Origin of the sequence: Pseudomonas sp. MBLB4136, assembly GCF_051904765.1 — a bacterium.
Lineage (GTDB): Bacteria > Pseudomonadota > Gammaproteobacteria > Pseudomonadales > Pseudomonadaceae > Aquipseudomonas.
Window position 1 is genome coordinate 4,112,226 of record NZ_CP196713.1, and the last position, 56,995, is coordinate 4,169,220.

The window sequence follows — 56,995 nt, forward strand, 5'->3', positions numbered from 1 at the left end:
GCTGCCGCCACCGTTCGACGCTATGATCGGCGCCCTGTCGGTCGGCGAGGTCACCGAACCGATGCGCACCCCGGGTGGCTTCATCCTGCTCAAGCTGCTGGAAAAGCGCGGCGGCGCCAGTCAGGTGCGCGACGAAGTCAACGTCCGGCACATCTTGATCAAACCCAGCGAAATTCGCAGCGACGCGGAAACCAAGCGCCTGGTCGAGCGCCTGCACCAGCGCATCCAGGCCGGCGAGGACTTCGCCGAGCTGGCCAAGAGCTTCTCCGAGGATCCGGGCTCGGCGCTCAACGGCGGCAGCCTCAGCTGGATCGATCCGAGCGCGCTGGTGCCGGAGTTCCGCGAAGTGATGGCCAACACCGCCAGCGGCGAGCTGTCCAAGCCGTTCAAGACCGGCTACGGCTGGCACATCCTGCAGGTCATGGGCCGGCGCGCCACCGACAGCAGCGCTGAGTTCCGCGAGCAGCAGGCGCTGAACCTGCTGCGCAACCGCAAATACGACGAAGAACTGCAAGCCTGGCTGCGGCAGATCCGCGACGAGGCCTACGTCGAGACCAAGCTGTAACACCACCGCACCAAGCAGAGCCCGGCCCTTAGCGCCGGGCTTTTTGCTTTCAGGGTGGCGCGGCTTAAGATAGGCGCCTGCCCCACTGTCCGCCCAGGCGGCGCAATCGAGACCCCGCCCATGACCGCACCGCAGCTTTTCGCATTGACCCCCGGCGAGCCGGCCGGCATCGGCCCCGACCTGTGCCTGCTACTGGCTCGCCAGGCACAACCCAGGCCCCTGGTCGCCATCGCCAGCCTGGCGATGCTCGCCGAGCGCGCCGGCCAGCTAGGCATCGCAATCGAACTGATCGCCGTCGCCCCGGACGCCTGGCCCGAGCAGCCAAGCGCCCCGGGCAGCCTATATGTCTGGGACACGCCACTGGCCAAGACTGTACAGCCCGGACAACTGGAGCCGGCTAACGCCGGCTACGTCCTGGAGACCCTGACCCGCGCCGGCCAGGGCTGCCTCGACGGGCACTTCGCCGCCATGATCACTGCCCCGGTACACAAGGGCGTGATCAACCAGGCCGGCATCCCCTTCTCCGGCCACACCGAGTTTCTCGCCGAGTTCACGCGTACCGAGCAGGTGGTGATGATGCTCGCCACCCGTGGCCTGCGCGTGGCCCTGGTGACCACCCACCTGCCGCTCAAGGACGTGGCCGCCGCCATCACCGCCGAGCGCGTGACGCGCGTGGCGCGCATCCTCGACCACGACCTGCGCACGAAATTCGGCATCGCCGAGCCGCGCATCCTGGTCTGCGGCCTCAACCCCCACGCCGGCGAAGGTGGCCACCTCGGCCGCGAAGAGATCGAGATCATCGAGCCGACGCTCGAACGCCTGCGCGGCGAGGGCCTGGACCTGCTCGGCCCGCTGCCGGCCGACACCCTGTTCACCCCCAAGCACCTCGACCACTGCGACGCGGTGCTGGCGATGTATCACGACCAGGGCTTGCCCGTACTCAAGTACAAAGGTTTCGGCGCCGCGGTCAACGTCACCCTCGGTCTGCCGATCATCCGCACCTCGGTCGACCATGGCACCGCCCTGGACCTGGCCGGAAGCGGCCGGATCGACAGCGGCAGTCTGCAGGTCGCCCTGGAAACCGCCTACCAGATGGCCGCCAGCCGCACCTAGGCTGAGCGGCTCCCTGCCGGGTCGCACCTCACGGCCTACGGCTTGCGTGCCCTTTGCTGTTAAACTGCCGCCCTTTGCATTCGCTTTAAGCTTGCGGCTTGAAGCCTGGAGCCGCTGCCATGTCCGACACCTACCAACACCGCGCACGCAAGCGCTTCGGCCAGAACTTCCTGCACGACGCCGGGGTCATCCACCGCATCCTGCGCGCCATCCATCCGCGCGAGGGCGAACGCCTGCTGGAGATCGGGCCGGGACAGGGCGCGCTGACCGAGGGCCTGCTCGGCAGTGGCGCGCAACTCGACGTGATCGAGCTCGATCGCGACCTGGTGCCGATCCTCAATGGCAAGTTCGCTGCGGAGCCGCGCTTCCAGCTGCACCAGGGCGACGCCCTGAAGTTCGACTTCCAGCGCCTCGTACCGGCCCCACGCAGCCTGCGGGTGGTCGGCAACCTGCCGTACAACATCTCCACCCCGCTGATCTTCCACCTGCTGGACAACGCCGCGGTGATCCGCGACATGCACTTCATGCTGCAGAAGGAAGTGGTCCAGCGCCTCGCCGCCGGCCCCGGCGGTGGCGACTGGGGCCGGCTGTCGATCATGGTGCAGTACCACTGCCGGGTCGAACACCTGTTCGATGTCGGCCCCGGGGCGTTCAGCCCGCCGCCCAAGGTCGACTCGGCCATCGTCCGCCTGGTGCCCCACGAGGTGCTGCCGCACCCGGCCAAGGATCACCAGCTGCTCGAGCGCGTCGTGCGCGAGGCCTTCAACCAGCGCCGCAAGACCCTGCGCAACACGCTGAAGGCGCTGTTGCCGGCCAGCGCGATCGAGGCCGCAGGCGTCGACGGCAGCCTGCGACCGGAGCAGCTCGACCTGGCCGCCTTCGTGCGCCTGGCCGACCAGCTGGCACAGCAACCCGCAGCGGCCACCAGCAACTAGACTGGTCTTCCAGTTCAGCGAGTCTCAACGCATGCCCGATTCCCGTTACCAGGTCGACGTCACGGTCGCCACCCGCTACCTGCCGGAGCAATCCCAGCCGGAGCAGAACCGCTACGCCTTCGCCTACACCGTGACCATCGCCAATAATGGCCAGCAGCCGGCCAAGCTGCTGTCGCGCCACTGGCTGATCACCGATGGCGATGGACGCGTGCAGGAGGTGCGCGGCGCCGGCGTCGTCGGCCAGCAGCCGCTGATTGCCCCCGGCGAGAGCCATACCTACAGCAGCGGCACGGTGCTGGCGACCCGGGTGGGCGCGATGCAGGGCAGCTATCAGATGATCGCCGAGGACGGCAAGCGCTTCGACGCGATCATCGCCCCGTTCCGCCTCTTCGTTCCGGGCTCGCTGCACTGATGGCAACCTACGCCGCTGGCGACCTGCAAGGCTGCCTGCAACCGCTGCGCTGCCTGTTGCGGCGCGTCGCCTTCGACCCGGCCAAGGACCGTCTGTGGCTGGTCGGCGACCTGGTCAACCGCGGCCCGGAGTCCCTCGCCACCCTGCGTTTCGTCTACTCCCTGCGCGAGGCGGTGACCTGCGTGCTGGGCAATCACGACCTGCACCTGCTGGCCGCCGCCCACAATATCGAGCGCCTGAAGAAAGCCGACACCCTGCGCGAGATCCTCGACGCACCGGATCGCGAGGAACTGCTCGACTGGCTGCGCCGGCAGAAGTTGCTGCACTACGACGCCGACCGCGACATCGCCCTGGTGCATGCCGGCATTCCGCCACAATGGTCACTGGACAAGGCCTTGAGCAGAGCGACCGAGGTCGAGGAGGCGCTGCGCGACGACAGCCGCTTGCCGCTGTTCCTCGACGGCATGTACGGTAATGAACCGGCCAGGTGGAGCGGCGAACTGCAGGGCATCACCCGCCTGCGGGTGATCACCAACTACTTCACCCGCATGCGCTTCTGCACGGCCGACGGCACCCTGGACCTGAAGAGCAAGGAGGGCCTCGACAGCGCACCGCCCGGCTATGCCCCCTGGTTCAGTCACGCGAACCGCAAGACCCGTGGCCAGAAGATCGTCTTCGGCCACTGGGCCGCGCTGGAAGGCCGCTGCAGCGAACCTGGCCTGTTCGCCCTCGACACCGGCTGCGTCTGGGGCGGGGCCATGACCCTATTGAATATCGACAGCGGCGAACGCCACCGCTGCGACTGCAACGAGGAAACACCGTGAGCGAGTTCAAGCGCATCTCCCCGCAACAGGCGCAAGCCCTACGCCAGCAAGGCGCCGCCGTGGTCGACATCCGCGACCCACAGAGCTTCGCCCTCGGCCATATCATTGGCTCGCAGCACCTGGACAACTATTCGCTGGCGGACTTCATCGCCCGGGCCGATCTCGACGCCCCGCTGATCGTCACCTGCTACCACGGCAACTCCAGCCAGAGCGCCGCCGCCTACCTCGTCGGCCAAGGCTTCTCCGAGGTCTACAGCCTGGATGGCGGCTTCGAACTGTGGCGCGTCAGCTATCCGGCCGATGTCGCGCAGAACTCGGGCGAGTAAAAAAAATACTGTCCGCTGCCTAGCGGCAATCCCGCGCCACTTCTGCCTCCGCGCCCGGCACCGGGCGCGGCAATATCTTGTTATCGTTGCGCCGCGCTTGCTCTTCCAGATTCCGAACTATCCTTACCTCAGGCCATCCAAAAATCAGGGAAAGCCGGCTGACCGGCTTCGGGCCAACGGTAACGACCTTTTGTATTCTGGGGGATCTTCGTCGGCACTCTCATCGGCTGCGTCTTAGCACCCGAACGACCGATCCCTCGCCCGGCTCCGAGCATCGACCGAGGTGACGTCATGAGTATTTTCAGCCACTTCCAACAACGCTTCGAAGCAACTCGCCAGGAGGAATACAGCCTCCAAGAGTACCTCGAGCTCTGCAAGCAAGACCCCAGCGCCTACGCGACCGCCGCCGAGCGCCTGCTGATGGCGATCGGCGAGCCTGAGCTGCTCGACACCTCGAGCAACGCCCGGCTGTCGCGGATCTTCTCCAACAAGATGATTCGCCGCTACCCGGCCTTCGCCGACTTCCACGGCATGGAAGAGTGCATCGACCAGATCGTCGCCTTCTTCCGCCACTCCGCCCAGGGCCTGGAAGAGAAGAAGCAGATTCTCTACCTGCTGGGTCCGGTCGGCGGCGGCAAGTCGTCCCTGGCGGAGAAGCTCAAGGAGCTGATGGAGAAGGTGCCCTTCTATGCGATCAAGGGTTCGCCGGTATTCGAGTCGCCGCTGGGTCTGTTCAATGCCGCGGAGGACGCCACCATCCTCGAAGAGGATTTCGGCATCCCGCGCCGCTACCTGACCACCGTCATGTCGCCCTGGGCGACCAAGCGCCTGTCAGAGTTCGGTGGGGACATCAGCCAGTTCCGCGTGGTCAAGCTCTACCCTTCGGTCCTCAACCAGATCGCCATCGCCAAGACCGAGCCGGGCGACGAGAACAACCAGGACATCTCCGCCCTGGTCGGCAAGGTGGATATCCGCAAGCTCGAGGAGTTCCCGCAGAACGACGCCGACGCCTACAGCTACTCGGGCGCCCTGTGCCGCGCCAACCAGGGTCTGATGGAATTCGTCGAGATGTTCAAGGCACCGATCAAGGTGCTGCACCCGCTGCTGACGGCCACCCAGGAGGGCAACTACAACAGCACCGAGGGCCTCGGCGGCCTGCCGTTCAACGGCATCCTGCTGGCCCACTCCAACGAGTCCGAGTGGCACAGCTTCCGCAATAACAAGAACAACGAGGCGTTCATCGACCGCATCTACATCGTCAAGGTGCCCTACTGCTTGCGCGTCACCGACGAGATCAAGATCTACGACAAGCTCCTGACCAACAGCTCCCTGGCCCAGGCCCACTGCGCACCCGACACCCTGAAGATGCTCGCGCAGTTCTCGGTACTGTCGCGCCTGAAGGAGCCGGAGAACTCCAACATCTACTCGAAGATGCGCGTCTACGACGGCGAGAACCTCAAGGATACCGACCCCAAGGCCAAGTCGATCCAGGAATACCGCGACAACGCCGGCGTCGACGAGGGCATGAACGGCCTGTCGACCCGCTTCGCCTTCAAGATCCTCTCCAAGGTGTTCAACTTCGACGCCCACGAGGTGGCGGCCAACCCCGTGCACCTGCTGTATGTGCTGGAGCAGCAGATCGACCAGGAGCAGTTCCCCGCCGAGGTGCGTGAGCGTTACCTGCGCTTCATCAAGGAATACCTGGCACCGCGCTATATCGAGTTCATCGGCAAGGAAATCCAGACCGCCTACCTCGAGTCCTACAGCGAATACGGACAGAACATCTTCGACCGCTACGTGCTGTACGCCGACTTCTGGATTCAGGACCAGGAGTACCGCGACCCGGAAACCGGCGAGATCCTCAACCGCGTGGCCCTGAACGAGGAACTGGAGAAGATCGAGAAACCGGCCGGCATCAGCAACCCGAAGGATTTCCGCAACGAGATCGTCAACTTCGTGCTGCGCGCCCGCGCCAACAACAATGGCAAGAACCCGACCTGGCTGAGCTACGAGAAACTGCGTGTAGTGATCGAGAAGAAGATGTTCTCCAACACCGAAGACCTCTTGCCGGTCATCAGCTTCAACGCCAAGGCAAGCAAGGAGGACCAGCAGAAACACAACGACTTCGTCAAGCGCATGGTCGAGCGCGGTTACACCGACAAGCAGGTACGCCTGCTCTCCGAGTGGTACCTGCGGGTTCGCAAATCGCAGTAAAGCAGCCTCAAGCCATCAGCCTTAAGCTGCAACTGGATCGTCTGCAGCTTTTGGCTTGAAGCGAAAGCTCCCCGGAGGGGCCTATGAGCTATGTGATAGACCGGCGCCTTAGCGGCAAGAACAAGAGCACGGTAAATCGCCAGCGATTCCTGCGGCGCTACCGTGACCACATCAAGAAGGCGGTGGAGGAGGCGGTCAGCCGCCGCTCCATCACCGACATGGAGCACGGCGAGCAGATCAGCATTCCCGGTCGCGACATCGACGAGCCGGTGCTGCACCACGGCCGCGGCGGCCGGCAGACCATCGTCCACCCCGGCAACAAGGAATTCACTGCCGGCGAGCATATCCCCCGCCCACCAGGCGGCGGGGGCGGCAAGGGCGGTGGTAAGGCCAGCAACACTGGCGAAGGGATGGACGAATTCGTCTTCCAGATCACCCAGGAAGAGTTTCTCGACTTCATGTTCGAGGACTTGGAGCTGCCCAACCTGGTCAAGCGGCACCTGACCGGCGCCGACACCTTCAAGTCGGTTCGAGCCGGCATCAGCAGCGTCGGCAACCCGTCGCGGATCAACATCGTTCGCACCCTCCGCTCGGCCCATGCGCGGCGCATCGCCCTGTCCGGCAGCAGCCGCAACAAGCTGCGCGCGGCACTGGCCGAGCTGGAGCGACTCAAGCGCGAAGAACCGGACAACCTTAGCGACATACAGGAGATGGAGGCGGAGATTGCCAGGCTGCGCGCGCACATTGGCCGCCTGCCCTTCCTCGATACCTTCGACCTCAAGTACAACCTGCTGGTCAAGCAGCCCAACCCCAGCTCCAAGGCGGTGATGTTCTGCCTGATGGACGTGTCAGGCTCCATGACCCAGGCGACCAAGGATATCGCCAAGCGCTTCTTCATCCTGCTCTACCTGTTCCTCAAGCGCAGCTACGACAAGATCGACGTGGTGTTCATCCGCCACCACACCAGTGCGAAAGAGGTCGACGAGGAGGAGTTCTTCTATTCCCGCGAAACCGGCGGCACCATCGTCTCCAGCGCCCTCAAGCTGATGCAGGAGATCATGGCCGAGCGCTACCCGATCAACGAATGGAACATCTACGGTGCCCAGGCGTCGGACGGCGACAACTGGAATGACGATTCGCCCATCTGTCGCGATATCCTGATAAAGCAGATCATGCCGTTCGTGCAGTACTTCACCTACGTCGAGATCACCCCCCGCGAACACCAGGCGTTGTGGTTCGAGTACGAGCAGGTCTGCGAACGCTTCGAGGATACCTTCGCCCAGCAACAGCTGGTCTCGGCGTCGGATATCTACCCTGTGTTCCGCGAACTGTTCCAGCGGAGGCTCGTAACATGACCAGTTATGACAGCTCAGCCCGCACCGGCGCGAAACGGCGCGAACCGATCGCCACCGGCTCGGAATGGACCTTCGAACTGATCCGCGCCTTCGACCGCGAGATCAGCCGCCTGGCCGAACGCTACGCGCTGGACACCTATCCCAACCAGATCGAAGTGATCACCGCCGAGCAGATGATGGACGCCTACGCCTCGGTGGGCATGCCGCTGGGCTATCACCACTGGTCCTACGGCAAGCACTTCCTCAGCACCGAGAAGAACTACAAGCGCGGCCAGATGGGCCTGGCGTACGAGATCGTGATCAACTCCGACCCGTGCATCGCCTACCTGATGGAGGAGAACACCCTGTGCATGCAGGCGCTGGTGATCGCCCACGCCTGCTACGGACACAACAGCTTCTTCAAGGGCAACTACCTGTTCCGCAGCTGGACCGACGCCAGTTCGATCATCGACTACCTGGTGTTCGCCAAGCAGTACATCACCCAGTGCGAGGAGCGCCATGGCATCGACGCGGTGGAGGACCTGCTCGACTCCTGCCATGCCCTGATGAATTACGGCGTCGACCGCTACAAGCGGCCCTACCCGATTTCCGCCGAAGAGGAGCGGCGGCGTCAGAAGGAGCGCGAGGAGCACCTGCAGAAGCAGATCAACGACCTGTGGCGCACCATCCCCAAGGGCGCCAGCAAGGATGGCGAGAAGGACAGCAAGCGCTTCCCTGCCGAGCCCCAGGAGAACATCCTGTACTTCCTGGAGAAGCATGCGCCACTGCTTGAGCCCTGGCAGCGCGAGGTGATCCGCATCGTGCGCAAGATCGCCCAGTACTTCTATCCGCAGCGCCAGACCCAGGTGATGAATGAAGGCTGGGCCACATTCTGGCACTACACCCTGATGAACGACCTGTACGACGAGGGCCTGATCACCGAGGGCTTCATCCTCGAGTTCCTCCAGTCGCATACCGCCGTGATCTACCAGCCGCCGTTCGACAGCCCCTACTACAGCGGCATCAACCCCTACACCCTGGGCTTCGCCATGTACCGCGACATCCGCCGAATCTGCGAGGCGCCTACCGAGGAGGACCGCCGCTGGTTCCCCGACATCGCCGGCAGCGACTGGCTGAGCACCCTGAAGTTCGCCATGAAGAGCTTCAAGGACGAAAGCTTCATCCTCCAGTACCTGTCGCCCAAGGTGATTCGCGACCTCAAGCTGTTCAGCGTTCTGGACGACGACCAGAAGGACGAGCTGGTGGTGCCGGCCATCCACGACGAAGCGGGCTATCGGACCATCCGCGAGACCCTGGCGGCCCAATATAACCTCGGCAATCGCGAGCCCAACGTGCAGATCTGGAGCATCGACCGCCGCGGTGACCGCTCGCTGACCCTGCGCCACCAGCAGCACGACCGCAAACCCCTGGGCAGCTCGACCGAGGAAGTGATGAAGCACCTGCATCGCCTGTGGGGCTTCGACATCCACCTGGAGACCTTCCAGGGCGACCAGCTGATCGAGACCCACCACGTGCCGCCCCGGGGCGATCCCGAACAGGAAGGCGACTACCCGCGCCTGGACCTGGTCATCCCGCCGGTCTGAGCCCTCGCGCGGCCGGCTGCTTGCCCATAAGTAGCCGGCCCACGTTCCTGCAGGCGCCGATCCGCCAATAAGCCTTTCCCCTGCTGCCATCGCAACCGCTATCCTCTGCGACATCGGAGGTAGTCATGCAGATATACAAAGTGGGCGGTGCGGTACGTGATCGCCTGTTGGGGCGCAAGGTCGAGGAAACCGACTGGGTGGTTGTCGGCACCACCGCCGAACACATGCTGGAGCAAGGGTTTCGCCCGGTAGGCGCGGACTTTCCGGTGTTTCTCCACCCCAGGAGCGGCGAGGAGTACGCCCTGGCCCGCACCGAGCGCAAGAGCGGCCGAGGCTATGGTGGCTTCACCTTCTACGCCAGCCCCGACGTCACCCTGGAACAAGACCTGATCCGCCGCGACCTGACGGTCAACGCCATGGCCGAGGACGAGCACGGCCGGCTGATCGACCCCTATGGCGGCCAACGCGATCTCGCGGCGCGCCTGCTGCGCCATGTCTCCCCGGCTTTTGCCGAGGACCCGCTGCGCGTGCTCCGGGTCGCCCGTTTCGCCGCCCGCTACGCACCCGACGGCTTCCGCGTGGCGGCGGAAACCCTTGAGCTGATGCGCCAGCTCAGCGAGTCCGGCGAACTGTCCGCGCTCACCCCCGAGCGCAGCTGGAAGGAAATCTCCCGCGCCCTGCTCGAACCGCGGCCCGACGTGTTCATCCAGGTGCTACGCGACTGCGGCGCGCTCAAGACGCTGCTGCCGGAGGTCGACGCCCTGTTCGGCGTGCCGCAGCCTGCGGCCCACCACCCGGAAATCGATACCGGCATGCATGTGCTCAGCGTGCTGCGCCAGTGTGCGGAGCATCAGCAACCGTTGACGGTCCGCTGGGCCTGCCTGCTGCATGACGTTGGCAAGGGCCTGACCCCGCAGGCGCAGTGGCCGCGGCATATCGCCCACGAACAACGCGGCCTGCCGTCGATCCGTTCTATCAACCAGCGCTGCAAGGCCCCAAGAGACTGCCAGGAACTGGCCCTGCTGGTGGGCGAGTACCACACCCACGGCCATCGGGCCCTGGAGCTGAAGGCTTCGACCCTGCTGGAGCTGCTACAACACTTCGACGTGTTCCGGCGACCGCAGCGCTTCGAGGAGTTTATCGCCGCCTGCGAGATGGATGCGCGCGGCCGCGACGGCCTGGAGCAGCGTGCCTACCCGCAGGCGGACTACCTGCGCCGGGCCATGCAGGTGGCCCGCGAGGTAGCCGTGCAGCCCCTGCTGGAGCAGGGGTTCAAAGGCGCCGAGCTGGGCGAAGCGCTGAAGCGACAACGCCTGCAGGCACTCAAGGACTACAAGGCGAGCCCGCCAGCCTAGCCAGCCGGGCTGTGCTAGCGCCGAGCCGTCGGCGGGCAGGCAAGCAGCAGGGACGCCGGGGTCAGCTCATGGCCGCGCCACTGGAATGCCACCGGCCACAGCTGTTGATCGATGCTGGCTGCCTGCCACAATTCGGCGAAACGGCGCTGCACCTCAGGGTGCAGCGCCTCGGGCGCAAGCAACGCCAGCGGCCAGAGCACGAAGGCGTTTTTGAGAATCTCCGCCCGCGGCAGAATCAGACCATCGAAATTGCCGACCTGGTCGCCATACAGCAGCACATCGATATCCAGCGGCAAGCCCTTGCGCTCTGGCGCATAGCGACCGTTATCCGCCTCGATGAACTTCAGGCGTCGATCCAACTCGCCCAGCGGCAAGTTGCTGTAACCGGTGACCACCAGGTTGAAGAACGGACCGCTCTTGATCCCCACCGCATGGCTCTCGAAAACCGGCGAGCAGCGCATATCGTGAAGCAAGCCAGACAGCGCATCGAGGCCGGCACACAGATGGGCTTCACGCTCGATATTGCTACCGAGACCGAGAAAAACCGGGATCAGCGACATCCGCGCTCGATCTCCACGCCAACGCCGCCCAGGGCCGCGGGCACCGCGCCCGGCTTGGTCAGTTTGAGGCGCAACCAGGGTATCTGGAACTCGGCCATCAGCAGCTCGGCCAGGCGCTCCGCCAGGGTCTCCACCAGAATGAACTGCGCTTCGCCGACATAGGCCTGAACCCGGGCCGACACCGCCGCATAGTCCAGCGCCTTGCTCAGGTCGTCACCCGCCGCCGCCGGGCGATTGTCCCACCCCAGGTACAGGTCCAGGCGCAGGCACTGGCGAATGGTGCGCTCCCAGTCGTACGCGCCGATCACCGTGTCGACTTCCAGACCCTCGATAAACACTATGTCCAAGCACTCTCTCCACAACGCGGCGTGGCCGCGGCACCGGGCCGACGCCCTGCGCACCATCATTGCGCAGGACTATACGGCATTGATAGCGGACTAAAATGTCCATTTACGACGCAGAATACAGCGGCCGTCAGCCTGGGCCTGGGCCTGGGCCTGGCAAGCCTCGCCAGCTGCCTCTCGCCCCTCGCTCGCTACCCACCGCATCGGCCTGTAGAATCACCCCATCCCTCGCCGTGGATATGGATACCATGTTTTGGCTGCTGGCGGTCCTCGCCTACCTGCTGGGCTCGTTGTCCTTCGCCATTCTGCTCAGCCGCGTGGCGGGCGGACCGGATCCGCGCGCCAGCGGCTCGGGAAACCCCGGCGCCACCAACATGCTGCGCGTGGCCGGCAAACGGCTGGCGGTGCTGACCCTGCTGGGCGATCTGCTCAAAGGCCTCGTGCCAGTGCTGGTCGCCAAACTGCTGGGCCTGGACTTGCAACAGCAGGCCTGGATCGGCCTCGCCGCCGTAGTCGGCCACCTCTATCCGCTGTATTTCCGCTTCCATGGCGGCAAGGGCGTCGCCACGTCCGCCGGCATGCTCCTGGGCCTCTATCCTCCCGCCGCACTCCTTGCGATCGCAGCCTGGCTGCTGACCTTCGCCCTGACCCGCACCAGCTCCCTGGCGGCGCTCATCGCCACTCCGCTGACCCTGCCGCTGCTCGCCTGGCAGCAGCCTGCGGCGCTGCTGCCGGTGAGTGTATTGACGGCACTGGTGGTCTGGCGCCATCGCGGCAATCTGCGCGACCTGTTCGCGGGGCGCGAACGGCACTTCTGATCGCCGCCAACTGCGCCTGCCCCGCCCGCTTCCTGCCCGGCTAGAGTGCGGGCAAGCGCTCCATTGGCCAGCGCGCCTGCACCGAGATGCTCAAGCCTTCGCGCTGACCGGCCTTGAGCCGCTGGCAGCCAGCGTAGGCGATCATCGCGCCGTTGTCGGTGCAGAAGGCCGGACGCGCATAGAACACCTGCCCCTTGAGCGCCCCGAGCATGCTCTCCAGGGATTCGCGCAGGGCCTTGTTGGCACTGACGCCCCCGGCGATCACCAGGCTGTTCAGGCCCGTCTGCTTGAGGGCGCGGCGGCACTTGATGGTGAGGGTGTCGACCACCGCCTCCTGGAAAGCCAGGGCGATGTCGCAACGGGTCTGCTCATCGTCATCGCCCGAATCGCGGCACTGCTGCCAGGTATTCAGGGTGAAGGTCTTAAGGCCACTGAAACTGAAGTCGAGGCCGGGCCGGTCGGTCATCGGCCGCGGAAACACGAACCGCCCAGCAGCGCCTCGCTCGGCCAAGCGAGCGATCTCCGGCCCCCCCGGGTAGCGCAAGCCCATCAGCTTGGCCGTCTTGTCGAAGGCTTCGCCCGCCGCATCGTCGAGCGACTCGCCCAGCAACTGATATTGGCCAATGCCGTCGACCCGCACCAACTGCGTGTGACCGCCTGACACCAGCAAGGCGACGAACGGAAAACTGGGTGGCTGCGCCTCCAGCATCGGCGCCAGCAGGTGCCCTTCCATGTGGTGCACACCGAGGGCCGGGATATCCCAGGCATAGGCCAGGGCCTGGGCGCAGGAGGCGCCGACCAGCAGCGCACCGACCAGGCCGGGGCCGGCGGTGTAGGCGATCGCGTCGATCTCGCCGGAGGTACAGTCGGCCTCGGCCATGACCTCGCGAATCAACGGCAACATGCGCTTGACGTGGTCGCGCGAGGCCAGCTCCGGTACCACGCCACCATAGACCCGGTGCAGGTCGATCTGGCTGAACAACGCATCGGCCAGCAGACCGCGCTCACTGTCATAGAGCGCGACGCCGGTCTCGTCGCATGAGGTTTCCAATCCCAGTACCAGCATGGGCAGCGCCTTGACTTGAGGTGTCATGATTTCGAAGGCGCGCATGATAATAGGCAGGCCAGGAGACCGACCAGCGCTTTTCGATCAGAGGCTTTGCATTCAGGGCGACGAGACGGTAACATCCGCAACCCTTAAAAACCTACGTCCTCCCGCGCCATCTGCCAGGAGTACGTTACCCAAACCGGTAATAAAGAAGGTACGCCCTGGATGCCAGCCGTCAAAGTTAAAGAGAACGAACCCTTCGACGTAGCTCTGCGTCGTTTCAAGCGCTCCTGCGAAAAAGCCGGCATTCTGGCTGAAGTTCGCAGCCGCGAATTCTACGAGAAGCCGACCGCCGAGCGTAAGCGCAAGGCCGCTGCCGCCGTTAAGCGCCACGCCAAGAAAGTGCAGCGCGAGCAGCGCCGCAGCGTGCGCCTGTACTAATCAGTACGGACCGCCTCGGAGCACCCAGCAGCGCCCGGCCTTCGCCGGGCTTTGCGTTTTATGGCCCCGCACTCCGCTTCGCCGACAGGCGAATGGCCGGAGTTTTTCGCCTGGCCAGCGACCCTGTCCAGCCGCCCCGCACGGCAGTATTCTGAGCGCCTATGGCCGGCCTGATCCCACAGTCCTTTATCGATGACCTGCTCAACCGCACCGACATCGTCGAAGTGGTCAGCGCGCGCATCCAGCTGAAAAAGGCCGGCAAGAACTACACCGCCTGCTGCCCCTTCCATAAAGAGAAGACCCCGTCCTTCAGCGTCAGCCCGGACAAACAGTTCTACTACTGCTTCGGCTGCGGCGCCGGCGGCAATGCCCTGGGCTTTGTCATGGACCACGACCAACTGGAGTTTCCCCAGGCGGTCGAGGACCTGGCCAAACGCGCCGGAATGGAAGTGCCCCGCGAGGAAGGCGGACGCAGCAACAAGCCCCGCCAACCCACCGACTCGCCGCTCTACCCGCTATTGGCCGCCGCCGCCGACTTCTATCGCCAGGCGCTCAAGAGCCATCCACAACGCCGGGCCGCAGTGGACTACCTGAAGGGCCGCGGCCTGTCCGGCGAGATCGCCCGCGACTTCGGCCTCGGTTTTGCGCCGCCAGGCTGGGACAACCTGCTCAAGCACCTGGCCAGCGACAGCTTGCAGCAGAAGGCGATGATCGATGCCGGCCTGCTGGTGGAGAACGCCGAGAGCGGCAAGCGCTATGACCGCTTCCGCGACCGGGTCATCTTCCCGATCCGCGACAGCCGCGGCCGGGTCATCGCCTTCGGCGGCCGGGTACTCGGCGACGACAAGCCCAAGTACCTGAACTCGCCGGAAACCCCGGTGTTCCACAAGGGCCAGGAGCTCTACGGCCTGTTCGAGGCACGCAAGAGCAACCGCGACCTCGACGAGATCATGGTGGTCGAGGGCTACATGGACGTCATCGCCCTGGCCCAGCAGGGCCTGCGCAATGCCGTCGCCACCCTCGGCACCGCCACCAGCGAAGAGCACCTCAAGCGCCTGTTCCGTCTGGTACCCAGCGTGCTGTTCTGCTTCGACGGCGACCAGGCCGGACGCAACGCCGCCTGGCGCGCCCTGGAAGCCACCCTGCCCAACCTGCAGGACGGCCGTCGCGCGCGTTTCCTGTTCCTGCCCGACGGCGAGGACCCGGACACACTGGTTCGCAGCGAAGGCACCGATGCCTTCCGCGCACGCATCATCCAACAGGCCCAACCGCTGGCCGACTACTTCTTCCAGCAACTCAGCGAAGAGGCCGACCCCCGCTCGCTGGAAGGCAAGGCGCACCTGGTGACCCTGGCTGCGCCGCTGATCGACAAGATCCCCGGCAACAACCTGCGCACTCTGATGCGCCAGCGCCTCACCGAGATCACCGGCCTCAGCGGCGAAGCCCTGAGCCAGATGGCGCCGACCTCCAGCCCTGGCGCGGCGCCAAGCGAATACCCGGACTACCCGGACATTCCGGATAGCGCCTACCACGACGCCCCTCCCAGCTACGAGGACTACGCCCACCCCAGCCCGGCGCCCAGCTTCGAGCGCGGCAACAAAGGCAAGGGAGAGTGGAAGAAGGACGGCAAGAAGTGGAGCAAGCAGGGGCGCGGCGACGAGCGGCCGCGCGCACCACGCACCGCCGTCAGCGTCGAATCGCCGCACCTGAGCGCCCTGCGCACCCTGCTGCACCACCCCGAACTGGCGCAGAAAGTCGAGGACGTCAGCCACTTCGCTGCCGAGGACGACACCTACGCCCAACTGCTGGTGGCCCTGCTCGGCGCCCTGCAGAAGAACCCGAAACTGCGCTCGCTGCAGCTGATCGCGCGCTGGCACGGCACCGAACAGGGCCGTCTACTGCGGGCCCTGGCGGAAAAGGAGTGGCTGATTTCGGCGGACAACCTTGAACAACAGTTTTTCGACACTATAACTACTCTAGTCGCCCGCCAACGCGAGCGCAGCCTGGAACATTTGCTGCGCAAAGCCCGTCAAAGTGAGTTGAGTGCAGAGGAAAAAGACCTGCTGCGCAACCTGCTGAGCCGTAATACATCACCAGTAGTCCCGAGCCCAACTGGCGCGTAAGGGTCTTATTCGGGTATAATCCGCGGCTTGTTTTTAGCCCGCCAAGACCTTCAGTGGATAGGGTGTTATGTCCGTAAAAGCGCAACAGCAATCTCGTTTGAAAGAATTGATCAGCCGCGGTCGTGAGCAGGGTTACCTGACTTACGCGGAGGTCAACGACCACCTGCCGGAGGATATTTCCGATCCGGAACAGGTGGAAGACATCATCCGCATGATCAACGACATGGGGATCAACGTATTCGAGAGTGCTCCGGATGCGGACGCCCTGTTGTTGGCCGAAGCCGACACCGACGAAGCCGCAGCCGAAGAGGCCGCGGCCGCACTCGCCGCCGTTGAGACCGATATCGGCCGCACTACCGACCCGGTGCGCATGTACATGCGCGAAATGGGCACGGTAGAGCTGCTGACCCGCGAAGGCGAGATCGAAATCGCCAAGCGCATCGAGGAAGGCATCCGCGAGGTGATGAGCGCCATCGCCCACTTCCCCGGCACCGTCGACAGCATTCTCGCCGAGTACAACCGCGTGACCACCGAGGGTGGCCGCCTGGTTGAAGTACTCAACGGCTACATCGACCCCGACGACGGCAGCGTGCCCGCCGAAGCCGCCGCGCCCGTGCCGGCCAAGGACGGTGCTGCCGCCGATGACAGCGATGACGACGACGAAGATGACGACGACAGCGGCGACGACGAGGACGAAGGCGATGGCGGCCCGGACCCGGAAGAAGCCCTGCGCCGCTTCACTGCCGTAGCCGAACAGCTGGACAAGGCCAACAAGGCCCTGAAGAAGCACGGCCGCAGCAGCAAGCAGGCCATCGCCGAGCTGAAGGAACTGGCCGATCTGTTTATGCCGATCAAGCTGGTACCCAAGCAGTACGACGCACTGGTCGTACGGGTGCGCAGCGCCCTGGAGCGCCTGCGCGCCCAGGAACGCGCCATCATGCAGCTGTGCGTGCGTGATGCACGCATGCCGCGCGCCGACTTCCTGCGCCTGTTCCCGGGCAACGAAGTCGACCCGACCTGGGCCGAGCAGCTGGCCAAGGGCAAGGCCAAGTACGCCGAAGCCATCGGCAACCTGCAGGCCGACATCCAGCGTTGCCAGCAGAAGCTGGTTGCCCTGGAAGCCGAGTGCGACCTGACCCTGGCCGAGATCAAGGACATCAACCGGCGCATGTCGATCGGCGAGGCCAAGGCCCGCCGGGCGAAGAAGGAGATGGTCGAGGCCAACCTGCGCCTGGTGATCTCCATCGCCAAGAAGTACACCAACCGCGGCCTGCAGTTCCTCGACCTGATCCAGGAAGGCAACATCGGCCTGATGAAGGCGGTGGACAAGTTCGAATACCGTCGCGGTTACAAGTTCTCGACCTACGCCACCTGGTGGATCCGTCAGGCGATCACTCGCTCGATCGCCGACCAGGCTCGCACCATCCGTATTCCAGTGCACATGATCGAGACGATCAACAAGCTCAACCGTATCTCCCGGCAGATGCTGCAGGAGATGGGTCGCGAACCGACTCCGGAAGAGCTAGGCGAGCGCATGGAAATGCCCGAGGACAAGATCCGCAAGGTGTTGAAGATCGCGAAGGAACCGATCTCCATGGAGACGCCGATCGGCGACGACGAAGACTCGCATCTGGGCGACTTCATCGAGGACTCCACCATGCAGTCGCCGATCGACGTGGCGACCGTGGAAAGCCTCAAGGAAGCCACCCGCGAAGTCCTGGCCGGCCTCACCGCCCGCGAAGCCAAGGTACTGCGCATGCGCTTCGGCATCGACATGAACACCGACCACACCCTCGAGGAAGTCGGCAAGCAGTTCGATGTCACCCGCGAGCGAATCCGTCAGATCGAAGCCAAGGCGTTGCGCAAACTGCGCCACCCGACGCGAAGCGAGCACCTGCGCTCCTTCCTCGACGAGTAACAACAAAACCCCCGGCCCAAACCGGGGGTTTTGCTTTCACCGGCGCGCACCGCCGGCACCCCACTCCCGCCTTTCGCAACAGCCTCAAAACACCAGCGGCGATGCGCTCGAACCTGTTTTTCGAGCCGAGTCATTCGATTGGCGCTGGCGCCAAGCCCCCGGTATAATCCGCCGGCCTTCTGGGGGCCTATAGCTCAGTTGGTTAGAGCAGAGGACTCATAATCCTTTGGTCCACGGTTCGAGTCCGTGTAGGCCCACCATACAAATCAAGGGGGTTAGGTCAGATCGACCTGACCCCTTTTTCTTTTACCCCCATATTCTCCCCGTTCGCTCCCCGTTTCGCTTATGCCCCCCAACGCCGACAGCGACTGTGTTGAGGACTTACCGCCCTTCCCGCACGCGCGCGCGCGCAACGATTTCCGAGTTAGAAATGGACGATGACTCCCTACCGTTCGGGCATCGAGCGGCACGGTCTTTTGAGAGATGTGCCGGTATCGGCTTCGGCCTATCGAGTCCGCTGGTGAACCACATGAGTGGAGCGCACACCAGCCGCACGGCATGGCCGCAATTTGGCTTACCTGTCGATGGCCATCTTCTCGGGCCAGTTTCTGACCTCACTGCTGGAATTCATCCCAAGGCAAGCCGCTCTGCTCTTCACTGCAATGGCGGTTGCAACTAGTGTCGTCACGCTGATCTACCTGCTGATTTGGTGGTATGAACGTCGCATACTGAGTGCCCAGCATGCTTGAATGTGCTCGTACGGACGCGTCCACCGTGAGTCGCCCCGAATTTCGCGTTCTACCCATTTCCAAACCGCCCGTGAAAATGGGGTAGAACCCAATCGCCCCAGCTAACAGCCATGCAAAAGCTCTTGAGTGCCGTAATGGACGCTCCCCGAGCCACCCTTCTTAGACAACGTGGTGGTGACTGTTCGTTGGGAGAGCGCTGATGAAACGCATAGCAGTTGATATGGCCAAGTCCGTTTACCAAGTTGCCGAGAGTGTCCGTGCCGGCGTGGTGAGTCAGCGCAGGCGGCTGAGTCGTGAGGCGTTCGGGCGATATATACAGGAGCAGGCCGAGGCGGTCGAGTGGCTGATGGAGGCCTGTGGCACGGCGCACTACTGGGGGCGGTTGATGCAGGCCCGTGGGCACCGGGTGATGCTGCTGCATCCACGTTATGTGCGCGCCTATCGGCGGCGCAACAAGACCGACCGCAACGACTGTGAGGCGATGCTCGAAGCGGCGCGCTGTGCCGGCCTGCATCCGGTGCCGGTGAAGAGCCACGAGCAGCAGCAACTGCAGCAGCTGCACGGCCTGCGCGAGACCTGGAAGAAGAGCCGCACCCAGCGTATCAACCTGCTGCGTGGCATCCTGCGCGAAGCCGGTATCGAGGCGCCGGCCAGCACCGCGGCCTTCCTGCGCCGGGCCAACGAACTGATCGAGCGCCCGGAGCTGGCGCGTCTGCGCGGCCTGCTGCAGATCGTCCTGGGCGAGATCAATCTCTATCAGCAGTGCATGGCCGACTGCGAGCGGCAGCTGCAGCAATGGCATGCCGAGGATGAAATCGTGCGCAGGCTGGACGAGGTCAGCGGCATCGGCCTGCTCACCGCCAGCGCCCTGAAGACCGCGGTCGGCAATCCGCAGCGCTTCGCCAGCGGCCGTCAACTCAGTGCCTGGCTGGGCCTGACCCCACGCGAGTTCAGCAGCGGCAACCGGCGCAAGCTGGGCCATATCAGCTGCCAGGGCAACGTCTATGTGCGTACCTTGCTGGTCCACGGCTCCCGCGCCGCCTTGTTGGCGGCGCGCATCGGCCACAACAAGGCGGCGGTGGCCCTGGCCAATAAACTGGTACGGATCTGCTGGGCGGTGTGGTGCCACGAGCGACGTTTCAGCGGCAACTGGCAGCGCGTAAGGCCCGCCTGACGGCGGGAGTAATCAGGAGGGAATGAAGGGTTTCGGGTGGTTGTGGTGAGACGCGAGACTGTCGGAACAGGCGAGTCCTGCAGCGGAACAAGGCCGATAACAATCATGATCCACGTGATCGATTGAACGCTGGGCCCCCGCTGCGCGAACTACAGAGTGGCCAGGGCGATGCTGCCCATGACAGGCCGGATATACGAATGCAACCGCACTGACGGCAGGCTTGAAAAGCGATTCCTCATCTACTTGTGGGGAGCGTCCATATAGGCTTGTTACATCGAATCTGGCTCGATTCCCGCAGTGCTCTGAGCCTGAACGATCCCATCAGGCGCATCTGCTGCGCCTAGATGGACCAACTGATCGTCAGGAACTGGACGCCCTAACAAATAGCCCTGAACCTCATCGCAACGATGCTTGCGCAAGACCTTGAGTTGCTCAGCTTTTTCCACCCCCTCGGCACTGACCCGTATATCCAGCGAATGCGACAACGCAATGATCGACCTGACGATCAGGCCGACCTTGGGATCGGTATCCAGATTCTCGGTGAACGCGCGGTCGATCTTGAGCTTGTCGAAAGGAAAGCGCCACAGGTAGGCCATGCTCGAATAGCCGGTGCCGAAATCGTCCATGGCGATGCGCACACCCATGGCTACGAGCCGGCTGAGCGCCTGCGTCACCTGCTCGGTATTGCTCATCAGCAATGACTCGGTAATTTCCAACTCCAGGCGGTGGGCGGGCAGGCCAGTGGCATCCAGGGTGCGAGCGACTATCTCGACTAGATCACCGTGGCGAAACTGGGCAGCAGAAAGATTGACCGCCACGCTCAGATCACTAGGCCACAGCGCGGCCTGCGTGCACGCGGCGCGCAAGACCCAGCGGCCAAGCGGGTCGATCAGCCCGGTATCTTCGGCCAGTGGGATGAACTTATCTGGCGTCAGTGGGCCAAGTGGGGGGTGCGTCCAGCGCAGCAAAGCCTCGTAACCGTTGAGGGTCTTGCCGTCCGATGAATACTGGGGCTGATAGTGCAACCGAAACTGCTCGCCGCCGATTGCCACTCGCATTTCGCTGATCAGGTCGCGGCGCTCCTCAAGCTGCTTGTCGAGCGTCTCGTCATAGAAGCTGAAAGTACCACGGCCGGCGGCTTTGGCGCGGTATAGCGCCAAGTCCGCCTTGTGCATCAACGCCTCAACAGTCCTGGCGTCCATCCCATAGATGGCGGCGCCGACCGACCCGTTGGATTGAAGTGTCTGCCCGAAAACTCCATAAGGCCGAGCCAGCACTTCCACCACCTTTTCCGCCAAGGTGATCACGTCGTCGGCTGAGGCCACACCACTCTGCAGGATGGCGAACTCATCCCCCCCCAGGCGCGCGACCCGGTCGCCGTGCCGAACCAGAGAACGCAGGCGCTCGCCAACCTGCCGCAGCAGCTCGTCACCGGCTGCGTGGCCGAGACTGTCATTCACGTCCTTGAAGTGATCCAGATCGATGCAGAGCACCGAGAACTCTGCCCCTCCGGCGTCGTGGCGCCAGCTGGCCTCTTGCAGGGCCTCGCCGAAGCTCGTCCGGTTGAGCAGTCCAGACAGCGCATCGTGATGTGCTAAGTAACGCATGCGTTCTTCGGCTTCTCTCTCGGCCTCGAGGCGCCGGTGAAATACCACGCTGCCGACGACACCGATGGCGCTCAGTAACGCGAACATCGCTCCCGCGACCACGGTGAAGGCCTGCTCGATACGGGCAGCACGTTCGGACTGATCGACATAGACTTCGACCACCCCAATCATGCGCTGCCCCCGCGAAATAGGCACATAGGCCTCGCTGAAGATGGCGGGACGCCCAGGACCTGCGGCACCTCGCTTCAAAAGGACTACGTTTTCGCCGCTAAGCACCAGCTCGCGGACGACGGTATTTCCATGGCCAATATTGCTCTGAGTCTTCACGGCGCCTGCGGGCAGATCCAGGTCGTCCGAGACCAGCATGGTCTTGCCCTCAGGACTAAACATTTTGAAGCGGAACACTTCCTGCACGCGTCGGAAATAGGTGAGATTCTGGCGCGCCCGGTCAGTGAGCTCACCGTCGCTGAACAATTCCTCAAGATCTGGAACTGTCGCACCGACGAACTCGGCCCAGGATAGGGCTGTATGCTCTGCATCGCGCTCGAGCAGGTGCGTTGAGGAATAGCGCATTACCGCTGCCATGGCTGCCGCGACCAAGATCAAGCACCCGAAGGTCGCGCCCGCAGCAATCCACACGTTTCTTATTTTCATTCTGACCCCAGATTAGAGCCGACTACCGCAGGATAAGTGACTCGAGGGCACCCGCCGCCTCGACATTGGGGTCCACAGAAACAAAAGCCTTGTCTATGTCCGGCCCGACACAACGCCCGCTCCGGGAAATGAGCCGGGCAACGGGACAGTCTCGCCGCCTCAATAGCTAGTCGATTTGCTTACCGTAAATCGGGGTTACGATAGTTTTAACCGGCATTTATCAGGCGTCAAAAACGATTATCTACCTGAGCCTCATCTGCGTGGTTTGACCCACGGCTCGAGCTCATGTGCCCCCGAATCCCACCTTCGCGCTCGCCACCGGGCGCTGGCCGGCAGCCAGACGCACACCTGCCCCCCCTGACCAAGCGCTCGTGCCAGCGTACCGCACGATTACCACGAGCCATCCCAGCCCCTCCCCACGCCTATGTGGCCCATCCGCTAGCAGGCCAACGCCGATTCGCGCGGAATATTCTCCAGCCGCTCTGGCGCGGGACCTGGCGCCTGACGCGCGAAAGCCCTCGAAAAACTCGACGGTGACCCTTGTCACGTTTCTGCAATTTTCGAATGGCGCGGGCGTTTTTTTCCGGTCTCTAATCGTTCATGTGTTTGCAACACAGATACATTTAAATCGGCGCTGCAAACGCATCACCCCCTTGGAGGAGCGAAGTACCGAGGGAGCAACCGAACCGCTAGGAACCAATAGGGAAGTTAACCAGCATGCGCTCCACAAAGACCTCCGCTCAGCTCTTCGAACTTGCTCGCACGGTAGTCCCCGACGGCGTCAGCTCCCCCATGCGCGCCTTCCGCCAGGTCGGCGGCGAGCCGATCTGCGCCGCCTCGGCCAAGGGCGCGCAGATCACCGACGTCGACGGCAACGTCTACACGGATTTCCTCAACGCCTTCGGCGCTCTGCTGCTGGGCCATGCCCGTGACGAGGTGGTCGAGGCGATCGCCAGCCAGGCCGCCCAGGGCACGGTAGTGGGTCTGACCTCACCGCTGGAGCATCGCCTGGCCAAGCGCATCGTCGAAAGCACGCCGGCGATCGAGCAGATCCGTTTCGTCTGCAGCGGTACCGAGGCGGTGATGACCGCCACCCGCATCGCTCGCGCCCATACCGGACGCAACCTGCTGGTCAAGTTCGTCGGTTCCTATCACGGCCACTCGGATGTGCTGCTGGCCAGCCCGAGCGATTCGGGGGTCAAGGTCAAGGGGGTGACCCAGGGCATTCCGGAGAACCTCAACCGCGAAGTGCTGCTGTGTCAGTACAACGACGAGGCGCAGCTCAAGAGCCTGTTCAAGGCCCATGGCAACGCCATCGCCGCGGTGGTCGTCGAGCCCTACGCCACCAACATGGGCTTCGTCCGCCCCCAGCAAGGCTTCATGGGCCTGATCCGCCAGCTGTGCGACCAGTACGGTTCGCTGTTCATCTTCGACGAAGTGGTCACCGGCTTCCGCTTCACCTTCGGCGGCATCTGCAACCTGATGGACATCGAGCCGGATCTGATCACCTTCGGCAAGATCATCGGCGGCGGCACGCCAATCGGCGCCTACGCCGGCAAGGCGCGCTTCATGCAGCACGTGGCCATTGGCAACAGCGTGTTCCAGTCCGGCACCTTCGCCGCCAACCCGCTGACCATGGCGGCCGCCAACGCGGCGCTGGACGTACTGGCTCAGCCGGGGTTCTACGAGGAGCTGGAGCGCAAGGGGCAGATCCTCGACGCCGCCATCCACGCGCAGTTCAACGCGCAGAACATCCCGTTCCTGTTCACCCGCTTCGGTGCCCTCGGCGGCGTCGCCTTCCGCGACAGCCACAGGCCGATGCGCTCGTACCAGGACGTGAAGACCCAGCATTACGAGATCTACACCGCCGTGCACCGGCAGATGCTCGACAGGGGCTTCCTCATGGCGCCGTCGCTGGAAGAGCCGATCTTCCTTTCCGCCGCCCACAGCAGCCGCGATCTCGAGGACTTCGCCGTCGCCCTCGGTGAGTCCGTCAGCCAGGCGCTGGGCGCCCACCGCAAGGCCTTTCCGGTACTGATGCCGTTCTGAACCCGCACCGCCACCCACCCCATAGTCAAGGAGGATCCCCATGAACGCAGCCGTCCAACTCAACGCCAGTCAATTCTTCGAATCGGTTAACAAGTGGTACGCCACGGCCACGGTGAAGAACAGCCCGCGCATCGTCATCGCCGAGGCCGCCAAGGACGACTTTACCTACCCGAAGTCCCGGCAGATCCTCAGCGAGCATCCCAAGGTGCAGGCCCTCGGCAGCGCGGGCGTGGCCTACGTGCTCGCGCAGTCCGCCTACCAGTACATGTACGAGATCGGCCTGCTGGAGACCCGTTTCGTCATCGACTGCAGCCTGAACATCGTCAACAACGTGATCGCCGGGGCCAGCGAGCAGGAGAAGCTCAACGCCCTGACCGTGGTCATTGACGAGGGCTACCACGCCCACGTCGCCCTGGACTACATCATCCAGATGAAGAACCTGACTGGCATCGAGCCGCTCGAGGTACCACAGACCAACGGCAACCTGAGCGCCGTGCACCGCGCCTTCGCGCAGCTGCCCGAAGCGGTCCACAGCGACTTTCAGCTGATCTCGGTGACCCTGGCCGAGCATACCCTGACCAAGGACCTGATCAGCATCGGCCGCGAGAAGGAAGCCTCGCAGGCCTTCACCAAGGTGATGACCGACCACGTCTCCGACGAGGGGCGCCACGCCAGCTACTTCGCCAACCTGATGACAGCCCACTGGGCGCGCCTGCCCGAAGACACCAAGCGGGTCATCGGCGGCATGCTGCCCGCCTACCTGGACGACTACCTGGCTGGCGACGAAGCGCGCGACTTCGACCGCAAGGTCCTGCTTGGCTGCGGTTTCAGCGCGAGCGAAGCAGACAGCATCATCGCCGATACCCAGGCGCAGTTTCTCGAGAGGCTCAATGACTACGTCGGCACCACCAAGGCCAACCTGGTCAAGCTGCTGCGGCGCTGTGGCGTGCTCGACCATCCGCCGACCCGCGAAGCCTTTGTCCAGCATGGCGTCGCCCTCTAGGCGGAGCTCCATCCGATAGCCAGATTTCGACAGGAAGCTGATGAAATGCTGCTAGAAAAATTGCGTGAGCTAAGCAAGTCCTCACCCCTCCAGCCGGCGGTGGTGGCGGCCGGCAAGTCACTGTCCTATTTCGAGCTGGAGCGCCTGTCCTCTCGAATGGCCGGCCACCTTATGCACGCGGGACTGCCCGACGCGGCGCTGGTGGCCATCTACACCAGCCGCGACGTCCATGCCATTGTCGCGCTGTTCGGCGCGCTCAAGGCAGGCGCCGCCTACAGCTTCGTCGAGGACGACGGGGTACGCGAGGAGAACTACCAACGCCTCGTGGCCATCGAGGCGGATCTGGTCCTGTGCGACAGCGAGCACCTGCTGGCCTTGCGCGAAATGGGTGTGGCCGCCCTGGACATTCACGCCGCCGAGCGGGCGCTGGAGCCCGGCAGGAGCACCAGCCCGACGGCCGACACGAGCGCCTACGTGCTGTTCACCTCCGGCTCCACCGGCAAGCCCAAGGGCGTGAGCGTCAGCCATGGCAACGTTGCGCACTACAGCCAGGCGATCCGCCAGTGCCTGGCGATCGGAGGCGGCCTGCACTATGCCCATGTCAGCACCCTGGCCGCCGACCTGGGCAATACCTCGCTGTTTCTCTCGCTGACCACCGGCGGTTGCCTGCACCTGTTGAGCATCGCCCAGCGCAAGGACCCCAGCGCCTTTCGCGACTACCTGAGGCAGCACAGCATCGACTTTCTGAAGATCACCCCCTCGCACTGGAACGCCATGTTTCCGGCGGGCGTCGAGCTGCCCAACCTGCAGTACCTGGTGTTCGGCGGTGAAGCCCTGCCCAAGGCGCTGGCCCGTCGCGTACTGGCGTCCGGGCGGATCGCTCGACTGTTCAACCACTACGGCCCCACCGAAACCACGGTCGGGGTGACGGCCTACCCGGTCATCGACCTCGCCCAGCTCGATGCCCTGGCGGCCGACAGCGTTCCAGTCGGTCGGCCGTTCGGCCAGTCCCTGCTCTATGTGCGCGATGAGCAAGGAGCCTTTCGCCGCAGCGCGGCGCGCGGCGAGCTGTATATCGGCGGTCCCTCGGTGGCCCAGGGCTACCGTGGCAATCCGCAGGCCACGGCCAACGCCTTCGTTGACCTGGAGCGTCCGGAGGGCAGGTTGCGCCTGTACAAGACCGGGGATCTGGTCAGCCTGGACGACAGCGGCCTGGTGCAGTTCCTCGGGCGCATCGACCGGCAGGTCAAGATCAACGGCTACCGAGTCGAACTCGAGCATGTCGAGAACGTCCTGCGCAAGGTGGCCGGCGTCGAGGATGCCGCGGTCTTCCTGCTCCCACTGCGCGGCCGCGAGCGCCTGGTCGCGGCGCTGTTGAGCGAGCGCCGCGAGCCGCCGGAGGTCTGGCTGAAGCAACGCCTGCAGACGCTGCTGCCGGCCCACATGATTCCGGGCACGCTGCTGCGCCTGGACGCGTTTCCGCGCAACGCCAACGGCAAGACCCACCTGGCCCTGCTGCGCGAGCAGCTAATGGCCCGGCTGCAGCACCCGCAGCAGGACCTGGAGCCGCAGCCACACCAGGGCGAACAGGGTGATGAATGCCTGCACGTCATCCGTGCGGTGTTCTGCAAGCACCTGCGCAGCACGAGCGCGGGCCTGGAAGAGAGTTTCTTCGAGCTGGGCGGCGACTCCCTGGATGCCATCCAGCTGATCGCCGAACTGCAGGAGAAGGGCTTCCCGGTCAGCGCCCATGCTTTTCTCAAGGCCCCCAGCATTCAGGGCCTGCTGCGCACCCTGGAGCAGCGCGAGCAACAGGGGGCGCAAGACACCCCGGCCCGCGATCTCAAACGCCTGGTCCTGTTCTCGCCGGCACAGCGCGAACTGATGGAGCAGCGCCTGCAGCATCCGGATCACTACAACCAGGCGCTGCTGCTCAGGAGCGTCGACAAGATCGACATGGCCGTGCTCAACAGCGCCCTGGGCCAGCTGCTCGAACAGCACCCGGCGCTGGCCGTGGCCTACCGGGACGATGCCCAGGGCCCCTACGCCAGCCACGCCGAGCAGGACGGCAACGACGTGCTCAGCGCTTCCTTCATCGCCGGCGGCAACGGGGCGGAAACCCAGAACCATGTGGAGCGGGTCGCGGACCGCGTGCACCAGTCCCTGTCCCTGGCCGAAGGCCGGCTGCTGCGCGTGCACCTGTTCAAGGTCAAGTCCGGCGACGACCTGCTGCTGCTGGTGGCCCATCACCAGGCGGTGGATGTGATTTCCTGGCGCATCATCATTGCCGAGCTGACACGCCACTACAGCGACCGTTACTTCGGCTCGCCGGCCCCACGTTCGCCCAACCCGACCACCTTCTGGGACTGGGTGGCGCACCTCGAGGGCCACAAGCAGCAGTTGCAGAGCGCCTGGCTGCGCCGCACCCAGGCGCGGGTGGCCGCACTGCCGCGCTATTTCGCCGAGGACAACACCGAGGGTGCCGCCTCCACGCTGTGGCTCGGCTTCTGCGCCGAAGACAGCCAGCGCCTGCTCCGCGACCTGGTGAGCAGCTCCGGCACGCCGCTGCACCTGCTCCTGCTGGCGGCCTTCACCCTGGGCCTGGCCCGCTTGCGCGGCGGCCGCGACCTGGCGATCGACGTCGAAAGCCATGGTCGGGTGACCTTCGACGACAGCACCGACGTCAGTCGCGTGGTCGGCTGGCACACCTCGACCTTCCCGTTGCTGCTCGACCTGTCGCACCTGGAGCTGTCCGCCGCCGTAGCGGCGGTGTCCCGGGCCTTCGCCGAGGTGCATGACCTCGGGGTCGGCTACGGCCTCAACCAGCCCGCGGCGCAGGGCCGCTACACGCCCTCGGCGCCGGTGTGCTTCAACTACCTGGGCGACGTCGATTTCGCCCATGACGAGCGCTTCGCCCTGGTGCCGGCGCCCTTCTCCTTCGGCCGCGCGCGGCATGCGCAGAACAACCGCTGCCACGAGCTGAAGCTGACCGCGCGGGTGATTGCCGGCCAGTTGGTGCTGGACCTGTCCTTCCCGCGCTCGGTCGAGGCCGCCGCCATGCACGAACTGGTGCGCGGCATCGGCAGCGAGCTGTGCAACCTCGCCGGGCTCTCGGCGCGCGCACCGCAACTGCTGCTGGAGCCGGGCACCCGTACCGGGATGATCAACTACGCACCGAAGCAGCTGATCGCCCAGCCGTATCGCCAGAGGCACCGCGAGTACCACCAGATCCTGCTGACCGGCGCCACCGGCTACATCGGCATCTATGCGCTGAAGGAGCTGCTGTTGCACACCGACGCGCATATCCACTGCCTGGTGCGCAACAAGAATGGCAGCAGCGCCCGGGCGCGCCTGCAGCGCCTGTTCGCCTGGTATTTCCCGGGCATCCAGCTGGAGGGTTTCGACCAGCGCCTGAGCATCCACGAGGGCGATGTCTGCGCGCCGCAGCTGGGCCTGGACGACGCGACCTATCAGGCGCTGGCCCGACAGGTCGAGGCCATCTACCACTTCGCCGCCGACACCCGCCTGTTCGGGACCGAGGAGGAGTTCGCCAGAAGCAACGTGCAGTCGGTGGAGTCGTGCATCGCCTTCGCCCTGCTGCAGCGCCACAAGGACCTGCACTACATGTCGACCCTGGCGGTCAGCGGGGTCAACGGCAAGCCGGAGCTGGCGTTCTTCTCCGAGGACTCGCTGGATATTGCCCAGGAGTTCCAGAACAACTACGAGCAGAGCAAATACAGCGCCGAGCGCCTGCTCAACACCTTCCGCCTGCAGGGCAACAACGGCTTCATCTATCGCGCCGGCAACGTCTCCGGTGACTCGCGCAGTGCGCGCTTCCAGATCAATGCCAAGGACAACCGCCTGGTGCAGTTCCTCGCCGCCTGCGTCAAGGTCGGCCAGCTGCCGGCCAGCCTCGGCGAGCCGGTGATTCTCTCGCCGGTCGACGAGGTCGCCGCGGGCATCGTGGCGCTTTCCCTGGATGCCCTGTCGCCCCCCGGCACCTACCACGTCGACAGCGTTCACGAGGTCAGCATGGAGCGCCTGTTCGCCGCCCTGGAGCGCGCCGGCTGCTCATTCCAGCGCAGCGCCCACCGCGACTTTGCCGAGCTGTTCCGTGCCATCAGCGGCAGCCAGGACCCGGATGTACTGCTCGGGAAGTTCTGGGCCAGCCGCAAGCGCCGCAACATCAAGTACTGCAACGACCGCACGCTGCGCGCCCTGGCGCGCCTGGGCCGGGGCTTCACCTCGCCCAGCGATGAATGGCTCGACGCATTCATCGAGGTGCTGAAGAAAGAGCATGTATTCGCGCCTCGTCCCGGCAGTTACGACGCAGTCGATACGTCGCGGATTCTGCAGCGGCAGGTATGACGCCTGCCGGCGGGGCAACCGCTCGCGCGCGCCGATGCGCCGCGCTGGCGGTCGCTGCGCCGCAGATTTCAACTGGTCCATCAAATAGACAATGGAGATGTGTTTTGTGGAAACGCTCAACCAGAAATTTCGCCTGACCGAAGCCCATATCGCCGACTACCAGAGAACCGGCTTCGTCCTGCTCAAGCAGCTGTTCTCTGCCGAGATGATCGACTACCTGCGCAAGCGGGTGAACGAGGAACTGGAAACCCCGACCGATCACTATCAGAAGGGCTTCGACAAGCTGCGCTATGACCTGTGCAACGACGACGAGGTGATCTTCGAATTGCTCGGTGACCAGCAGTTCCAGCGGATCATGCGCGACCTCAACCAACGCACCCTGTTCTTCACCCAGGGCGTCGGTTTCGGTCTGAAGCAGGGCGTGAGCAAGGGTTTCAGCTGGCACATCGAGTCGCAGAGCTTCGGCTTCAACCGCTCCGAGGACTACGCCACCACCCTCTGGGCGCCGCTGCACCGGATCGACACCAAGGGCCAGGCCGGCGGCATGCGCTACGTGCCGCGCGATGTGATCTCCGGCGAGTTCATGTACGACTTCATCGACCCGGCGGTTTTCCGCTGCCTGGATGAGCGTATCAAGTCCGGCGGCATCGCCTTCGAGGACTATGTCGCGCTGCGCGACGAACCGCTCAACTCCTCCGGCATCGGCCGCCTGCTCGAGTACTTCGCGGTCGAGGACGACTACGAGCTGGGCGACGCGCTGCTCTTCGACAAGTACGTGATCCACCGCAGCGTGCCGCTCGGCGAGGGCGAGTTGCAGACCCGCGACGCCTTCTCCCTACGCTTCATCGCCGACGACTCGCGCTACGACCTGGCGCGCGCCAAGAGCATCGAGATCCCGCGCGATCACTACGGCTACGCCGGGCCGACCAAGTTCCACCTGGAGATCTGCAAGGAGGACGGCAGCCTGATCGTCGACAGCCCCTACTTCGACGCCGATCGCGAGCGGCGCTACATCTTCGCCTGAGTGCCACCCGACCCGGCGGCGCCCACGGCCTGCCGGGTCCACCGACCGCAACCAAGGATGACACCTATGCAGCCGCAGACTGACCACTACGCCAGCAAGCTGGCCTACGAAATCGATGCCTGGGACCTGGCCCAGGCGCAGAAGAACGACGATGACGTCGTCGTGCTCGACGCCCGCACGGCGCCGGCCTATTGCCGTGAACACATCGCCGCGGCGATCAGTTTCCCGCACCAGCAGATGACCGCCGAGCATACCGCCGGCCTGCGCCGCGACGTGCTCTACGTCGTCTACTGCGACGGCATCGGCTGCAACGCATCGACCGCTGGGGCGCTGAAGATGGCCCAGCTCGGTTTCCGGGTGAAGGAACTGATCGGCGGCCTGGAATGGTGGAAGCGCAGCGGCTTCCCCACCCAGGGCGCCCTCGACAGCGCCGCACTGGAAGCCGAGAGCTGCGGCTGCAACTGACCCCAGCGCCCGACAAACGCCCCGCGGAATTCCGCAATCAGGAGAAGACCATGCCTTACGTGAATATCAAAGTGACCGACCTCGGTGTCACCCGGCAGCAGAAGGCCGAGTTGATCGCCCGCGTGACCCAGGCCCTGCAGGATGTGCTCGACAAGGACCCGGCCTCCACCTTCGTGGTGATCGACGAGGTCAACACCGACAACTGGGGCAGCGGCGGCGAACAGGTCAGCGAACGGCGCAGGCGACTGGGTCTGTGAGCCCCTTGTTCCGGTACGTTGAAGGCGGCCCCGAATGGAGCTGATGCTGCCGGATATGGCCCTCGGATGGCTGGCCGTCCTGGTGCTCGGTGCTTTGCTGGCCGGCTACCTGGACGCCATCGCCGGCGGCGGCGGCATCATCCAGGTGCCCATCCTGCTGCTTTCCGGCATGCCGCCGGTGAACGTTCTGGCAACCAACAAGGCGGTAGCCCTGATGGGCACCGCCAGCGCCGCCGTGCGCTATATGCTCGGCGGCCAGGTGGTCTGGCGGATCGTCCGGGTGGCGGCCCTGCCTTGCCTGCTGGCCGCCTATCTGGGCAGCCACCTGGCCATGCTCACCCCCGACTGGCTGCTGGAGTTGTGCATTCTCGGCTGCCTCATCGTCGCCCTGCTGGCAGCACTGCTGGTCAGGACCGGCACATTCGGCGGCGGGCCGCCACCGTCATCCGCGCGCATCATCTGCAACCTGATGCCCGTCGGGCTCTACGACGGTTTTTCCGGGCCCGGGACCGGGGTCTTTCTGGTGCTGGTCAAGCATGCACGGCTGAAGCTGGAGATGCTCGCCGCCACCGCGACGACCAAGCCGATCAACCTGCTGACCAATGTCGGTGGCGTGGCCGCCTTCATCTGGGCTGGCAAGGTGGTCTGGGCAGTGGCCGTGCCGATGATCCTGGCCAATGCGCTCGGCGGCTGGCTGGGCAGTCGGGCGGCGATCCGCCGGGGAGCGGCCTACATCCGCCGCATGCTGCTGGTCATGCTGGTCATGCTGTGCGGCGCGACACTGTGGAAACTGGCCAATGCCTGGTTCTGAGCGGCGGGACTCGATGCCGGCGGACTCACCCGGCCTGTTGCTCCAGTTCCTTGAGGCGGTGACCGACCGCGACTATGGCCTCGATCGCCGGCTTCAGCTCCTGCCCGAGCTCCGACAGGCTGTACTCGACGCTGGGCGGCGAGGTCGGCAGGACCCGGCGCAGCACGACCCCCTCGCTCTCGAGTTTCTTCAGGCGGGCGGTGAGCACCTTGGCCGATATCCCCGGGATATCAGCCTTCAGCTCGCTGAAGCGGCGCGACTGCTGGCTCAGGTACCAGATGATATTGGGCGTCCAGGCGCCGCCGATGATGCTCAGGCATTCGCTCAGCGGGCAGTTTCCCGGGGGGCTGGGTACGCGGTTGCGGCGTCTGGGCAGCATGGTCGACTCCTTGGAAAGCTGGTTACCGGATGGTTACCAGTAAATGTAGCAACTAAAGGAATGCAGGTATACGAAAGTAACCTAGGTTGCCTAGACTCGCTCCATCGCCATCCCCACGCGCCGGGCCCGTCCGGCACAAGGGGCATCAGCAATAGAGGTAGACCGCGGGGCCCAGCCCGGCCCCGCTCTTTCGACGAGCGTCAGCTCGAAACCATGTAAAGGAGAAGCACATGTACAAGCTGTACTATCTGCCGGGTGCCTGTTCGCTGGCCATTCACGCGCTGCTCAACGAGCTCAACCAGCCGGTCGAGGCGATCGACCGCAACAAGGCAACGGACTTCGACAAGCTCGAATCGCGCGGCATGGTCCCGGTGCTGGTCGATAACGGCCAGGTGATCCGCGAAGGCGCGGCGATCATTCTTTACCTGCTGGACAAGCACAAGAACCAGATGCTGCCGGAAAGCGGCCTGGAAAAGGCCCGCTTCATCGAGTGGGTGATGTTCGCCAACGCTACCATGCACCCGGCCTACGGCCGTCTGTTCTTCATCGGCAAGACCCTCGACGACGGCCCGGCCAAGGAGCAGGCGCTGAGCGCAGCGAGCGACGCCATCAATGCCCTGTGGGGTGCGGTGGACAAGCAGCTGCAACAGTCGACCTTCGTCTGCGGCGATCGGATCACAGTGGTCGACATGATGCTGGCGGTCTACGCCAGCTGGGGTCAGTACTTCCCCGTCGACATCCTCATGAGCGATAAGGTGCGGCGCATGATCGAGGCGGTGAAAGCCCATCCGGCCTTCATCAAGGCGATCGAAGACCAGCAGAGCGCCTCGCAGTAAGCGGCTGCGTACACGCCGCGCAGAGTGCTCCAGCAGGACCTCTGCGCGGCCCATGACGAAGCAAACTGGCTACAGGATGTAGTGCCATGACCTTGTTCAAAGACCTTTCCCTTTCCGCCATCAACGCCGGCTTCGTGACGGTACTGGTCGGTTTTACCAGCTCCGCCGTGCTGGTGTTTCAGGCGGCGCAGGCATTGGGGGCAAGCCCGGCGCAGATCGGCTCCTGGATGCTCGCCCTGTGCATCGGCATGGGCGTTACCGGCATCGCCCTGTCCCTGCATTATCGCGCGCCCATCGCCATCGCCTGGTCCACGTCCGGGGCCGCCATGCTGATCACCAGCGCCTCCGGGGTCGACTTGGCAGAGGCGACCGGAGCCTTCATTGCCTGCGGCCTGCTGATCACCCTCTGTGGGTTCAGCGGCTGGTTCGAGCGCATCGTCAAGCACATCCCCATGGCGATCGCCGCCGGCATGCTCGCCGGCATTCTGCTGCGCTTCGGCCTGGATGCATTTGCCGCGATGAATAGCCAGTTCGGCCTGGTATTCCCGATGTTCGCCTGCTACCTGCTGGCGCGCCGCCTGCTGCCACGCTACGCGGTGGTCGCCCCGCTGGCGGTCGGCGTGACCATCGCCGCCAGTCGCGGAATGCTGAATTTCGACGGCGTCGAGCTGGCCCTGGCCACCCCGCAGTTCGTCGCCCCGAGCTTTTCCCTGCAGGCCATGATCGGCGTGGCCCTGCCGCTGTTTGCGGTGACCATGGCCTCGCAGAACCTGCCGGGGCTCACCGTGCTGCGCGCCTCGGGCTACCAGACACCCAGCTCGCCGTTGATCGGCTGGACCGGAGTGGCCACCCTGCTGCTGGCCCCGTTTGGCGGCTATGCCTTGAACCTGGCGACCATCACCGCCGCCATCTGCACCGGCAAGGAAGCCCACGAAGACCCGACCAAGCGCTACAGCGCCGCCGTGGCCGCGGGCTTCTTCTACCTGCTGGTGGGCATCTTCGGCGCCACGGTCGGCGCGCTGTTCCTGGCCTTTCCCAATGAGCTGATCCTGGCGATCGCCGGCCTGGCCCTGCTCGGCACCATCGGCAATGGCCTGGCCAGCGCCCTGCTGGAGGAGCAGCACCGCGAGGCAGCGTTAATCACCTTTCTCGTCACCGCCTCCGGGGTCTCGCTGCTGGGCATCGGTTCGGCGTTCTGGGGCATGCTGGCGGGCGCGCTGGCGATGCTGGTGCTGCAGGCCTCGCCCGATCTGCAGGGCCTGCTGGCGCGCCTACGCAGTCCACGCGACAACAAGCTCGACAAGAATCTGGAGTAGCGCCCGGTGTCTGCATCCAGGCCGGTTGGCGTACTCGACTCGGGAGTCGGCGGCTTGTCGCTGCTGCGCGACATCCGCCGCGAGCTACCCCATGAAGACCTGCTCTATGTCGCGGATTCCGCCTGTGCCCCCTACGGCGACCGCAGCACCGCCTGGATCGCCAGACGCTCGGCACGAGTCATCGAGTTTCTCGTCGAGCAGGGTTGCAAAGCCGTGGTCATCGCCTGCAACACCATTACCGCGGTGGCCGTCGGCGCGCTGCGCGAGGCCTTCGATGTTCCGATCATCGCCATCGAGCCGGCCATCAAGCCAGCGGTCGCCCTGACCCGCAGCGGGGTGATCGCCGTCATGGCCACCAGCCGCACCCTGCAGAGCGATAGCCTGCACCGGCTGCGCCGCCGCCACGAGGCTGGCGTGGAGGTACTCTTCGTCCCCTGCCCGGGCCTTGCCGACCGGGTCGAGGCCATCGACCTGGACTCGGCGGAGCTGCATGCGCAGCTGCACGCCCTGCTCTCTCCGGCACTGCGCAAGGGCGCCGACACCCTGGTGCTGGGCTGCACCCACTACCCCTTCCTGATCGACAGCATCGCCCGGGTGGCCGGTGCCGGCGTGCGGATCGTCGACCCCTCGCCAGCAGTCGCCGCCGAAGTCAGGAGACGGTTGCAGGAGCAGGGACTGCTCAGGAGTCGAGTCGAACTGGGCATCGATTCGGTCTGGACAAGCGCTGCCACGGACCAGGCCCGCGACACCATAGGCGCGCTATTGGATCAGCGCCTGGAGGTGCGCCAATTGCCGCCACTTGGCCACGATTAAACCAGCCACATTTAATCGACCAAGTGGCGTGAGCAGCTCTTAGACTCGCCCGTGATACTTATCGAGTTCGGGACATCCCCGCTCGCATTCGGAAATACGGCAGGCAATATCGGCGATAGTTACGCCATTGAGTTCCGCTTCCAGTGCGGCCACGGCGCTATTAATCTTTTCCTGCAGCACCGGCGCTATATATTCGCCCACTGCGCAGCCTGAATCAGGCACCGCGTGATGCAGGGTAAACAGCGGCGTCGTCTCCACGGCCCTGAACACGTCGAGCAGGGTGATGCTGCTGGCCGGCCTGGCCAGCAGCGCTCCTCCGCCCTGCCCCAGCTGCGACCTGGAAAAGCCTGCAGTATTGAGCATCGACATGATCCGGCGGATCACCGAGGCATTGGTATTGGCGCTCTTCGCAATGATCTCCGAAGGCAGCGGTTCGTTTTCATGGATGGCTAGGCCAGTGAGTATATGTACCGCTACTGCGAACCGCGTACTGGCAGGCATGTTCTAGTCCCGAAATACAGTTATATAGAAGAATCATTTATGTGGCAGCCCAACTGATTTTTTATATTTGTTCCCGGCCAATCCGCCGAACAATGGAGCATCCAATCCCACTATATAGGTTAGCCATGTAGCGGCGACAGGGCGATGTTCAGCCCCGACAACGCCCCATCGTTTTGCGCCAGGGCGCGGCACCCGCAACGATGCAGGCCGGCATCGCCTGGCGCCATTACAAGTCCATTTTCCTGGATGCCCGTCCAATACCCTGGACCGCGCCATCACTATCCGACCAAAGATGTCTGGCCATCTGGACAGGCCCTGCCGGGCTGTTCGTCCACAGGCCTAGACAGGCGCGGATTAGCCTGAGGCCAGGGGCTCAGGCACAGAACCTGCTTGGTTGGATGCGCTAGACGCCAGAACAACCTCAAGCACAACACTGGCGCTGCCCCTTCGCACTCGGCTGAGCTATGTTCGTTATCTGGCCAGTTTCGCCGACTGTTCGACAGAACGGCGCCAGGGCACCTGCTCACCGGCAGGCACAACAACAAGAAGGAAATCCGTATGTCGATCAAGCAACAGCTCTCTCGCCTCACCTGTGGCATCGGCGCCGCCGCGCTGCTGTCGGCCAGCCTGCTCGCCACGCCGGCGGCGGCCACGGAGAAAGTCCGCTGGCAGGTGCCACTGGCATTCCCCTCGCACCTGGTCGGCCTGGTCTCGCCGGTCAAGCACCTGACCGAATCGCTAAAGACGATCTCCGGCGGCGACATGCAACTGCGCTACTACGAACCCGGCGAGCTGGTCCCGCCGTTCGAGATCATGAATGCGGTGAGCAGCGGCAAGTACCCGGCGGGCTTCACCTGGGTCGGCTATGACCAGGGCACCATCCCCGCCCTGCCGCTCTACTCCGGTGCGCCCTTCAACCTGGAGCCGCCGGCCTACCTGGCCTGGTACTACCAGGGCGACGGCAAGAAGCTGCTCGAGGAGATCTACGCCGAGCACAACATCCACCCGATGCTGTGCAGCATCATCGGTCCCGAGGGCGCCGGCTGGTTCGCCAAGCCGATCACCGACCTGAAGGACTTCGACGGCCTGCGCATCCGCTTCGCCGGCATCGGCGGCAAGGTGCTGGAGAAGCTCGGCGCCTCGGTCACCATGATTCCCGGCGGCGAGATCTACCAGGCGCTGGAACGCAAGACCATCGACGCCACCGAGTTCTCCCAGCCGGCGATCGACAAGATGCTGGGCCTCGACCAGATCATCAAGAACTACATCATGCCGGGCTGGCACCAGACCCTGACCACCTCACACCTGCTGGTCAACCGGGATGTCTGGAACAAGCTCCAGCCGCAAAGCCGCGCGCTGATCGAGATGGGCTGCGAGTCGGCCACCCTCAAGGGCTTCGCCGAGAGCGAGTGGGCGCAGCCGACCGCCCTGGCCGAATACGAGCAGGAAGGGGTGAAGGCCCAGGTGCTGCCCGAGCCGGTGCTGCGTGAGCTGCAGCGGGTGACCAATGAGGTGCTGGACGAGATCGCCGGCCAGGACGCCATGTTCAAGCGTGTGCTGACCAGCCAGCGCGAGTTCATGAAGCACCACGCCACCTGGCACCGCATGGGCTACCTGCCGCGGGACTACTACAAGCAGGACTGATCACTCAGCCCCGAACCTCGACGGGCCCGGCCATGCCGGCGCCCGTCGATTTCCTTTGCTTGCCGAGCCCGAGGTTTCCGTGACTCAGTCCTCCGCTTCTCCCAACCTGCCTGGCGCCCCCGCCAAGCAGGACGCCCTGCCGAATAACCGCCTGTCCTGGCGCCTGGATCGCCTGATCGCCGCCATCGGCCGCGCCACCGCCTGGTTGTGGCTGCTGGTGCTGTTGGTGGTGCTCAGCAACGTCTTCAGCCGCTTCGTCATGGCGCGCGGCTCCATCGGCCTGGAAGAACTGTCCTGGCACCTGTTCGGCGCCGCGATGATGCTCTCGCTGGGCTACGCCGTGGTGCGCGACGATCACGTGCGCGTCGATGTGCTGCGGGAGAAGCTCTCCCTGCGCACCCAGGCCCGCATCGAGCTGCTGGGCATCGCCCTGCTGGCGCTACCGGTGGTCTACCTGATGATCCATACCCTGGTGCCCTACGCCTACACGGCGTTCATCTACCAGGAGCACTCCCAGGCGCCCAGCGGTTTGCCCTACCGCTTCATCTTCAAGAGCGTGCTGCCCCTGGGCCTGATCCTCGTGGCCATCGCCCTGGTCTCACGCGCCTCGCGCTGCAGCACCCTGCTGTTCCAATTCCCCCGGGCCATTCAAACGCCTGCCGATGACCGCAACGGCGGCCATCCGAACCCCTGATCACGAGGCTGAAGTAATGGGTCTGGAAGAAATTCTTGTTATCGCCATGTTCGCCAGCTTCATGGGCCTGCTGCTGCTCGGCTTCCCGGTGGCCTGGTCGCTGGCCGGCATCGGCCTGCTGTTCGCCGTCACCGGCCATGTGCTGGTCGAATATTTCGATGCCGATCTCTGGTTCACCTGGAGCGGTACCATCGGCGTGCTGGATGCGCGCATCTACGGCATCGTTGCCAACGAGCTGATGGTGGCGCTGCCGCTGTTCATCTTCATGGGCATCATGCTCGACCGCTCCGGCATCGCCGAGCGCCTGATGCACAGCCTGGTGCGGGTGCTGGGGCCGCTGCGCGGCGGCTACGCCATCACCGTGGTGATAGTCGGCGTGCTGCTGGCCGCCTCGACCGGTATCGTCGGCGCCTCGGTGGTGCTGCTCGGCATGCTGTCGCTGGGGCCGATGCTGCAGGCCAACTACAACAAGTCGCTGGCCGTCGGCACCGCCTGCTCCGTGGGCACCCTGGGCATCCTCGTACCGCCGAGCATCATGCTGGTGCTGATGGCCGACCGCCTCGGCACCCCGGAGGCCTCGGTCGGCAAGCTGTTCATGGGCGCACTGATTCCCGGGATGATGCTCGGCGCGCTGTACATCCTGTATATCGTCGTCGCCGCCTGGCTGAAGAAGGACTTCGCCCCGGCTCCGAAGGACCGCCAGCCGCTGGACATGCGCGCCCTGCTCGACGTGTTCTGGGCCGTGGTGCCGCCGCTGGCCCTGATCCTGGCGGTGCTCGGCTCGATCTTCTTCGGCATCGCCACCACCACCGAGGCCTCGGCCGTGGGCGCCGCCGGCGCGCTGCTGATGGCCCTGGTCAGCCGCCGCCTGGATTTGGCGGTGCTGCGCGAGGCGCTGTACCAGACCAGCCGCACCACCGCCTTCATCTTCGGCATCTTCATCGGCGCCACGGTGTTCGCCGCGGTGCTGCGCGGCTTGGGTGGCGACGATGTGGTGCGCGCAGCGCTGACCGGCCTGCCCTTCGGCCAGACCGGGGTGCTGCTGACGGTGCTGTTCATCACCTTCCTGCTGGGCTTCTTCCTCGACTGGGTGGAGATCACCCTGATCATCCTGCCGCTGGTGGCGCCGGTGCTGTTCGGCATGGGCGTGGACCCGCTGTGGTTCGCCATCATGTTCGCCCTGTGCCTGCAGACCTCGTTCCTCACCCCGCCGGTGGGCTTCGCCCTGTTCTACATCAAGGGCGTGTGCCCGCCGGGCATCACCACCCGCGACATTTACCTGGGCGTCATGCCGTACATCGCCCTGCAGCTGCTCGCCCTGGCCCTGGTGTTCTGGTTCCAGCCGCTGGCCACCTGGCTGCCCAACGAGGTGTACGGCGGGCCTTGAGTCCCTGCCGCTGCGCCACCGGCGCGCCTTGCCTCGGCGGCGCGCCGGCTTCCATAATCGGCCCCACCCTTTACCGGACACCCTGCTGCCATGGCCATATCCCACGGCGACCTCGATGAACACGGGCTGATTGTCGGCGTCTCCCCGGAGCGCTTTCGCGCCGTGGCCATGCCGCTGCTGTTCGATCACCTCAACGCCCAGTGCGAAGGCACCATCGCGGTCAATCGCCAGGCCCGCATCGTCTGGATCAACGACAAGTACGCCGAGAAACTCGGCGTCGGCGACCCGCGCAGCGTACTCGGCAAGGACATCGAGCAGGTGCTGCCGGCCAGCCGCCTGCGCGAGGTGGTGGAGAGCGGCCAGCCGAGCGTGCTCGACCTGATGGCCTTCGGCGATGAACACTTCGTGGTCACCCGCATCCCGCTGCGCGACGAGGATGGCACCCTGGTCGGCGCCCTGGGCTTCGTGCTGTTCGACCGCGCCCGCCACCTCAAACCCCTGATGGCCAAGTACAGCAGCCTGCAGAACCAGCTGCTCGCCACCCAGCACGAGCTGGCCAAAGCGCGCCGCGCCCGCTACACCATCGCCGGCTTCATCGGCAGCAGCGCCGCCGCCGGCGAAGTCAAGCGCCAGGCCCGGCGTGCCGCGCAACTCGACGCCACGGTGCTGCTGCGCGGCGAGACCGGCACCGGCAAGGAGCTGCTGGCCCAGGGCATCCACAACCTGTCGCCACGGGCCAACGGCCCCTTCGTCGCGGTCAATGTCGCGGCGATTCCCGAGTCCCTGGTCGAGGCCGAGCTGTTCGGCACCGCCCCCGGCGCCTTCACCGGCGCCGACCGCAAGGCGCGCATCGGCAAGTTCGAGGCGGCCAACGGCGGCACCCTGTTCCTCGACGAGATCGGCGACCTGCCCCTGCCCCTGCAAGCCAAGCTGCTGCGCGTGCTGCAGGAACAGGAGGTCGAGCCGCTGGGTTCCAACCAGGTCAAGCCGCTCAACGTGCGGGTGGTCGCCGCCACCCATATCGACCTGGAAGCCAAGGTCGCCGCCGGCCAGTTCCGCGATGACCTCTACTACCGCCTCAACGTGCTGGCCCTGCATGTGCCGCCGCTGCGCGAGCGCCGCGAGGACATCCCGGCGCTGGTCGAATACCTGCTCGACGACATCGCCAACCGCTCCGGCCAGCCGCCCATGGAGCTGAGCCCGCAAGCCCTGGCCCTGCTCAGCGCGCAGCCCTGGCGCGGCAACGTGCGCGAGTTGCGCAACCTGCTGGAGCGGGCGCAACTGGCAGCCGATACCTCGTTGCTGGAGGCCGCACAGATTATCCCGCTGCTGGCTACGCCGACTGCCCCGCCCGCGGCACCGATAGCGGCGCCGGCAGCACCCGCCGCCACCAGCCCGGTGGACACTGCCGCCGACCCGGCAGACTTGCGCGTACCGCCGCTGGCACAGAGCATCGCCAACGCCGAGCGCGAGGCGCTGCTGCGGGCCCTGGAGGCCTGCGCCGGCAATCGCCGGCGCGCCGCCGTCGAACTCGGCATCTCCCGCGCCAGCCTCTACAGCAAACTGCAACAGCACGGCCTGTCCCAGCGCTGAGCCAGCGCGCAACGTCCAGCACCCTGGACAGCCTGGCGCCACGCGGGCCACACGCCTGCACATGTCCAACATTTCAGACAGCCTGCACCGCCCGCTGCTACGCGGCCGGCGAGTGCCGCGCCCGGCCCAGCCGCCTGCGACGACACGTGCACGCCTCTGCGCCGTTCTGGCACGGCTTTCGCTCTGCAACCCGCAGGCCTGTTTCGCCGCGTCCCGTGCGCCGCGCAGGGACCAGAACAAAAACAAGAGGAAGGCTGGCCGCCGCCGCTATCGCTGGCGGTCACCGGGCGCTTTAAGCCGCCCCACCTCGCAGACGAGTACCTGCCATGAGCAAGATCATGACTGCCGCCGCCGCCGTGGCGCGCATCCCGGACAACGCCAACCTGGCCACCGGCGGCTTCGTCGGCATCGGCTTCGCCGAGGCCATCGCCATCGCCCTGGAGCAGCGCTTCCTCGCCGAGCAGGCGCCCCGCGACCTGACCCTGGTGTATGCCGCCGGGCAAGGCGACGGCAAGGGCCGCGGCCTCAACCACCTGGCCCACGAGGGGCTGGTGCGGCGGGTGATCGGCGGCCACTGGGGGCTGGTGCCGGGCCTGCAGAAGCTGGCGGTGGACAACCGCATCGAGGCCTACAACCTGCCCCAGGGGGTGATCTCCCAGCTGTTCCGCGACATCGCCGCGGGCAAGCCGGGCCAGCTGTCCCGGGTCGGCCTGGGCACCTTCGTCGACCCCGAGTTCGGCGGCGGCAAGCTCAACGCCCGCACCACCACCGAACTGGTGCGGCGCATGCCGATCGATGGGCAGGACTACCTGTTCTACCCGACCTTTCCGATCCAGGTCGGGGTGATCCGCGCCACCAGCGCAGACGCCGACGGCAACCTCAGCTTCGAGCGCGAGGCGCTGACCATCGAGAGCCTGGCCATCGCCATGGCCGCGCACAACTCCGGCGGCCTGGTGATCGCCCAGGTCGAGCGCATCGTCGAGCGCGGCTCACTGAAGGCACGCGAGGTGAAGGTCCCCGGCATCCTGGTCGACTGCGTGGTGGTCGCCGCCCCCGAGCACCACCAGCAGACCTTCGCCACCGCCTACAATCCGGCCTTCGCCGCCGAGATCCGGGTGCCGGTGGACAGCCTGGCCCCCATGCCACTGGAGGTGCGCAAGCTGATCGCCCGCCGCGCCGCCCTGGAATTGCGCGCCGGCGCCGTGGTCAACCTCGGCATCGGCATGCCCGAGGGGGTCGCCGCGGTCGCCGCCGAGGAAGGGGTGATCGACCTGCTGACCCTCACCGCCGAACCCGGGGTGATCGGCGGGGTGCCGGCCTCGGGCCTGGACTTCGGCGCGGCGAGCAACCACAGCGCGCTGATCGACCAGCCCTACCAGTTCGACTTCTACGACGGCGGCGGCCTCGACCTGGCCTTCCTCGGCCTGGCCCAGGCCGATGCCGCCGGCAACCTCAACGTCTCGCGCTTCGGCTCACGCCTGTCCGGGGCCGGCGGTTTCATCAACATCAGCCAGAACGCCAAGCAGGTGGTGTTCGTCGGCACCTTCAGCGCCGGCCAGCAGGACATCCGCATCGAAGACGGCCAGCTGCGCATCGTCCAGGACGGCGAGCTGCGCAAGTTCGTCGCCGAGGTGGAGCACCGCACCTTCGCCGGCCGCCTGGCTGCCGAACGTGGCCAGCCGGTGCTGTACGTCACCGAGCGCTGCGTGTTCGCCCTGACGGTGGAGGGGCTGGAACTGATCGAGATCGCCCCCGGCGTGGACCTGCAGCGCGACATCCTCGCGCGCATGGATTTTCGCCCCATCGTCCGCGAGCCCAGGCTGATGGACGCGCGCCTGTTCCAGCCGACGCCCATTGGCCTGCGGCAGAGCTTGACCCCGTAGACGACAGGCATCGGTTGGCGTGAATGGCGGGCCTGCGGGCCCGCCTTTTTTACCGCCCCGGACCGGCCCTGGCTGCGTTCAGCGCCCGGCCAGCTTGTGCCGCGCCGCATACAGACAAATCATCTCCATCGCCAGGGTGGCACCCGCCAGGGCGGTCACCTCGGCGTTGTCGTAGGGCGGCGCCACCTCCACCACATCCATGCCGACCAGGTTGATCCCGCGCAGCCCCCGCAGGATTTCCAGGGCCTGGTGGCTGGACAGGCCGCCGCACACCGGGGTGCCGGTGCCCGGGGCGAAGGCCGGGTCCAGACAGTCGATGTCGAAGGTCAGGTACACCGGGTAATCGCCGACCCTGGCGCTGCTGTCGGAGCGCTACGGCTTTACCGTGCAGTTCCACCTGGCCAGCCACCGCGGCCGCCAACCGAGCGAAGCGCAACAGGCGTTCGAGACCGACCTGCTGGCCGCCTTCGCCTGAGACACAGCGGCACGCCGCCCCCGCCATCCACCACCCGCGACCGATTCAGCCGCCCATTCGGCACATCCATCGCTTTCGCAAATTAAACCGACCGGTCTAAATATACCCCCATGAATACGACAACCCGCTCCACTCGCGACCGACTGATCGTGGCCATGGCCGACACCCTGCAACGCAAGGGGCTGCATGGCGCCGGCCTGAACGAACTCCTGGCCCAGGCGCAGGCGCCCAAGGGCAGCCTCTATCACCACTTTCCCGGCGGCAAGACCGAGCTGGCGGTGGCGGCCATCGAGCACATCGGCCGGCGTATCGACGGTTTCTTCGCCCAGCTGTTCCGCGAACACCCTGATCCGTTGCAGGCCATGCAGCGTTGGCTGGACAACACCCTGCAGCAACTGGAAAGCAGCCGTTTCGAGCGCGGCTGCCCCCTGGCCACCGTGGCCCTGGAAAGCGGCCCGGAAGACGTCGAGATCCGCGCCGCCCTGGCTGACTGCTTTACCCGCCTGCGCCAGGCCCTCAGCGCGCAGCTGCAGGGCGTCGGCTTCGCCGGCGACAGCGCCGAGGGTTTCGCCGACCTGTTTGTCTCGCTCTACGAAGGCGGTCTGTTGCAGGCCCGGGTGGCCGGCAGCTGCGAGCCGTTGCAACGCGCCTGCCAGGCGCTTTTCCAGCTGATCCGGCACTACCCACGGGAGGCCCAGAATGACCAGTGACGCCCCGACCATCGACCGCGAAGAATTGGCCCTCAAGGCTCGCGACGGCTACCCATTGCGCGCGGCGCTGTACCACGCCCCGACACCCCGCGCCCGCCTGCTGATCGGCGGCGCCACCGGCGTACCCCAGGGTTTCTACCGGCGCTTCGCCGAGCACGCCGCACGGCGCGGCTTCACCACCCTCAGCGTCGACTACCGCGGCATCGGCCAGTCCAAGCCGGCGCAGCTGCGCGGCTTCACCATGGACTACCTCGACTGGGCCAACCACGACCTGGCCGCCGCCCTCGACCAGCTGCACGGCGACGACCTGCCCACCTTCATGGTCGGCCATTCCTACGGCGGCCACGCCTTCGGCCTGCTGCCCGGGCACGAGCGGGTCAGCGGCTTCTACACCTTCGGCACCGGCGCCGGTTGGCACGGCTGGATGCCGCCACTGGAACGGCTGCGGGTGCAGCTGATGTGGAACCTGATCGGCCCAGTGATCGTGCGCAGCAAGGGCTATCTGGCCTGGAGCAAGCTGGGCATGGGCGAAGACCTGCCGCTCGGCGTGTACCGGCAGTGGAAGCGCTGGTGCCACTACCCGCGCTATTTCTTCGACGACCCGCAACAACGCCACCTGGCCGCACGCTTTGCCAGCGTGCGCACGCCGATCGTCGCCGCCAATACCCTCGACGACCTGTGGGCTCCACCCGCGTCACGCGATGCCTTCATGGCCGCCTACAGCGCCGCCCCCTATCAGGCCCGCACCATCGACTCGCACGCCGAGGGCCTCGGTGCCATCGGCCACATGGGCTACTTCCGCAGCCACGCCAGCGCGCTGTGGGACGAAGCCCTCGACTGGTTCGCGCAACTTCAATCCACCCGCCGCGCCGCCTGAACGGCCCTGGAGACCCTCGATGAACCCACAGCAGATGAACGGGCTGGAGCTTATGCAAGCCCTCGCCGCCGGCCACCTCCCCATGCCCAACATGGCCAAGACCATGCCCATGACCATGGAATCAGCCGAGCCCAACCGTGTGGTCTTCGCGGTCACCGCCGACGAGCGCCACGCCAATCCCATGGGCGGCGTGCACGGCGGTTTCGCCGCCACCGTACTCGACTCGGTGACCGCCTGCGCTACCCATACCATTCTGCCGGCCGGCGTGAGCTATGGCACCATCGAGCTGAACGTGAAGATGTGCAAGGCCATCCCCTTCAACCGCACGCTGCGCGCCGAAGGCAAGGTGGTCAACGCCAGCTCGCGCCTGGTGATCTCCGAAGGCAACATCCGCGACGAAGCTGGCACGCTCTACGCCTATGGCACCGCCACCTGCATGATCCTGCGCTAAGGGCCCGGGAGGGCTCAGCCCGGGACCGGCCCGGAGCAGCCGGGCGGCCACTGCACTATAGTTTTCAGCTCAGCCCTTTCTGGACACGGGTCCGGGAGTTCGCATGAGCAAGGTTCATCGCGTCGCCGTGCTGGTCGGCAGCCTGCGCAAGGCCTCGATCAATCGCAGGCTGGCCCTGGCGCTGGCCGAACTGGCCCCGGCTACGCTGCAGCTGGAGCTGGTCGAAATCGGCGACCTGCCGCTGTACAACGAAGATATCGACGGCGACCAGCCGCCCCAGGCCTATAGCGCCTTCCGCAGCAAGCTCAAGGCGGCCGATGCCGTGCTGTTCGTCACCCCGGAATACAACCGTTCGATACCGGCGCCGATGAAGAATGCCATCGACGTCGCCTCGCGCCCGCGCGGTCAGTGCGGCTTCAGCGGCAAACCGGGGGCGGTGCTCAGTGCCTCGCCGGGCAAGGTGGGCGGCTTCGGCGCCAACCAGCATCTGCGTCAGGCCATGGTGTCGCTCGACGTGCGCCTGATGCTGGTGCCGGAAGCCTACCTCGGCGGCGCCGGCAGCTTCTTCGGCGAGGACCACCGGCTCGACGCGGACATCCAGGCGCTCCTGCAGAAGTTCATCGACGCCTTTGCACAGTGGGTGCAGCGGCACAGCGCGACCTGAGCCCGGGCCCCTGGAACGCCGGCACATGGCCGCGACGCAGTACGAGGAAAGCTTCTGGCTGGACGCCAACCAGGACAAGCGCCAGCTCGACGAGCTCTGCGCCGCCCTGGAGCTACGCGCCCGCAGCGGCCGGCCGATGTCGGGCTTCCAGCTCAAGGGCGCGAGCCTCAGCGGCGTCAACCTGGTCAACCACGGCGGCCACCACGGCTACATCCTCAGCAACGCCGACCTGTACCGCGCCGATTTGCAGAACGCCCACCTGTTCGCCCTCGACCTGCGCGGCAGCTCCCTGATGAAGGCCGACCTGCGCCACGCCAACCTGCACTGCGCCGACCTGCGCGACTGCAACCTGCTCGGCGTGCGCCTGGACGGCGCCCGCCTGGACAACGTGATCTGGGACCGGCAACTGCTACAGGAACGCAAGGGCCGCGAGCTGTACCACCGGGGCAACACCGCGGCCGCCCTGGAGCTCTTCCAGGAAGCCGAGGAGACCTACCGCAACCTGCGCCTGCACCTGGAGCGCGCCGGGCTGTTCGAGCAGGCGGGGCTGTTCTTTCACCGCGAGATGGTCGTTCGCCGCCTGCAACTGCCGCGCTACTCCGGGCAGCGCCTGCTGTCCTGGCTGGTCGACCTGTTCAGCGGCTACGGCGAGAAGCCGCTCAACGTGGTGCTATTTTCCCTCGGGCTGATCGGCCTCTGCGGCCTGCTGTACTTCCTGGTCGGGGTCGAGCAGGGCGGCCAGCGTCTCGGCCTGGATCTCGACCATGGCCTGCTGGCCAACCTCATGGACCTGCTCGGCTGCCTGTACTTCAGCGTGGTCACCTTCACCACCCTGGGCTACGGCGACATCAGCCCCCATGGCCTGGCGCGCCCGCTCGCCGCCTTCGAGGCCTTCGTTGGCAGTTTCACCATGGCGCTGTTCGTGGTGGTGTTCGTGAAGAAGATGACCCGCTAGCACGCGAAGCGCCGAGGTCTGCCGCGGATCGGCCACTTGAGACTGGCTTTTGCGAACGCAGAAAAAAGAAAACCCCGCTTGAGCGGGGCCTTTGCAGACTGAGTCCTGACATCCGTGATCCGCACACCGTCCTGGTGGCAATCCTGCGTGTCCCTGTAGGTAGGTTTGCGCTTCCTGCGCGACGTCCATGGCTTGCAGATTACTCCCGCTCAGAAAGGGGCAGTAGTGGCAATCTGCAGCACGCGCTGTAAGCCAAAACCTACATTCGCCGCCGGGTCACCGCGGTCCTGGGTACACACCCTGCACGAGCGAAAACAGCGGAGTACCCCGGCGTACCTGCTCACTTCGGACGATCACCCAATGAGGTGTAGCCGGGCCATTGGCGTAGCAGGGTGTCGACGAACTTCTCCGCTGCAGGCGAGAGCGACGAACCGTGCCGCCGAACCAGGCCCAGCGTGCGGCTGATGACCGGATCCACCAGCGGCAGCTGGACGAGGATCGGGTGGTCCTCGGCGGGCATGGCCAGGCTGGGCAGGGCCGCAACGCCCAGGCCGGCCTCGACCATGCCCAGCGAGGTCGACAGGTGCTGCACCTCGTAGAACCAGCTGGGGCGCCAGTCCAGGTTGGCCAGACCGTGGTCCAGCAACACCCGGTTGCCGCTCAGGCGGCCGACGCCGATCAGCCGGTAGTCACTGAGCTCGCGCCAGGCCACCTGGGGCTGGTTGGCCAGCGGGTGGTCGCGGCGGCAGGCCAGCACGAAGGGTTCGTTCACCAGCGGGGTGAAGTCGATCTCGGCGCTCTGGCCACTGAGCATGTTGATGCCGAAATCCGCCTCGCCGCGCAGCACCGCCTCCAGCCCCTCGTGGGCACTGAGGTCGAGGATGCGGATGCGGATCTTCGGATACTGGCGGTTGAACTCGCGGATCACCGTCGGCAGGAAGTAGAAGGCCGCGGTGGGAATGCAGGCGAGCGTCACCTGCCCAGACTGCCGCTCCGCCAGCTCCTGAATACCCAGGATAGAACGCTCGAAGTCATCCAGCAGGCGCTGCGCCTTGGGCAGAAAGTCGCGCCCCACGGCGGTCAGGCTGACGCGTCGCGTGGTCCGGTCGAGCAACTGGGTGCCCAGCCCCTCTTCCAGCTTCTGCATGCGCCGGGTCAACGCCGGCTGCGACAGGTGAATGGCATTGGCCGCTTCGTGAAAGCTGCCCAGCTCGGCGATTTTCACGAAGGCGCGCAGGTCCTGCAGCTCGTAATTCATGCACCACCTTTATTAATTAGTGCCTTTTATTGCTAAAGAATCATCAAGCGACCGGAGCCAAACCTTGAGTTTGCTGGGGTCACAGCGATTCGCGAGAAACCCATTCAACATTAATGTTCAAAACGCAATAAACGCAACGATATATGCAATATACAAATCAAAATCCGCCGATCAATATTCGCTTCACGCAACAAACGATAGCTTTATTGCAGCGGAGACATCATGCAAGCCATTCCTTGCGTTCTTATGCGCGGCGGCACCTCCCGGGGCCCCGTATTCCTCGCCAACCACCTGCCGAGCGATACCGCGCAACGCGATGAGCTGTTGCTGAAGATCATGGGCTCGGGGCATGAGCTGGAGATCGACGGCATCGGCGGCGGCAGCGCACAGACCAGCAAGGTCGCGATCGTCAGCACCTCCAGCCACCCTGGCGCGGATGTCGACTACCTGTTCGTGCAGGTGATGGTCAACGAGCGGCGCGTCGATACGGCGCCGAACTGCGGCAACATGCTCTGCGCCATCGGCCCGTTCGCCATCGAGCACGGCCTGGTCAATGCCGCGGCGCCGGTCACCCGGGTGCGCATCCGCAACGTCAACACCAACACCCTGATCGACTCGGAGGTCATGACCCCCAATGGCCGGGTGCGCTATGAGGGCGACACCTGCATCGATGGCGTGCCCGGCAGCGCGGCGCCGATCAAGCTGACCTTTCTCGATGCCGCCGGGGCCAAGACCGGCCGCCTGCTGCCCACCGGACAGGTGCGCGACTGCTTCGACGGGGTCGAGGTGACCTGCATCGACATGGCCATGCCGATGGTGATGATGCACGCCGATGCGCTGGGCAAGAGCGGTTACGAAAGCCCTGCCGAACTGGATGCCGACCGCGAGCTGCTGGCGCGCCTGGAGAGCATCCGCCTGCAGGCCGGCCGCGCCATGGGCCTGGGCGACGTGTCGCAGATGGTCATCCCCAAGCCGGTGCTGCTGTCCCCGGCGCGCAGGGGTGGGGCGCTCAATACCCGCTACTTCATGCCGCACAACTGCCACCGCGCCTTGGCCGCCACCGGCGCCATCGGCCTGGCCAGCGCCTGCGCGCTGCCGGGCAGCATCGCCCATGACCTGGCAGCGGTCAGCGGCGCCGGCCTGGTCAGGCTGGAGCACGCCGGCGGGCAGATCGAGGTCTCCCTGGAGCCGGCCGCTGGCGACTCGCACGAGGCCATGCGCGCCTCGCTGATCCGCACCGCCCGCCGCCTGTTCACCGGCGACGTCTACGTACCCAACGCGCGCCGCTAGCGCGAGCCAAGGGCGAGCGCTGCCTGACGCCCGTCCAGCTACTACCGAACCGACCCTCGCTGCGGCGAGCGTCACTACCCGCAACGGAGAGAAACGATGCGTTTCAATAAGAATAAGATCACCCTGGGACTGACCCTGACGCTTACCGCCAGCCTGACCCTGCCGCTCAGCGCCATGGCCCTGGACACCACCGGCCACTCCCTGGAACTGAAGGCGCGCGGCGTGCACTTCGACCGCGACTTCGAGACCGACAGCAACGACCGCACCCAATCGGCCCTGGGCCTGCAGCTCAATTACGAATCGCCCTACTTCGCCGACATGATCGGCGTCGGTGTCTCCGGTTACAGCGTCAACAAGCTGAATAACAGCGGCAGGAACACCTCCGACGTGCTTTCGGTCGACAACAACGGCGAGCTGCATGACTCCTTCGGCCAGATCGCCCAGGCCTTCGTCAAGCTCAAGTACCAGGACCTGGCCAGCGCCAAGCTCGGCCGCCAGCTGCACAAGACCCTGCTGCTTTCCAGTTCGGGTAGCCGCGCCGTGCCGAACACCTTCTCCGGCGGCAGTTTCCAGCTCATGCCGCTCAAGGGCCTGAACCTGTACGGGGCGCGCTACAACGAGTGGTCGTCGCGCTCGGACAGCTCCTTCGCGGCCTTCAAGACCGACAACTCCGCCGATGGCGCCATCGACTACATCGACAACCTGGGCGTCAGCTACGTCGCCGGGCCCTTCAGCCTCAACCTGGAACACCTGCGGGCGCAGGACTTCCTGAAGAAGACCGGCCTGGTCGCCGCGTACGACTTCAAGCTGGCCGAGCAGTCCAGCCTCAAGCTCACCGGCGGCATCCACACCTCCAGCGATGACGGCAAGCTCTTCGTCACCGGCGCCGAAAGCGCCGAACTGGACGACGAGGACGTGCTGGGCGCGAAGAACGGCGTGACCGCCAGCGACAACGACGGCCAGGGCATCTACCTGGCCGCCAACTGGAAAATCGGCAACCTCGAACTCGGCGCGGCGGCCGCCAAGTTCGACGGAGCCTGGATCGAAGACAACTTCGCCGGCGACCACGGCACCAATCCCTTCCCGACCGGCGGGGTACTGGCCGACTTCACCAACAACGACGAGAAGGTCTGGATGCTCTCGGCCGGCTACGACTGGAAAGACCATGTCAGCGGTCTGAAGACGGTCGTCAGCTACAAGAACGGTAGCGACGCCAAGAACAGCGCCAACGCCGCCCTCGGCGAAGCGGACGAGAACGAATGGGCCTTCGACCTGACCTACCAGGTTCCGGCCATCAAGGGCCTGGCCGTTCGCTACACCTATCTCGACTACCACTCGGACAAGACCGGTCGCCTGGATGGCGTGAAGGAAGACGATACCGACCACCGCTTCTACGTCGACTACAGCTATCGCTTCTTCTGATCGAGATCACCCGGCTCCCGGCTGGGAGCTGACGAAAGACCCTTGACTCCCAGCCAAATCGTGTCGTGCTGATAGCACGGCGTTCAACTCCTGCAAACAAATCCAAGAACAGGAACACCAAGATGAAAACTGCAAGCCTCAGCAAACTACTGCCCCTCGCCTGCGCCATGCTGCTGGGCAGCTTCCAGGCCCAGGCCAACGAGCCTTCGCGTCCCGAGTGCATTGCCCCGAGCAAGCCCGGCGGCGGCTTCGACATGACCTGTAAGCTGGCCCAGGCCGGCCTCAAGGACCACAAGCTGCTCGACTCCCCCATGCGCGTCACCTACATGCCCGGCGGTATCGGCGCGGTGGCCTACAACTCCATCGCCGCCAACCGCCGCGACGAGGCCGGCACCCTGATCGCCTTCTCCGGCGCCTCGCTGCTCAACCTGGCCCTGGGCAAATACGGCCGCTACGACGAGAACGCGGTGCAGTGGCTGACCACCATCGGCACCGACTACGGCACCCTGGCGGTGCGCGAGGACTCGCCGTTCAATACCCTCGACGATGTGGTCCAGGCGCTGAAGAAGGATCCCAAGAGCATCACCGTCGGCGGCGGTGGCAGCATCGGCGGCCAGGGCTGGGCGAAGATCGCCCTGCTGGCCAAGGCCGCCGGCGTCGACCCCCGCGAGCTGCGCTACGCCGCCTTCGAAGGCGGTGCCGAGCACTACATGGCGCTGATGGGCAAGCACGTCGACCTGGTGACCGGCAGCGCCAGCGAGATCCGTGCGCAGAAGGCCAACAAGATTCGCCCCCTGGTGGTCTACAGCGAAGAGCGCCTGCCGGGCGAACTGAACAACGTGCCCACCGCCAAGGAACAGGGCTACGACATCCAGTGGCCGCTGATCCGCGGCTACTACATGGGCCCGGACGTGAAGCAGGAACACATCGACTGGTGGAAGGCGGCCTTCGCCAAACTGCAGGACTCCCCGGAGTTCCAGCAGTACCTGCAGGATCGCGATGTGATTCCGCTGGCCGTCACCGGCCCGGCCCTGAACGAACTGGTCAAGCTGCAGGTGGAGAACTACCGCAAGCTGGGCGAAGAGTTCGGCCTGGTCGGCGAGTAACGCCCTGGAGGCCGAGCCACCCCGGCGGGTGGCTCGGCCAGGAGAATTGAGATGCACGATCGAATCTTTGCAGGCTGCAACCTGCTGATCTGCGCCGCCCTGGCAGCTCTGGCCTGGGGCTACCAGGCCCCCTTCGCCTACGAGCCGGTGGGGCCCAGAGCCTACCCCCTGCTGCTGCTGGCGCTGCTGATGCTTGGCGCGCTGTGCCAGCTGCTCAAGCCCGCCCGGCAGAACCGGGAAAACGCGGAACCGCCACTGGATCGGCATGTCATCGGCAAGATCGCCCTGTGCATCAGCGTGATGCTGGTCTACGCGGGGCTGTTCGAGCTGTTCGGTTTCATTATCAGCAGCGCGCTGTTCGCCGCCGTCATGGCCTACCTGTACGGCGCCACCCGGCTGCAGAGCGGACTCGGTGGCGTGCTGATCGCCGTCGGCCTCTACCTGCTGTTCGACTATGGCCTCGATGTGCCTCTGCCCCTCGGCATGCTCACGAAACTTGGGAGCTGACCCATGGACACCCTTCACTACCTGGGCCTCGGCTTCGGCGTAGCCCTGACCCCCTATAACCTGCTGACCGCGCTGTGCGGCACCCTGATCGGCACCGTGGTCGGCCTGCTGCCGGGCCTGGGGCCGGTCAACGGCGTGGCCCTGCTGATCCCGATCGCCTTCGCCCTCGGCCTGCCGCCGGAAACCGCGCTGATCCTGCTGGCGGCGGTGTACCTGGGCTGCGAGTACGGCGGGCGAATTTCCTCGATCCTGCTGAACATCCCCGGTGAAGCCTCGGCGGTGATGACCACCCTCGACGGCTACCCCCTGGCCCAGCAGGGCAAGGCCGGCATCGCCCTGTCGCTGTCGGCCTGGAGCTCCTTTATCGGCGGCACCATCGCCACCATCGGCGTGGTCCTGTTCGCCCCACTGCTGGCCAAGTGGGCGGTGGCTTTCGGGCCGGCCGAGTACTTCGTGCTGATGGTCTTCGCCGTGGCCTGCCTGGCCGGCATGGCCGATAACAAGCCGCTGAAGACGGCCATCGCCGCGCTCATCGGCCTGGTCCTGTCCTGTGTCGGCATCGACGCCAACAGCGGCGTGTACCGCTTCACCTTCGGCAGCCTCGGCCTGGCCGATGGCATCCAGTTCATCGTCCTGGTGCTCGGCCTGTTCAGCATCAGCGAGATCCTGGTGCTGCTGGAGCGCACCCATCATGGCCACAAGGCGGTCTCGGCCACCGGGCGCATGCTGTTCAACCTCAAGGAAGGCGCCTCGGTGCTGGCCACCAACCTGCGCAGCGGCCTGGTCGGCTTCGTCCTCGGCGTGCTGCCCGGTGCCGGCGCGACCCTGGCCAGTGCCGTGGCCTACATGTCCGAGAAACGCATGGCGACCCGCGACAACCGGTTCGGCAAGGGCGACCTGCGCGGCCTGGCGGCGCCGGAAACCGCCAACAGCGGCGCGGCCTGTGGCTCCATGGTGCCGATGCTGACCCTCGGCGTGCCCGGCTCTGGCACCACCGCGGTGATGCTCGGCGCGCTGACGCTGTACAACATCACCCCGGGGCCGATGCTGTTCCAAAACCAGCCAGACGTCGTGTGGGGGCTGATCGCCTCGCTGTTCATCGCCAACGTCATGCTGCTGGTGATGAACGTGCCGATGGTGCGCGTCTTTACCCGCATCCTCGCGGTGCCGACCTGGGCGCTGGTGCCGGCCATCGCCATCATCACCTCGATCGGCGTGTACGCGGTGCACTCCACCACCTTCGACCTGTTCCTGATGATCGGCATCGGGGTGTGCGGCTACATCCTGCGCAAGCTCGACTACTCGCTGTCGGCGGTACTGCTCGGTTTCATCCTGGGCGGGATGATGGAGGACAACCTGCGCCGTGCGCTGTCACTGTCCAACGGCGAGCTGAGCATCCTCTGGGGCAGCCCGATCACCCTGGCGGTGTGGGCGCTGGTGGCACTGATGGTCGCCTTGCCGATGCTGCGCGCCTGGCGTGGTCGCCAGCGCGCCGCCCTGCAGGCCGCCAGCTGAGGCTCGTCGCATACCAGAGGAGGGCAAGGGCGAGTCGCTCGCCCTTGCAGCACAGACCATGCATATCGCCATACCCGACGACTACCAGCACGTCATCCGCTCCCTCGACTGTTTCTCCCGGCTCGAGGGTCACCGGGTCAGCCTGTTTCATGACGCCCAGAGCGACCTGGAAGTGCTGGCGCAGCGCTTCGCCGACGCCGACGCCCTGGTGCTGACCCGCGAGCGTACGCGGATCGATGCCGATCTGCTGGCGCGCCTGCCCCGCCTCAAGCTGATCAGCCAGACCGGCAAGGTTGGCCCCCATGTCGACCTCGAGGCCTGCACCGCTCGGGGTGTCGCGGTGATGGAGGGCCGCGGTTCGCCCATCGCCCCGGCGGAACTGACCTGGGCACTAATACTCAACGCCCGGCGCCAGCTGCTGCCGGCCATCCAGGGCCTGTACGCGGGGCACTGGCAGACCAATCTCGGCGAACGCCTGTATGGCCAGACCCTGGGCATCTGGGGTTACGGGCGGATCGGCCAGCGCCTGGCGCGCTACGCCCAGGCCTTCGAGATGTCCGTGGTGGTATGGGGCAGCCAGGCCTCGCGGGACGCGGCGGTGCGCGATGGCCATCGTGCCGCCGACTCCAGGCAGGCGTTCTTTGCCGAGGTCGATGTCCTCAGCCTCCACCTGCGGCTGACGGAGAGCACCCGGCATTGCGTTGCCCGCGACGACCTGCTGCAGATGAAACCCGGCGCCCTGCTGGTCAACACCAGCCGTGCGCAACTGCTCGCCCCAGGCGCCTTGCTCGAGGCATTGAGCGCAGGCCGTCCCGGGTATGCGGCACTGGACGTACTGGAAGATGAGCCGGTGCTGGACGAAGCGCACCCATTGCTCAACCACCCACGGGTCCTCTGCACGCCGCACCTGGGCTATGTCGAAAAGCACAGCTACGAGCTGTATTTCGGCGATGCCTTCGCCAACGTGCAGGCGTTCTTCAGGGGCGAGCCTTGCGAGCTGGTCAACCCACAAGAGCTGCGACAACACCGCCCCGAATTGGCGGCGCAATAGCTAGAAGTCGGCCGTCAGTGAGCGGCGCACCGTCCTGACGGCCATCCAGCGTTTCCCTGGAGGTAGACCTGTCCGTCCTGCGCGACGCCCATGGATTGCATGGCTACGCCACACGACGCTGGCCCAATAGCGGCGATCTGCGGCCCGTGCTGCAAGCCAAGGCTTACAGCGCGGCCAAACCCCGCGGATACCGGCTGCGGCCTAGAGCACGCCGAGCTCCATGGCGGTGCGATCCACCGCCACTTTGGTCTTGGCCACCAGCTCGTCGAGCTCGTCGCGGCTCGCCACCAGGGCCGGCGCCATGATCATCCGCCCGCCGGTGGCGCGGATGATCAGCCCTTCCTCGAAGCCGATGCTGCGGCAGCGCCAGGTGATGTCCGTCTCGTTGGCGAAGCGCTTGCGGCTGGCCTTGTCCTCGGCCAACTGCAGGGCGGCGACCAGCCCCGTGCCCTGGATCTCGCCGACCAGCGGATGATCGGCAAACACCTGGCGCAGGCACTGCTGCAGGTAGGGGCCGGTGTCCGCCTTGACCCGCTCGACCACGCCCTCGTCGCGCAGCGCCTTGATGTTGGCGATGGCCACCGCCGCCGCCACCGGGTGGCCGGAGTAGGTCAGGCCGTGGGCATAGACACCGCCCTGCTCCACTAGCACCTCGGCGATGCGCTTGCTCAGCACCAGTCCGCCCATGGGGATGTAGCCGCTGGTCAGGCCCTTGGCGATCGACAGGGTGTCGGGCTCGAAGCCGAAGTGCTGGTGGGCGAACCACTCGCCGGTGCGGCCGAAACCGCCGATCACCTCGTCGGCGCACAGCAGCACGTCGTACTGGCGGCAGATACGCTGGATCTCCGGCCAGTAGCTCTCCGGCGGGAAGATCATGCCGCCGGCGCCCTGGAACGGCTCGGCGACGAAGGCGGCGACGTTCTCCGCGCCCAGCTCGAGGATCTTCTCCTCCAGCTGCAGGGCGCAGCGGCGACCGAACTCGGCCGGGCTCAGCTCGCCGCCGGCAACGTACCAGTAGGGCTCGTCGATGTGGGCGAAGTCCGGCAGCATGCCGCCCATCTCGTGCATGAAGCCCATGCCGCCGAGGGCGGTGCTGGCCAGGGTGGAGCCGTGGTAGCCGTTCCAGCGGCCGATCATCACCTTCTTCTGCGGCTGGCCGAGTATCTGCCAGTAGCGCCGCACGGTGCGGATCAGCACCTCGTTGGCCTCCGATCCGGAGTTGGTGTACACGGCGTGGCTGTAGTGGCCGGGCAGCAGGCTGAACAGCTGCTCGGACAGTTCCACCACCGCCGGGTGGGTGGTGTGGAAGAACATGTTGTAGTAGGGCAACTGCTCCAGCTGGCGGCTGGCGGCGGCGGCCAGGTCCTGGCGACCGTAGCCGAGGTTGGTGCACCACAGGCCGGACATGCCGTCCAGGTAGCGCTTGCCGTCGCTGTCCCACAGGTGCAGGCCCTCGCCACGGACGATTACCCGCGGGCCTTCGGCATTCAGCGCCTTCTGATCGACGAAGGCATGGATGTGGTGAGCCGCGTCCAGTTCTTGGTAGTCACGGGTGGAGCGGGTGGGGGTTTGC

The 56,995-nt window shown here is 65.5% G+C and carries 49 protein-coding genes, 1 tRNA gene and 1 pseudogene (2 of these 51 only partly in view); 42 read left to right on the forward strand and 9 right to left on the reverse strand.

Annotated elements, in window-relative coordinates; all coding sequences use genetic code 11:
- The 10 genes from ACSX1D_RS18940 to ACSX1D_RS18985 form a co-directional block, all read left to right on the forward strand.
- Window positions 1–565 carry the final stretch of a peptidylprolyl isomerase gene (locus tag ACSX1D_RS18940; protein ID WP_439859943.1) on the forward strand. The gene continues 704 nt to the left of window position 1, outside the view, so the window shows 565 of its 1,269 coding nt (coding positions 705–1,269); its start codon lies off the left edge, out of view; the stop codon is at window positions 563–565.
- A gap of 120 nt (window positions 566–685) precedes the next feature.
- Window positions 686–1,678 (forward strand): 4-hydroxythreonine-4-phosphate dehydrogenase PdxA, encoded by a 993-nt coding sequence (gene pdxA / locus ACSX1D_RS18945; RefSeq protein ID WP_439859944.1) that lies wholly within the window; start codon window positions 686–688, stop codon window positions 1,676–1,678.
- A gap of 119 nt (window positions 1,679–1,797) precedes the next feature.
- Window positions 1,798–2,613 carry a 16S rRNA (adenine(1518)-N(6)/adenine(1519)-N(6))-dimethyltransferase RsmA gene (gene rsmA / locus ACSX1D_RS18950; RefSeq protein WP_439859945.1) on the forward strand — a complete coding sequence of 272 codons (816 nt, stop codon included), beginning with the start codon at window positions 1,798–1,800 and terminating at the stop codon, window positions 2,611–2,613.
- 31 nt (window positions 2,614–2,644) lie between these two features.
- A complete protein-coding gene (gene apaG, locus ACSX1D_RS18955) occupies window positions 2,645–3,025 on the forward strand; it encodes a Co2+/Mg2+ efflux protein ApaG (RefSeq protein ID WP_208707128.1) in 381 nt (126 codons plus the stop codon).
- Complete coding sequence (locus tag ACSX1D_RS18960; RefSeq protein WP_439859946.1) at window positions 3,025–3,849, forward strand: symmetrical bis(5'-nucleosyl)-tetraphosphatase; 825 nt, start codon at window positions 3,025–3,027, stop codon at window positions 3,847–3,849. The genes apaG and ACSX1D_RS18960 overlap by 1 nt, the downstream gene beginning before the upstream one ends.
- Complete coding sequence (gene glpE / locus ACSX1D_RS18965) at window positions 3,846–4,175, forward strand: thiosulfate sulfurtransferase GlpE (protein ID WP_439859947.1); 330 nt, start codon at window positions 3,846–3,848, stop codon at window positions 4,173–4,175. Before ACSX1D_RS18960 ends, glpE begins: the two co-directional genes overlap by 4 nt.
- Before the next feature lie 291 nt (window positions 4,176–4,466).
- On the forward strand, window positions 4,467–6,389 hold the full coding sequence (locus ACSX1D_RS18970) for a PrkA family serine protein kinase (RefSeq protein WP_439859948.1): 1,923 nt from the start codon (window positions 4,467–4,469) through the stop codon (window positions 6,387–6,389).
- An 83-nt stretch (window positions 6,390–6,472) separates the two neighbouring features.
- Entirely contained in the window at window positions 6,473–7,744 is a 1,272-nt protein-coding gene (locus ACSX1D_RS18975) for a YeaH/YhbH family protein (RefSeq protein WP_439859949.1), read from the forward strand.
- Window positions 7,741–9,327 carry a SpoVR family protein gene (locus ACSX1D_RS18980; RefSeq protein ID WP_439859950.1) on the forward strand — a complete coding sequence of 529 codons (1,587 nt, stop codon included), beginning with the start codon at window positions 7,741–7,743 and terminating at the stop codon, window positions 9,325–9,327. The genes ACSX1D_RS18975 and ACSX1D_RS18980 overlap by 4 nt, the downstream gene beginning before the upstream one ends.
- Before the next feature lie 125 nt (window positions 9,328–9,452).
- Window positions 9,453–10,682, forward strand: coding sequence for a multifunctional CCA addition/repair protein (locus ACSX1D_RS18985; RefSeq protein WP_439859951.1), 1,230 nt, complete (start codon window positions 9,453–9,455; stop codon window positions 10,680–10,682).
- A gap of 14 nt (window positions 10,683–10,696) precedes the next feature.
- On the opposite strand, the gene folK is transcribed toward ACSX1D_RS18985, so the two are convergent.
- Complete coding sequence (gene folK / locus ACSX1D_RS18990) at window positions 10,697–11,242, reverse strand: 2-amino-4-hydroxy-6-hydroxymethyldihydropteridine diphosphokinase (RefSeq protein ID WP_208707135.1); 546 nt, start codon at window positions 11,240–11,242, stop codon at window positions 10,697–10,699.
- Entirely contained in the window at window positions 11,233–11,589 is a 357-nt protein-coding gene (gene folB / locus ACSX1D_RS18995; RefSeq protein WP_208707136.1) for a dihydroneopterin aldolase, read from the reverse strand. Before folB ends, folK begins: the two co-directional genes overlap by 10 nt.
- A gap of 245 nt (window positions 11,590–11,834) precedes the next feature.
- On the opposite strand from folB, the gene plsY reads away from it, so the two are divergent.
- Window positions 11,835–12,404: a glycerol-3-phosphate 1-O-acyltransferase PlsY gene (gene plsY, locus ACSX1D_RS19000; RefSeq protein WP_208707137.1), complete on the forward strand. Its 570-nt coding sequence runs from the start codon at window positions 11,835–11,837 to the stop codon at window positions 12,402–12,404.
- A gap of 40 nt (window positions 12,405–12,444) precedes the next feature.
- Here plsY and tsaD read toward each other — a convergent pair whose 3' ends face one another.
- Window positions 12,445–13,470 carry a tRNA (adenosine(37)-N6)-threonylcarbamoyltransferase complex transferase subunit TsaD gene (gene tsaD / locus ACSX1D_RS19005; protein ID WP_439862367.1) on the reverse strand — a complete coding sequence of 342 codons (1,026 nt, stop codon included), beginning with the start codon at window positions 13,468–13,470 and terminating at the stop codon, window positions 12,445–12,447.
- Between the two features lie 207 nt (window positions 13,471–13,677).
- Between tsaD and rpsU the strand changes: the two genes are divergently transcribed.
- The 5 genes from rpsU (at window position 13,678) to ACSX1D_RS19030 (ending at window position 19,857) form a co-directional block, all read left to right on the forward strand.
- A complete protein-coding gene (rpsU, locus tag ACSX1D_RS19010) occupies window positions 13,678–13,893 on the forward strand; it encodes a 30S ribosomal protein S21 (protein ID WP_058068915.1) in 216 nt (71 codons plus the stop codon).
- Window positions 13,894–14,054: 161 nt separating this feature from the next.
- Window positions 14,055–16,016: a DNA primase gene (dnaG, locus tag ACSX1D_RS19015; RefSeq protein ID WP_439859952.1), complete on the forward strand. Its 1,962-nt coding sequence runs from the start codon at window positions 14,055–14,057 to the stop codon at window positions 16,014–16,016.
- A gap of 67 nt (window positions 16,017–16,083) precedes the next feature.
- Entirely contained in the window at window positions 16,084–17,934 is a 1,851-nt protein-coding gene (gene rpoD / locus ACSX1D_RS19020; protein WP_439859953.1) for an RNA polymerase sigma factor RpoD, read from the forward strand.
- A gap of 183 nt (window positions 17,935–18,117) precedes the next feature.
- Window positions 18,118–18,194, forward strand: a tRNA-Ile gene (locus tag ACSX1D_RS19025).
- 688 nt (window positions 18,195–18,882) lie between these two features.
- Window positions 18,883–19,857, forward strand: a complete 975-nt coding sequence (locus tag ACSX1D_RS19030) for an IS110 family transposase (protein WP_439859954.1) — start codon at window positions 18,883–18,885, stop codon at window positions 19,855–19,857.
- Window positions 19,858–20,126: 269 nt separating this feature from the next.
- On the opposite strand, the gene ACSX1D_RS19035 is transcribed toward ACSX1D_RS19030, so the two are convergent.
- Complete coding sequence (locus tag ACSX1D_RS19035) at window positions 20,127–22,118, reverse strand: putative bifunctional diguanylate cyclase/phosphodiesterase (protein ID WP_439859955.1); 1,992 nt, start codon at window positions 22,116–22,118, stop codon at window positions 20,127–20,129.
- Between the two features lie 717 nt (window positions 22,119–22,835).
- Between ACSX1D_RS19035 and ACSX1D_RS19040 the strand changes: the two genes are divergently transcribed.
- The 7 genes from ACSX1D_RS19040 to ACSX1D_RS19070 all read left to right on the forward strand — a co-directional run bounded on the left by ACSX1D_RS19040 (window position 22,836) and on the right by ACSX1D_RS19070 (window position 32,095).
- Entirely contained in the window at window positions 22,836–24,167 is a 1,332-nt protein-coding gene (locus ACSX1D_RS19040) for an aspartate aminotransferase family protein (protein ID WP_439859956.1), read from the forward strand.
- 40 nt (window positions 24,168–24,207) lie between these two features.
- Window positions 24,208–25,170, forward strand: coding sequence for a diiron oxygenase (locus ACSX1D_RS19045; RefSeq protein WP_439859957.1), 963 nt, complete (start codon window positions 24,208–24,210; stop codon window positions 25,168–25,170).
- 45 nt (window positions 25,171–25,215) lie between these two features.
- The gene (locus ACSX1D_RS19050) at window positions 25,216–29,538 is read left to right on the forward strand and encodes an amino acid adenylation domain-containing protein (protein ID WP_439859958.1); all 4,323 of its coding nucleotides are present in this window, start codon (window positions 25,216–25,218) and stop codon (window positions 29,536–29,538) included.
- Between the two features lie 106 nt (window positions 29,539–29,644).
- Window positions 29,645–30,562 carry a hypothetical protein gene (locus tag ACSX1D_RS19055; protein ID WP_439859959.1) on the forward strand — a complete coding sequence of 306 codons (918 nt, stop codon included), beginning with the start codon at window positions 29,645–29,647 and terminating at the stop codon, window positions 30,560–30,562.
- A 66-nt stretch (window positions 30,563–30,628) separates the two neighbouring features.
- Window positions 30,629–31,027 carry a rhodanese-like domain-containing protein gene (locus ACSX1D_RS19060; protein ID WP_439859960.1) on the forward strand — a complete coding sequence of 133 codons (399 nt, stop codon included), beginning with the start codon at window positions 30,629–30,631 and terminating at the stop codon, window positions 31,025–31,027.
- 50 nt (window positions 31,028–31,077) lie between these two features.
- Complete coding sequence (locus tag ACSX1D_RS19065) at window positions 31,078–31,284, forward strand: tautomerase family protein (RefSeq protein WP_371926106.1); 207 nt, start codon at window positions 31,078–31,080, stop codon at window positions 31,282–31,284.
- 34 nt (window positions 31,285–31,318) lie between these two features.
- Window positions 31,319–32,095: a sulfite exporter TauE/SafE family protein gene (locus tag ACSX1D_RS19070; RefSeq protein WP_439859961.1), complete on the forward strand. Its 777-nt coding sequence runs from the start codon at window positions 31,319–31,321 to the stop codon at window positions 32,093–32,095.
- A 25-nt stretch (window positions 32,096–32,120) separates the two neighbouring features.
- Here ACSX1D_RS19070 and ACSX1D_RS19075 read toward each other — a convergent pair whose 3' ends face one another.
- A complete protein-coding gene (locus ACSX1D_RS19075; protein ID WP_439859962.1) occupies window positions 32,121–32,474 on the reverse strand; it encodes a winged helix-turn-helix transcriptional regulator in 354 nt (117 codons plus the stop codon).
- 230 nt (window positions 32,475–32,704) lie between these two features.
- On the opposite strand from ACSX1D_RS19075, the gene ACSX1D_RS19080 reads away from it, so the two are divergent.
- The 3 genes from ACSX1D_RS19080 (at window position 32,705) to murI (ending at window position 35,439) form a co-directional block, all read left to right on the forward strand.
- Window positions 32,705–33,310 (forward strand): glutathione S-transferase family protein, encoded by a 606-nt coding sequence (locus ACSX1D_RS19080; protein WP_208707166.1) that lies wholly within the window; start codon window positions 32,705–32,707, stop codon window positions 33,308–33,310.
- A gap of 86 nt (window positions 33,311–33,396) precedes the next feature.
- A complete protein-coding gene (locus ACSX1D_RS19085) occupies window positions 33,397–34,626 on the forward strand; it encodes a benzoate/H(+) symporter BenE family transporter (protein ID WP_439859963.1) in 1,230 nt (409 codons plus the stop codon).
- A 6-nt stretch (window positions 34,627–34,632) separates the two neighbouring features.
- The gene (murI, locus tag ACSX1D_RS19090) at window positions 34,633–35,439 is read left to right on the forward strand and encodes a glutamate racemase (protein WP_439859964.1); all 807 of its coding nucleotides are present in this window, start codon (window positions 34,633–34,635) and stop codon (window positions 35,437–35,439) included.
- A gap of 39 nt (window positions 35,440–35,478) precedes the next feature.
- Here murI and ACSX1D_RS19095 read toward each other — a convergent pair whose 3' ends face one another.
- Window positions 35,479–35,940: an Rrf2 family transcriptional regulator gene (locus tag ACSX1D_RS19095; protein ID WP_208707169.1), complete on the reverse strand. Its 462-nt coding sequence runs from the start codon at window positions 35,938–35,940 to the stop codon at window positions 35,479–35,481.
- 558 nt (window positions 35,941–36,498) lie between these two features.
- On the opposite strand from ACSX1D_RS19095, the gene ACSX1D_RS19100 reads away from it, so the two are divergent.
- From ACSX1D_RS19100 to ACSX1D_RS19120, 5 genes are all read left to right on the forward strand, one after another.
- Window positions 36,499–37,584, forward strand: a complete 1,086-nt coding sequence (locus ACSX1D_RS19100) for a TRAP transporter substrate-binding protein (RefSeq protein WP_439859965.1) — start codon at window positions 36,499–36,501, stop codon at window positions 37,582–37,584.
- Between the two features lie 79 nt (window positions 37,585–37,663).
- Window positions 37,664–38,278, forward strand: a complete 615-nt coding sequence (locus ACSX1D_RS19105; protein ID WP_439859966.1) for a TRAP transporter small permease subunit — start codon at window positions 37,664–37,666, stop codon at window positions 38,276–38,278.
- 16 nt (window positions 38,279–38,294) lie between these two features.
- A complete protein-coding gene (locus ACSX1D_RS19110; protein WP_439859967.1) occupies window positions 38,295–39,665 on the forward strand; it encodes a TRAP transporter large permease in 1,371 nt (456 codons plus the stop codon).
- Between the two features lie 90 nt (window positions 39,666–39,755).
- On the forward strand, window positions 39,756–41,258 hold the full coding sequence (locus tag ACSX1D_RS19115) for a sigma-54 interaction domain-containing protein (protein ID WP_439859968.1): 1,503 nt from the start codon (window positions 39,756–39,758) through the stop codon (window positions 41,256–41,258).
- A 326-nt stretch (window positions 41,259–41,584) separates the two neighbouring features.
- Entirely contained in the window at window positions 41,585–43,141 is a 1,557-nt protein-coding gene (locus tag ACSX1D_RS19120; protein WP_439859969.1) for an acyl CoA:acetate/3-ketoacid CoA transferase, read from the forward strand.
- A gap of 78 nt (window positions 43,142–43,219) precedes the next feature.
- On the opposite strand, the pseudogene ACSX1D_RS19125 reads toward ACSX1D_RS19120, so the two are convergent.
- Window positions 43,220–43,498: pseudogene (locus ACSX1D_RS19125) on the reverse strand (arginase family protein); the annotation flags it as partial.
- A 228-nt stretch (window positions 43,499–43,726) separates the two neighbouring features.
- Here ACSX1D_RS19125 and ACSX1D_RS19130 point away from each other — a divergent pair.
- From ACSX1D_RS19130 to ACSX1D_RS19150, 5 genes are all read left to right on the forward strand, one after another.
- Entirely contained in the window at window positions 43,727–44,326 is a 600-nt protein-coding gene (locus ACSX1D_RS19130) for a TetR/AcrR family transcriptional regulator (protein WP_439859970.1), read from the forward strand.
- Window positions 44,316–45,203 carry an alpha/beta hydrolase family protein gene (locus ACSX1D_RS19135; protein WP_439859971.1) on the forward strand — a complete coding sequence of 296 codons (888 nt, stop codon included), beginning with the start codon at window positions 44,316–44,318 and terminating at the stop codon, window positions 45,201–45,203. The genes ACSX1D_RS19130 and ACSX1D_RS19135 overlap by 11 nt, the downstream gene beginning before the upstream one ends.
- 19 nt (window positions 45,204–45,222) lie before the next feature.
- A complete protein-coding gene (locus tag ACSX1D_RS19140; RefSeq protein WP_439859972.1) occupies window positions 45,223–45,654 on the forward strand; it encodes a PaaI family thioesterase in 432 nt (143 codons plus the stop codon).
- 103 nt (window positions 45,655–45,757) lie between these two features.
- Window positions 45,758–46,318 (forward strand): NADPH-dependent FMN reductase, encoded by a 561-nt coding sequence (locus ACSX1D_RS19145; protein ID WP_439859973.1) that lies wholly within the window; start codon window positions 45,758–45,760, stop codon window positions 46,316–46,318.
- Between the two features lie 25 nt (window positions 46,319–46,343).
- The gene (locus tag ACSX1D_RS19150; protein WP_439859974.1) at window positions 46,344–47,273 is read left to right on the forward strand and encodes an ion channel; all 930 of its coding nucleotides are present in this window, start codon (window positions 46,344–46,346) and stop codon (window positions 47,271–47,273) included.
- A 340-nt stretch (window positions 47,274–47,613) separates the two neighbouring features.
- Here the strand turns inward: ACSX1D_RS19150 and ACSX1D_RS19155 are convergent, their stop codons facing one another.
- Complete coding sequence (locus tag ACSX1D_RS19155) at window positions 47,614–48,531, reverse strand: LysR family transcriptional regulator (RefSeq protein ID WP_208707178.1); 918 nt, start codon at window positions 48,529–48,531, stop codon at window positions 47,614–47,616.
- Window positions 48,532–48,753: 222 nt separating this feature from the next.
- On the opposite strand from ACSX1D_RS19155, the gene ACSX1D_RS19160 reads away from it, so the two are divergent.
- The 6 genes from ACSX1D_RS19160 to ACSX1D_RS19185 all read left to right on the forward strand — a co-directional run bounded on the left by ACSX1D_RS19160 (window position 48,754) and on the right by ACSX1D_RS19185 (window position 55,422).
- Window positions 48,754–49,821 (forward strand): 4-oxalomesaconate tautomerase, encoded by a 1,068-nt coding sequence (locus tag ACSX1D_RS19160; RefSeq protein ID WP_439859975.1) that lies wholly within the window; start codon window positions 48,754–48,756, stop codon window positions 49,819–49,821.
- 96 nt (window positions 49,822–49,917) lie between these two features.
- Window positions 49,918–51,243, forward strand: a complete 1,326-nt coding sequence (locus tag ACSX1D_RS19165) for an OprD family outer membrane porin (protein ID WP_439859976.1) — start codon at window positions 49,918–49,920, stop codon at window positions 51,241–51,243.
- A gap of 122 nt (window positions 51,244–51,365) precedes the next feature.
- Window positions 51,366–52,349, forward strand: coding sequence for a Bug family tripartite tricarboxylate transporter substrate binding protein (locus ACSX1D_RS19170; RefSeq protein WP_439859977.1), 984 nt, complete (start codon window positions 51,366–51,368; stop codon window positions 52,347–52,349).
- A 51-nt stretch (window positions 52,350–52,400) separates the two neighbouring features.
- The gene (locus ACSX1D_RS19175) at window positions 52,401–52,856 is read left to right on the forward strand and encodes a tripartite tricarboxylate transporter TctB family protein (RefSeq protein ID WP_439859978.1); all 456 of its coding nucleotides are present in this window, start codon (window positions 52,401–52,403) and stop codon (window positions 52,854–52,856) included.
- A gap of 3 nt (window positions 52,857–52,859) precedes the next feature.
- The gene (locus tag ACSX1D_RS19180; protein WP_439859979.1) at window positions 52,860–54,371 is read left to right on the forward strand and encodes a tripartite tricarboxylate transporter permease; all 1,512 of its coding nucleotides are present in this window, start codon (window positions 52,860–52,862) and stop codon (window positions 54,369–54,371) included.
- A 58-nt stretch (window positions 54,372–54,429) separates the two neighbouring features.
- Window positions 54,430–55,422: a D-2-hydroxyacid dehydrogenase family protein gene (locus tag ACSX1D_RS19185; protein WP_439859980.1), complete on the forward strand. Its 993-nt coding sequence runs from the start codon at window positions 54,430–54,432 to the stop codon at window positions 55,420–55,422.
- Between the two features lie 201 nt (window positions 55,423–55,623).
- Here the strand turns inward: ACSX1D_RS19185 and ACSX1D_RS19190 are convergent, their stop codons facing one another.
- A protein-coding gene (locus tag ACSX1D_RS19190) for an aspartate aminotransferase family protein (RefSeq protein ID WP_439859981.1) crosses the window boundary here: on the reverse strand, window positions 55,624–56,995 show its 3' portion. Its footprint extends 11 nt past the window's final position; the window shows 1,372 of its 1,383 coding nt (coding positions 12–1,383); its start codon lies beyond the right edge, outside the window — the gene reads right to left on this strand; the stop codon is at window positions 55,624–55,626.

What these genes read in the sequence shown, in the direction of transcription:
- ACSX1D_RS19115 (WP_439859968.1), top strand. Translation starts at nt 39,756, where the DNA reads ATGGCCATATCCCACGGCGACCTCGATGAACACGGGCTGATTGTCGGC.
- ACSX1D_RS18985 (WP_439859951.1), top strand. Translation starts at nt 9,453, where the DNA reads ATGCAGATATACAAAGTGGGCGGTGCGGTACGTGATCGCCTGTTGGGG.
- ACSX1D_RS19120 (WP_439859969.1), top strand. Translation starts at nt 41,585, where the DNA reads ATGAGCAAGATCATGACTGCCGCCGCCGCCGTGGCGCGCATCCCGGAC.
- ACSX1D_RS18970 (WP_439859948.1), top strand. Translation starts at nt 4,467, where the DNA reads ATGAGTATTTTCAGCCACTTCCAACAACGCTTCGAAGCAACTCGCCAG.
- ACSX1D_RS19135 (WP_439859971.1), top strand. Translation starts at nt 44,316, where the DNA reads ATGACCAGTGACGCCCCGACCATCGACCGCGAAGAATTGGCCCTCAAG.
- rpsU (WP_058068915.1), top strand. Translation starts at nt 13,678, where the DNA reads ATGCCAGCCGTCAAAGTTAAAGAGAACGAACCCTTCGACGTAGCTCTG.
- rsmA (WP_439859945.1), top strand. Translation starts at nt 1,798, where the DNA reads ATGTCCGACACCTACCAACACCGCGCACGCAAGCGCTTCGGCCAGAAC.
- ACSX1D_RS19155 (WP_208707178.1), bottom strand. Translation starts at nt 48,531, where the DNA reads ATGAATTACGAGCTGCAGGACCTGCGCGCCTTCGTGAAAATCGCCGAG.
- ACSX1D_RS19100 (WP_439859965.1), top strand. Translation starts at nt 36,499, where the DNA reads ATGTCGATCAAGCAACAGCTCTCTCGCCTCACCTGTGGCATCGGCGCC.
- ACSX1D_RS19080 (WP_208707166.1), top strand. Translation starts at nt 32,705, where the DNA reads ATGTACAAGCTGTACTATCTGCCGGGTGCCTGTTCGCTGGCCATTCAC.
- ACSX1D_RS19185 (WP_439859980.1), top strand. Translation starts at nt 54,430, where the DNA reads ATGCATATCGCCATACCCGACGACTACCAGCACGTCATCCGCTCCCTC.
- tsaD (WP_439862367.1), bottom strand. Translation starts at nt 13,470, where the DNA reads ATGCTGGTACTGGGATTGGAAACCTCATGCGACGAGACCGGCGTCGCG.
- ACSX1D_RS19170 (WP_439859977.1), top strand. Translation starts at nt 51,366, where the DNA reads ATGAAAACTGCAAGCCTCAGCAAACTACTGCCCCTCGCCTGCGCCATG.
- ACSX1D_RS18975 (WP_439859949.1), top strand. Translation starts at nt 6,473, where the DNA reads ATGAGCTATGTGATAGACCGGCGCCTTAGCGGCAAGAACAAGAGCACG.
- pdxA (WP_439859944.1), top strand. Translation starts at nt 686, where the DNA reads ATGACCGCACCGCAGCTTTTCGCATTGACCCCCGGCGAGCCGGCCGGC.
- ACSX1D_RS19040 (WP_439859956.1), top strand. Translation starts at nt 22,836, where the DNA reads ATGCGCTCCACAAAGACCTCCGCTCAGCTCTTCGAACTTGCTCGCACG.
- ACSX1D_RS19165 (WP_439859976.1), top strand. Translation starts at nt 49,918, where the DNA reads ATGCGTTTCAATAAGAATAAGATCACCCTGGGACTGACCCTGACGCTT.
- ACSX1D_RS19065 (WP_371926106.1), top strand. Translation starts at nt 31,078, where the DNA reads ATGCCTTACGTGAATATCAAAGTGACCGACCTCGGTGTCACCCGGCAG.
- ACSX1D_RS19140 (WP_439859972.1), top strand. Translation starts at nt 45,223, where the DNA reads ATGAACCCACAGCAGATGAACGGGCTGGAGCTTATGCAAGCCCTCGCC.
- ACSX1D_RS19150 (WP_439859974.1), top strand. Translation starts at nt 46,344, where the DNA reads ATGGCCGCGACGCAGTACGAGGAAAGCTTCTGGCTGGACGCCAACCAG.
- ACSX1D_RS19130 (WP_439859970.1), top strand. Translation starts at nt 43,727, where the DNA reads ATGAATACGACAACCCGCTCCACTCGCGACCGACTGATCGTGGCCATG.
- ACSX1D_RS19180 (WP_439859979.1), top strand. Translation starts at nt 52,860, where the DNA reads ATGGACACCCTTCACTACCTGGGCCTCGGCTTCGGCGTAGCCCTGACC.
- ACSX1D_RS19070 (WP_439859961.1), top strand. Translation starts at nt 31,319, where the DNA reads ATGGAGCTGATGCTGCCGGATATGGCCCTCGGATGGCTGGCCGTCCTG.
- ACSX1D_RS19035 (WP_439859955.1), bottom strand. Translation starts at nt 22,118, where the DNA reads ATGAAAATAAGAAACGTGTGGATTGCTGCGGGCGCGACCTTCGGGTGC.
- ACSX1D_RS18960 (WP_439859946.1), top strand. Translation starts at nt 3,025, where the DNA reads ATGGCAACCTACGCCGCTGGCGACCTGCAAGGCTGCCTGCAACCGCTG.
- ACSX1D_RS19095 (WP_208707169.1), bottom strand. Translation starts at nt 35,940, where the DNA reads ATGCCTGCCAGTACGCGGTTCGCAGTAGCGGTACATATACTCACTGGC.
- ACSX1D_RS19110 (WP_439859967.1), top strand. Translation starts at nt 38,295, where the DNA reads ATGGGTCTGGAAGAAATTCTTGTTATCGCCATGTTCGCCAGCTTCATG.
- ACSX1D_RS19050 (WP_439859958.1), top strand. Translation starts at nt 25,216, where the DNA reads ATGCTGCTAGAAAAATTGCGTGAGCTAAGCAAGTCCTCACCCCTCCAG.
- ACSX1D_RS19085 (WP_439859963.1), top strand. Translation starts at nt 33,397, where the DNA reads ATGACCTTGTTCAAAGACCTTTCCCTTTCCGCCATCAACGCCGGCTTC.
- rpoD (WP_439859953.1), top strand. Translation starts at nt 16,084, where the DNA reads ATGTCCGTAAAAGCGCAACAGCAATCTCGTTTGAAAGAATTGATCAGC.
- ACSX1D_RS19075 (WP_439859962.1), bottom strand. Translation starts at nt 32,474, where the DNA reads ATGCTGCCCAGACGCCGCAACCGCGTACCCAGCCCCCCGGGAAACTGC.
- dnaG (WP_439859952.1), top strand. Translation starts at nt 14,055, where the DNA reads ATGGCCGGCCTGATCCCACAGTCCTTTATCGATGACCTGCTCAACCGC.
- ACSX1D_RS19145 (WP_439859973.1), top strand. Translation starts at nt 45,758, where the DNA reads ATGAGCAAGGTTCATCGCGTCGCCGTGCTGGTCGGCAGCCTGCGCAAG.
- ACSX1D_RS18980 (WP_439859950.1), top strand. Translation starts at nt 7,741, where the DNA reads ATGACCAGTTATGACAGCTCAGCCCGCACCGGCGCGAAACGGCGCGAA.
- plsY (WP_208707137.1), top strand. Translation starts at nt 11,835, where the DNA reads ATGTTTTGGCTGCTGGCGGTCCTCGCCTACCTGCTGGGCTCGTTGTCC.
- apaG (WP_208707128.1), top strand. Translation starts at nt 2,645, where the DNA reads ATGCCCGATTCCCGTTACCAGGTCGACGTCACGGTCGCCACCCGCTAC.
- ACSX1D_RS19175 (WP_439859978.1), top strand. Translation starts at nt 52,401, where the DNA reads ATGCACGATCGAATCTTTGCAGGCTGCAACCTGCTGATCTGCGCCGCC.
- ACSX1D_RS19060 (WP_439859960.1), top strand. Translation starts at nt 30,629, where the DNA reads ATGCAGCCGCAGACTGACCACTACGCCAGCAAGCTGGCCTACGAAATC.
- folK (WP_208707135.1), bottom strand. Translation starts at nt 11,242, where the DNA reads ATGTCGCTGATCCCGGTTTTTCTCGGTCTCGGTAGCAATATCGAGCGT.
- ACSX1D_RS19160 (WP_439859975.1), top strand. Translation starts at nt 48,754, where the DNA reads ATGCAAGCCATTCCTTGCGTTCTTATGCGCGGCGGCACCTCCCGGGGC.
- ACSX1D_RS19045 (WP_439859957.1), top strand. Translation starts at nt 24,208, where the DNA reads ATGAACGCAGCCGTCCAACTCAACGCCAGTCAATTCTTCGAATCGGTT.
- ACSX1D_RS19030 (WP_439859954.1), top strand. Translation starts at nt 18,883, where the DNA reads ATGAAACGCATAGCAGTTGATATGGCCAAGTCCGTTTACCAAGTTGCC.